General features: G+C 51.1%; 57 protein-coding genes (2 of these 57 cut by a window edge). 29 read left to right on the top strand and 28 right to left on the bottom strand.

Going from position 1 to position 55,902, the window contains the following annotated elements; all coding sequences use genetic code 11:
- Positions 1 to 637: the 5' portion of a hypothetical protein gene (locus tag ABDW72_RS09400; protein WP_347158289.1), read on the bottom strand. The gene continues 38 nt to the left of window position 1, outside the view; only the first 637 of its 675 coding nucleotides appear in the window; it begins with the start codon at positions 635 to 637; its stop codon lies off the left edge, out of view.
- 367 nt (positions 638 to 1,004) lie between these two features.
- Here ABDW72_RS09400 and ABDW72_RS09395 point away from each other — a divergent pair, with 367 nt between their 5' ends.
- Positions 1,005 to 2,135: a trans-sulfuration enzyme family protein gene (locus tag ABDW72_RS09395; RefSeq protein ID WP_347158288.1), complete on the top strand. Its 1,131-nt coding sequence runs from the start codon at positions 1,005 to 1,007 to the stop codon at positions 2,133 to 2,135.
- A gap of 8 nt (positions 2,136 to 2,143) precedes the next feature.
- Here the strand turns inward: ABDW72_RS09395 and ABDW72_RS09390 are convergent, their stop codons facing one another.
- From ABDW72_RS09390 to ABDW72_RS09380, 3 genes are read right to left on the bottom strand one after another with little or no spacing between them, the layout of a single operon-like run.
- Positions 2,144 to 3,277, bottom strand: a complete 1,134-nt coding sequence (locus ABDW72_RS09390) for a DegT/DnrJ/EryC1/StrS family aminotransferase (protein WP_347158287.1) — start codon at positions 3,275 to 3,277, stop codon at positions 2,144 to 2,146.
- Positions 3,267 to 3,920, bottom strand: a complete 654-nt coding sequence (locus ABDW72_RS09385; RefSeq protein WP_347158286.1) for an acetyltransferase — start codon at positions 3,918 to 3,920, stop codon at positions 3,267 to 3,269. The genes ABDW72_RS09390 and ABDW72_RS09385 overlap by 11 nt, the downstream gene beginning before the upstream one ends.
- Positions 3,917 to 4,531 (bottom strand): sugar transferase, encoded by a 615-nt coding sequence (locus ABDW72_RS09380; protein WP_347158285.1) that lies wholly within the window; start codon positions 4,529 to 4,531, stop codon positions 3,917 to 3,919. Before ABDW72_RS09380 ends, ABDW72_RS09385 begins: the two co-directional genes overlap by 4 nt.
- Positions 4,532 to 4,758: 227 nt before the next feature.
- Between ABDW72_RS09380 and ispE the strand changes: the two genes are divergently transcribed.
- Positions 4,759 to 5,568, top strand: a complete 810-nt coding sequence (gene ispE / locus ABDW72_RS09375) for a 4-(cytidine 5'-diphospho)-2-C-methyl-D-erythritol kinase (protein WP_347158284.1) — start codon at positions 4,759 to 4,761, stop codon at positions 5,566 to 5,568.
- Here the strand turns inward: ispE and ABDW72_RS09370 are convergent.
- From ABDW72_RS09370 to tgt, 3 genes are all read right to left on the bottom strand, one after another.
- A complete protein-coding gene (locus ABDW72_RS09370; RefSeq protein WP_347158283.1) occupies positions 5,524 to 6,465 on the bottom strand; it encodes a DMT family transporter in 942 nt (313 codons plus the stop codon). The two genes, ispE and ABDW72_RS09370, sit on opposite strands and share 45 nt — an antisense overlap.
- Before the next feature lie 3 nt (positions 6,466 to 6,468).
- Positions 6,469 to 7,542 (bottom strand): LptF/LptG family permease, encoded by a 1,074-nt coding sequence (locus ABDW72_RS09365; RefSeq protein ID WP_347158282.1) that lies wholly within the window; start codon positions 7,540 to 7,542, stop codon positions 6,469 to 6,471.
- A 107-nt stretch (positions 7,543 to 7,649) separates the two neighbouring features.
- On the bottom strand, positions 7,650 to 8,780 hold the full coding sequence (gene tgt / locus ABDW72_RS09360; RefSeq protein WP_347158281.1) for a tRNA guanosine(34) transglycosylase Tgt: 1,131 nt from the start codon (positions 8,778 to 8,780) through the stop codon (positions 7,650 to 7,652).
- A 410-nt stretch (positions 8,781 to 9,190) separates the two neighbouring features.
- Between tgt and ABDW72_RS09355 the strand changes: the two genes are divergently transcribed.
- The 3 genes from ABDW72_RS09355 (at position 9,191) to rsmG (ending at position 11,759) form a co-directional block, all read left to right on the top strand.
- Positions 9,191 to 10,294: a glycosyltransferase gene (locus ABDW72_RS09355; protein WP_347158280.1), complete on the top strand. Its 1,104-nt coding sequence runs from the start codon at positions 9,191 to 9,193 to the stop codon at positions 10,292 to 10,294.
- Positions 10,285 to 10,893, top strand: a complete 609-nt coding sequence (locus ABDW72_RS09350; protein ID WP_112303596.1) for an RNA polymerase sigma factor — start codon at positions 10,285 to 10,287, stop codon at positions 10,891 to 10,893. Before ABDW72_RS09355 ends, ABDW72_RS09350 begins: the two co-directional genes overlap by 10 nt.
- 227 nt (positions 10,894 to 11,120) lie before the next feature.
- Positions 11,121 to 11,759 (top strand): 16S rRNA (guanine(527)-N(7))-methyltransferase RsmG, encoded by a 639-nt coding sequence (gene rsmG, locus ABDW72_RS09345; RefSeq protein ID WP_347158279.1) that lies wholly within the window; start codon positions 11,121 to 11,123, stop codon positions 11,757 to 11,759.
- Between the two features lie 174 nt (positions 11,760 to 11,933).
- On the opposite strand, the gene ABDW72_RS09340 is transcribed toward rsmG, so the two are convergent.
- Positions 11,934 to 12,887, bottom strand: coding sequence for a YheT family hydrolase (locus tag ABDW72_RS09340; RefSeq protein WP_347158278.1), 954 nt, complete (start codon positions 12,885 to 12,887; stop codon positions 11,934 to 11,936).
- Positions 12,888 to 13,020: 133 nt separating this feature from the next.
- Here ABDW72_RS09340 and ABDW72_RS09335 point away from each other — a divergent pair, with 133 nt between their 5' ends.
- Positions 13,021 to 13,428 carry a hypothetical protein gene (locus ABDW72_RS09335; RefSeq protein ID WP_347158277.1) on the top strand — a complete coding sequence of 136 codons (408 nt, stop codon included), beginning with the start codon at positions 13,021 to 13,023 and terminating at the stop codon, positions 13,426 to 13,428.
- A 106-nt stretch (positions 13,429 to 13,534) separates the two neighbouring features.
- Here ABDW72_RS09335 and ABDW72_RS09330 read toward each other — a convergent pair whose 3' ends face one another.
- The 3 genes from ABDW72_RS09330 to ABDW72_RS09320 form a co-directional block, all read right to left on the bottom strand.
- Positions 13,535 to 14,821: an exo-alpha-sialidase gene (locus ABDW72_RS09330; protein ID WP_347158276.1), complete on the bottom strand. Its 1,287-nt coding sequence runs from the start codon at positions 14,819 to 14,821 to the stop codon at positions 13,535 to 13,537.
- A 43-nt stretch (positions 14,822 to 14,864) separates the two neighbouring features.
- Positions 14,865 to 17,156 carry a TonB-dependent receptor domain-containing protein gene (locus tag ABDW72_RS09325; protein WP_347158275.1) on the bottom strand — a complete coding sequence of 764 codons (2,292 nt, stop codon included), beginning with the start codon at positions 17,154 to 17,156 and terminating at the stop codon, positions 14,865 to 14,867.
- A 306-nt stretch (positions 17,157 to 17,462) separates the two neighbouring features.
- Positions 17,463 to 17,840: a hypothetical protein gene (locus tag ABDW72_RS09320; protein WP_347158274.1), complete on the bottom strand. Its 378-nt coding sequence runs from the start codon at positions 17,838 to 17,840 to the stop codon at positions 17,463 to 17,465.
- Positions 17,841 to 18,144: 304 nt separating this feature from the next.
- On the opposite strand from ABDW72_RS09320, the gene rpsT reads away from it, so the two are divergent.
- Positions 18,145 to 18,408 carry a 30S ribosomal protein S20 gene (gene rpsT, locus ABDW72_RS09315; RefSeq protein WP_347158273.1) on the top strand — a complete coding sequence of 88 codons (264 nt, stop codon included), beginning with the start codon at positions 18,145 to 18,147 and terminating at the stop codon, positions 18,406 to 18,408.
- Between the two features lie 218 nt (positions 18,409 to 18,626).
- Here the strand turns inward: rpsT and pyk are convergent, their stop codons facing one another.
- Both pyk and ABDW72_RS09305 read right to left on the bottom strand, forming a co-directional pair.
- On the bottom strand, positions 18,627 to 20,054 hold the full coding sequence (gene pyk / locus ABDW72_RS09310) for a pyruvate kinase (RefSeq protein WP_347158272.1): 1,428 nt from the start codon (positions 20,052 to 20,054) through the stop codon (positions 18,627 to 18,629).
- Positions 20,055 to 20,056: 2 nt separating this feature from the next.
- On the bottom strand, positions 20,057 to 20,485 hold the full coding sequence (locus ABDW72_RS09305) for an IPExxxVDY family protein (protein ID WP_347158271.1): 429 nt from the start codon (positions 20,483 to 20,485) through the stop codon (positions 20,057 to 20,059).
- 156 nt (positions 20,486 to 20,641) lie between these two features.
- On the opposite strand from ABDW72_RS09305, the gene ABDW72_RS09300 reads away from it, so the two are divergent.
- The 5 genes from ABDW72_RS09300 (at position 20,642) to lgt (ending at position 25,989) form a co-directional block, all read left to right on the top strand.
- Positions 20,642 to 20,878, top strand: coding sequence for an acyl carrier protein (locus tag ABDW72_RS09300; RefSeq protein WP_025609494.1), 237 nt, complete (start codon positions 20,642 to 20,644; stop codon positions 20,876 to 20,878).
- A gap of 64 nt (positions 20,879 to 20,942) precedes the next feature.
- The gene (gene fabF, locus ABDW72_RS09295) at positions 20,943 to 22,193 is read left to right on the top strand and encodes a beta-ketoacyl-ACP synthase II (protein WP_347158270.1); all 1,251 of its coding nucleotides are present in this window, start codon (positions 20,943 to 20,945) and stop codon (positions 22,191 to 22,193) included.
- The gene (rnc, locus tag ABDW72_RS09290; protein ID WP_347158269.1) at positions 22,193 to 22,933 is read left to right on the top strand and encodes a ribonuclease III; all 741 of its coding nucleotides are present in this window, start codon (positions 22,193 to 22,195) and stop codon (positions 22,931 to 22,933) included. Before fabF ends, rnc begins: the two co-directional genes overlap by 1 nt.
- A gap of 120 nt (positions 22,934 to 23,053) precedes the next feature.
- On the top strand, positions 23,054 to 24,940 hold the full coding sequence (nadE, locus tag ABDW72_RS09285; protein ID WP_347158268.1) for an NAD(+) synthase: 1,887 nt from the start codon (positions 23,054 to 23,056) through the stop codon (positions 24,938 to 24,940).
- Positions 24,941 to 25,125: 185 nt separating this feature from the next.
- Positions 25,126 to 25,989, top strand: coding sequence for a prolipoprotein diacylglyceryl transferase (gene lgt / locus ABDW72_RS09280; RefSeq protein WP_347158267.1), 864 nt, complete (start codon positions 25,126 to 25,128; stop codon positions 25,987 to 25,989).
- A 51-nt stretch (positions 25,990 to 26,040) separates the two neighbouring features.
- On the opposite strand, the gene ABDW72_RS09275 is transcribed toward lgt, so the two are convergent.
- Positions 26,041 to 26,907, bottom strand: coding sequence for a hypothetical protein (locus tag ABDW72_RS09275; RefSeq protein WP_347158266.1), 867 nt, complete (start codon positions 26,905 to 26,907; stop codon positions 26,041 to 26,043).
- A gap of 112 nt (positions 26,908 to 27,019) precedes the next feature.
- On the opposite strand from ABDW72_RS09275, the gene ABDW72_RS09270 reads away from it, so the two are divergent.
- The gene (locus ABDW72_RS09270; RefSeq protein ID WP_347158265.1) at positions 27,020 to 27,415 is read left to right on the top strand and encodes a VOC family protein; all 396 of its coding nucleotides are present in this window, start codon (positions 27,020 to 27,022) and stop codon (positions 27,413 to 27,415) included.
- A gap of 66 nt (positions 27,416 to 27,481) precedes the next feature.
- Here ABDW72_RS09270 and ABDW72_RS09265 read toward each other — a convergent pair whose 3' ends face one another.
- Together ABDW72_RS09265 and cdd are read right to left on the bottom strand one after the other, a co-directional pair.
- Entirely contained in the window at positions 27,482 to 28,138 is a 657-nt protein-coding gene (locus ABDW72_RS09265) for an alpha/beta hydrolase (protein ID WP_347158264.1), read from the bottom strand.
- A gap of 99 nt (positions 28,139 to 28,237) precedes the next feature.
- Complete coding sequence (gene cdd / locus ABDW72_RS09260; protein ID WP_347158263.1) at positions 28,238 to 28,720, bottom strand: cytidine deaminase; 483 nt, start codon at positions 28,718 to 28,720, stop codon at positions 28,238 to 28,240.
- A gap of 126 nt (positions 28,721 to 28,846) precedes the next feature.
- Here cdd and ABDW72_RS09255 point away from each other — a divergent pair, with 126 nt between their 5' ends.
- Together ABDW72_RS09255 and ABDW72_RS09250 are read left to right on the top strand one after the other, a co-directional pair.
- A complete protein-coding gene (locus ABDW72_RS09255; protein WP_347158262.1) occupies positions 28,847 to 30,199 on the top strand; it encodes a saccharopine dehydrogenase family protein in 1,353 nt (450 codons plus the stop codon).
- 87 nt (positions 30,200 to 30,286) lie between these two features.
- Positions 30,287 to 30,673, top strand: coding sequence for a nuclear transport factor 2 family protein (locus ABDW72_RS09250; RefSeq protein WP_347158261.1), 387 nt, complete (start codon positions 30,287 to 30,289; stop codon positions 30,671 to 30,673).
- Positions 30,674 to 30,721: 48 nt separating this feature from the next.
- Here ABDW72_RS09250 and ABDW72_RS09245 read toward each other — a convergent pair whose 3' ends face one another.
- The 5 genes from ABDW72_RS09245 to aroQ all read right to left on the bottom strand — a co-directional run bounded on the left by ABDW72_RS09245 (position 30,722) and on the right by aroQ (position 34,393).
- Positions 30,722 to 31,438, bottom strand: a complete 717-nt coding sequence (locus ABDW72_RS09245) for a tRNA1(Val) (adenine(37)-N6)-methyltransferase (RefSeq protein ID WP_347158260.1) — start codon at positions 31,436 to 31,438, stop codon at positions 30,722 to 30,724.
- Positions 31,439 to 31,560: 122 nt separating this feature from the next.
- Positions 31,561 to 32,025, bottom strand: coding sequence for a ribonuclease HI (gene rnhA, locus ABDW72_RS09240; RefSeq protein ID WP_347158259.1), 465 nt, complete (start codon positions 32,023 to 32,025; stop codon positions 31,561 to 31,563).
- A gap of 75 nt (positions 32,026 to 32,100) precedes the next feature.
- Positions 32,101 to 32,661 (bottom strand): MarC family protein, encoded by a 561-nt coding sequence (locus ABDW72_RS09235; RefSeq protein ID WP_347158258.1) that lies wholly within the window; start codon positions 32,659 to 32,661, stop codon positions 32,101 to 32,103.
- 136 nt (positions 32,662 to 32,797) lie between these two features.
- Positions 32,798 to 33,859: an aminotransferase class V-fold PLP-dependent enzyme gene (locus ABDW72_RS09230; protein ID WP_347158257.1), complete on the bottom strand. Its 1,062-nt coding sequence runs from the start codon at positions 33,857 to 33,859 to the stop codon at positions 32,798 to 32,800.
- Positions 33,860 to 33,937: 78 nt separating this feature from the next.
- Positions 33,938 to 34,393 (bottom strand): type II 3-dehydroquinate dehydratase, encoded by a 456-nt coding sequence (gene aroQ / locus ABDW72_RS09225; RefSeq protein ID WP_347158256.1) that lies wholly within the window; start codon positions 34,391 to 34,393, stop codon positions 33,938 to 33,940.
- 274 nt (positions 34,394 to 34,667) lie between these two features.
- On the opposite strand from aroQ, the gene xerD reads away from it, so the two are divergent.
- The gene (xerD, locus tag ABDW72_RS09220; protein WP_347158255.1) at positions 34,668 to 35,567 is read left to right on the top strand and encodes a site-specific tyrosine recombinase XerD; all 900 of its coding nucleotides are present in this window, start codon (positions 34,668 to 34,670) and stop codon (positions 35,565 to 35,567) included.
- A 53-nt stretch (positions 35,568 to 35,620) separates the two neighbouring features.
- Positions 35,621 to 36,604, top strand: coding sequence for an ABC transporter ATP-binding protein (locus ABDW72_RS09215; protein ID WP_347158254.1), 984 nt, complete (start codon positions 35,621 to 35,623; stop codon positions 36,602 to 36,604).
- 2 nt (positions 36,605 to 36,606) lie between these two features.
- Here the strand turns inward: ABDW72_RS09215 and ABDW72_RS09210 are convergent, their stop codons facing one another.
- Positions 36,607 to 37,059 (bottom strand): DUF1569 domain-containing protein, encoded by a 453-nt coding sequence (locus ABDW72_RS09210; RefSeq protein WP_347158253.1) that lies wholly within the window; start codon positions 37,057 to 37,059, stop codon positions 36,607 to 36,609.
- Positions 37,060 to 37,154: 95 nt separating this feature from the next.
- Complete coding sequence (locus tag ABDW72_RS09205) at positions 37,155 to 37,739, bottom strand: Crp/Fnr family transcriptional regulator (RefSeq protein WP_347158252.1); 585 nt, start codon at positions 37,737 to 37,739, stop codon at positions 37,155 to 37,157.
- 149 nt (positions 37,740 to 37,888) lie between these two features.
- Here ABDW72_RS09205 and ABDW72_RS09200 point away from each other — a divergent pair, with 149 nt between their 5' ends.
- The 3 genes from ABDW72_RS09200 to lolA1 all read left to right on the top strand — a co-directional run bounded on the left by ABDW72_RS09200 (position 37,889) and on the right by lolA1 (position 43,018).
- Positions 37,889 to 38,920: a quinone-dependent dihydroorotate dehydrogenase gene (locus ABDW72_RS09200; protein WP_347158251.1), complete on the top strand. Its 1,032-nt coding sequence runs from the start codon at positions 37,889 to 37,891 to the stop codon at positions 38,918 to 38,920.
- Between the two features lie 825 nt (positions 38,921 to 39,745).
- Positions 39,746 to 42,349 carry an FtsK/SpoIIIE family DNA translocase gene (locus ABDW72_RS09195; protein WP_347158250.1) on the top strand — a complete coding sequence of 868 codons (2,604 nt, stop codon included), beginning with the start codon at positions 39,746 to 39,748 and terminating at the stop codon, positions 42,347 to 42,349.
- A gap of 24 nt (positions 42,350 to 42,373) precedes the next feature.
- Entirely contained in the window at positions 42,374 to 43,018 is a 645-nt protein-coding gene (gene lolA1, locus ABDW72_RS09190; protein ID WP_347158249.1) for an outer membrane lipoprotein periplasmic chaperone LolA1, read from the top strand.
- Positions 43,019 to 43,083: 65 nt separating this feature from the next.
- Here lolA1 and ABDW72_RS09185 read toward each other — a convergent pair whose 3' ends face one another.
- Both ABDW72_RS09185 and ABDW72_RS09180 read right to left on the bottom strand, forming a co-directional pair.
- Positions 43,084 to 43,482 carry a hypothetical protein gene (locus ABDW72_RS09185; RefSeq protein ID WP_347158248.1) on the bottom strand — a complete coding sequence of 133 codons (399 nt, stop codon included), beginning with the start codon at positions 43,480 to 43,482 and terminating at the stop codon, positions 43,084 to 43,086.
- Positions 43,483 to 43,571: 89 nt separating this feature from the next.
- Complete coding sequence (locus tag ABDW72_RS09180; protein WP_347158247.1) at positions 43,572 to 43,955, bottom strand: hypothetical protein; 384 nt, start codon at positions 43,953 to 43,955, stop codon at positions 43,572 to 43,574.
- Positions 43,956 to 44,309: 354 nt separating this feature from the next.
- Here ABDW72_RS09180 and pyrF point away from each other — a divergent pair, with 354 nt between their 5' ends.
- From pyrF to ABDW72_RS09150, 6 genes are all read left to right on the top strand, one after another.
- Positions 44,310 to 45,137, top strand: coding sequence for an orotidine-5'-phosphate decarboxylase (gene pyrF / locus ABDW72_RS09175; RefSeq protein ID WP_347158371.1), 828 nt, complete (start codon positions 44,310 to 44,312; stop codon positions 45,135 to 45,137).
- A 126-nt stretch (positions 45,138 to 45,263) separates the two neighbouring features.
- On the top strand, positions 45,264 to 46,553 hold the full coding sequence (locus tag ABDW72_RS09170) for a DUF2851 family protein (protein WP_347158246.1): 1,290 nt from the start codon (positions 45,264 to 45,266) through the stop codon (positions 46,551 to 46,553).
- Complete coding sequence (locus ABDW72_RS09165; RefSeq protein WP_347158245.1) at positions 46,550 to 47,821, top strand: hypothetical protein; 1,272 nt, start codon at positions 46,550 to 46,552, stop codon at positions 47,819 to 47,821. Before ABDW72_RS09170 ends, ABDW72_RS09165 begins: the two co-directional genes overlap by 4 nt.
- A 70-nt stretch (positions 47,822 to 47,891) precedes the next feature.
- A complete protein-coding gene (locus tag ABDW72_RS09160; RefSeq protein WP_347158244.1) occupies positions 47,892 to 48,527 on the top strand; it encodes an acetyltransferase in 636 nt (211 codons plus the stop codon).
- A gap of 201 nt (positions 48,528 to 48,728) precedes the next feature.
- A complete protein-coding gene (trhO, locus tag ABDW72_RS09155) occupies positions 48,729 to 49,697 on the top strand; it encodes an oxygen-dependent tRNA uridine(34) hydroxylase TrhO (RefSeq protein ID WP_347158243.1) in 969 nt (322 codons plus the stop codon).
- Positions 49,698 to 49,787: 90 nt separating this feature from the next.
- Positions 49,788 to 50,645 carry a nucleoside phosphorylase gene (locus ABDW72_RS09150; protein WP_347158242.1) on the top strand — a complete coding sequence of 286 codons (858 nt, stop codon included), beginning with the start codon at positions 49,788 to 49,790 and terminating at the stop codon, positions 50,643 to 50,645.
- Between the two features lie 298 nt (positions 50,646 to 50,943).
- Here ABDW72_RS09150 and ABDW72_RS09145 read toward each other — a convergent pair whose 3' ends face one another.
- Both ABDW72_RS09145 and ABDW72_RS09140 read right to left on the bottom strand, forming a co-directional pair.
- On the bottom strand, positions 50,944 to 51,243 hold the full coding sequence (locus ABDW72_RS09145; RefSeq protein WP_347158241.1) for a hypothetical protein: 300 nt from the start codon (positions 51,241 to 51,243) through the stop codon (positions 50,944 to 50,946).
- A 78-nt stretch (positions 51,244 to 51,321) separates the two neighbouring features.
- Positions 51,322 to 52,341, bottom strand: a complete 1,020-nt coding sequence (locus ABDW72_RS09140) for an aldehyde dehydrogenase family protein (protein ID WP_347158240.1) — start codon at positions 52,339 to 52,341, stop codon at positions 51,322 to 51,324.
- A 113-nt stretch (positions 52,342 to 52,454) separates the two neighbouring features.
- Between ABDW72_RS09140 and ABDW72_RS09135 the strand changes: the two genes are divergently transcribed.
- Together ABDW72_RS09135 and ABDW72_RS09130 are read left to right on the top strand one after the other, a co-directional pair.
- Entirely contained in the window at positions 52,455 to 52,805 is a 351-nt protein-coding gene (locus tag ABDW72_RS09135; RefSeq protein ID WP_347158239.1) for a 4Fe-4S dicluster domain-containing protein, read from the top strand.
- 79 nt (positions 52,806 to 52,884) lie between these two features.
- Positions 52,885 to 53,457, top strand: a complete 573-nt coding sequence (locus ABDW72_RS09130) for a pentapeptide repeat-containing protein (protein ID WP_347158238.1) — start codon at positions 52,885 to 52,887, stop codon at positions 53,455 to 53,457.
- 120 nt (positions 53,458 to 53,577) lie between these two features.
- Here the strand turns inward: ABDW72_RS09130 and ABDW72_RS09125 are convergent, their stop codons facing one another.
- Complete coding sequence (locus tag ABDW72_RS09125; RefSeq protein ID WP_347158237.1) at positions 53,578 to 54,189, bottom strand: hypothetical protein; 612 nt, start codon at positions 54,187 to 54,189, stop codon at positions 53,578 to 53,580.
- Positions 54,190 to 54,395: 206 nt separating this feature from the next.
- Here ABDW72_RS09125 and ABDW72_RS09120 point away from each other — a divergent pair, with 206 nt between their 5' ends.
- On the top strand, positions 54,396 to 55,902 hold the 5' portion of the coding sequence (locus tag ABDW72_RS09120) for a valine--tRNA ligase (RefSeq protein WP_347158236.1). It continues 1,130 nt past the right edge of the window; only the first 1,507 of its 2,637 coding nucleotides appear in the window; its start codon is at positions 54,396 to 54,398; its stop codon lies off the right edge, out of view.

Genomic DNA, 55,902 nt, shown 5'->3' with positions numbered 1-55,902 from the left:
CCACACCTAGAGCAACATATGAAGTTATATTATGAGCTTTATCAGCTAACGATTCAGGGCGACTACTGTATACTCTTCTATTTGCGGTTAACATAGCATATTCATTCATCCAGTTCTTTAGGAAGACAGGTAGCATTTTTCTTTCTTCTTCTGCTTCAACCTCTTCAAACATTACTTTAACCACCTGTTTATACGCACTGTCGTTCATTGTCGCACGTGCTGCAATAAGTTCTGAAGGATTCGGTAGAAATGGTATATTGTTGGACAACGGGTGCGAAAGGCTTCTGGAAAGACTGCTCATGTCCAGCAGCCGTAAGCCTTTTTCTGTTTTTTCGAATTTAGAATAAACAACCCATATACCTTCTGTCGGAGGTAAATAGCACTTATGCTTGTAAGAACCATACACAGTGTCTGAAAGGATTTCTCCTTTGAAGACGTCAATCACCCTCATGCTGTAGTTAAAGCCATCTGAAGTAAGAACCTCACCTAAGAAAATTAATTCATTCTTTCTAATTTCTTCCTGAACTATAGCAATGCTCCAAGTTGCCCATTTCTGACCAGGGCAACTGTTGGCGTGTGATGATAGGCTTATAAGTATACCGCCAACTGCTAATAAAAATATCTTTCTATAGTTCATAATTGGTGCCAACTAGAGTATAACAGGAGTTATTCCTGCTAACAGCTAATTGTAGCCAATAACCGGAACAGCTATTCTGGTTATCTGCATTATAGGTGGAGTTGCTTTGCCTTTGAGATAACCCGTGTACCTGCTGAGTACTAATACATAGCTGGTAGTAAATATAAGATAAATAACGGAATACCTTATCTTTAGGATATGAGGAGATCGATGCTGTTCTTGGAGCAGCTTACTAAAAGGTCTTGTGCCATTCAATTACAACTTTCCGGGTGCAAACATTCAGACTAGCCCTGCAGATTAAACGGCTGCACCATTTTACATCCCGCAAATACTCCTTAACTTCAGAACGAATTTATACTTGCTGACTATGCCGCACATTCATCCGAAGACCACACCTATTTACCAAACCTCCGTTTTTGCCTTTGAAGACCTGAACGAGCTGGAGTTATACTTTGCGCAACCCGGCCAGAGCTATATGTACACCCGCTACGGCAATCCCAATACCGATGAGCTGGCACAGGAGGTGAACAAACTGGAAGAAGGTGCAGGAGCGGTGGTAACTTCGTCAGGTATGTCGGCAATACTGGCAGCGATACTGGCGCTATGCAAAGCCGGAGACCATGTGCTGTATGCCGAAGAGATCTATGGCGGTTCCTCTTCGCTGCTGGTGAAGGAGCTTTCGCGGATGGGGCTGGAGGTAACGTCCGTGCCGTCTGCCGCTACGTATGCGCTGCAGCCTTATGTGCAATCCAATACTAAACTGTTTCTCGCCGAAACGATGAGCAACCCGCTGCTGCAGGTGTTGGATGTGCAGCATCTGGCACAGGAAACAAAGCAGCAAGGTATAAAGTTGGTCATTGATAATACGTTCGCTACGCCCATACTTACTAAACCCCTCCAATTGGGCGCTGATGTGGTAATCCATAGTGTAACCAAATACCTCTCCGGCCACAGCGATGTAACGGCCGGAGTCGTCGTGTGCCGGGAGCAGGAGGACCTGCAGCGGGTGCGGCAGGTGATGATGACTTATGGCCTGAACCTGAGTCCGTTTGAAGGATGGTTGGCAGCACGTGGGCTGAAAACGTTGCGCCTGCGCATGCGGCAGCACTGCAGCAATGCCCAGCACTTGGCCCTTTACCTGCAGCAACACCCGAAAGTAGAGGAGGTATGGTACCCCGGCTTAGCGTGCCATCCACAGCACGAACTGGCGAAAGCGCAGGGGCAGGGGAAGTTTGGCGGGATGCTGAGCTTTAGAATCAAAGATGATACGGCTACTGTCAATGCTTTTATGCAGGCGTTAAAGCAGATTCCGTTTGCGCCGTCGCTGGCAGGTGTCAGCACTTCTATTTCGTATCCGTTGGGTACCTCGCACCGTTCGCTGGCGCCGGAGCAGCAGCAGAAACTAGGTATAACAGCAGGCGTCATTCGCCTGTCGGTGGGTATAGAGGAACCCGAAGAGCTGATTGCTGATCTGGAGCAGGCGCTGGCGCATATTTAAGGTAGTGCCTAGCCCTGCGGGAGTTGCCGCAGGAGCGCTTTGATTACTTTGTCTAGTTCTTCTTCGGTGAGGCTGCTGCTGCTGGGCAGGCAAAGGCCGCGTGAAAACAGCCATTCGCTGAATCCATCGCCATAGTAAGGCGCCTCCTCGAAAAGTGGCTGCAAGTGGAGCGGCTTCCAGAGCGGCCGTACCTCTATGTTCTCTTCTTCCAAGGCCAGGCGTATACTTTCGGGGCTATACCCTTCGGGCAGCAGCACTGTGGTGAGCCAGCGATTGGAGAAGCAACCCTTCGGCTCCGGCAGAAAGACCAGCCCTTCTACTTGTTGGAGGCGTTCTTTGTAGTAAGTAAATACTTCGCGCCGCTGCTTTACGCGCTTTTCGAGCACCTCCAGCTGGCCGCGGCCAATGCCGGCACTCACGTTGCTGAGGCGGTAATTGTAACCTTGCTGTGAGTGCTGGTAAAATGGAGCCGGATCTTTGGCTTGCGTCGCCAGGAAATGTACCTGCGCAGCCAATGGCTCGCTTGCCGTTACCAGCGCACCGCCGCCCGAAGTCGTAATGATCTTGTTGCCGTTGAAAGAAAAAATACCTGCTGCGCCTAGCGTACCTACCTGGTGGCCACCATAGCGGGAGCCCAGTGCCTCCGCGGCATCTTCCACCACCGGAATACCAAACAAGGCTGCTACCTCCATAATCTCTTTCAGCTTGGCAGGCATGCCATATAAGTGCACCACCAGAATGCAACCAGGCTTATTGCCTGCTTTTATGCGGGCGGTAATTGCCTGTCGCAGCGCATCGGGGCACATGTTCCAGGTGTCGGGTTCACTATCTATAAACACCGGGGTGGCCCCCACATAGCGAATCGGGTTGGCAGTAGCTACAAAGGTAAAAGAGGAGCAAAATACATCGGTGCCAGGGCCGATACCCAACACACGCAATGCCAGGTGGATAGCGGCCGTACCGGCGTTCAGGGCAACGGCATGGCGGGCATTGGTATGCTGGCAGATGTCATGCTCAAAACCGGCTAGGTTTGGACCAGCCGTGCTCACCCAATTATCCTCCAGCGCTTTCAGTACATAATTTTTCTCATGGCCACCCATATGTGGCACCGACAAGAAAATACGTCCGGGTCTATAATTCATGTTGTTTGATGATTTTTGCTGGCACGCCTACGGCAGTGCTCCCAGCAGGTATGGCTGTAATAACTACGGCGCCCGCTCCTATAAAGCTGCCTGCACCTATGTGCAGGTTCTGGAGGACTGTAGCATTTGTTCCCATGTAAGTTCCTGCTCCAATCCGTGTACCTCCGGAAATATTGACACCTGGCATCAAGGCAACGTAATCCTCCAATATAGCATCATGCCCAATCGTACAGCTTAGGTTTACAAAAACATGGTGGCCCAATCGGATCGAAGTTGTCAAAATGGTACCCCGGCTGAGGATCACTCCTTCCCCAAGTTCTATTCGCTGGTAAGGTTTAAGCTGTACAGCGGGATGGATTAAAGTAGGAAAGCAAAGGTGCTGATTGCGTTGCAGCTTTTTTACGATGGTTGTTTTTATAACAGGACTTCCGATGCCAACTGCAATGGAAAGCGGATAATCTAGCTCAGCCAAATCAGCTACAGTCCCCAAACAAGTATAGTCATCAATCGGGTAGCCGGCCGGCAAGTTATCGTCATAGAAGCCGGTTACATTCCACTGCGGCATCACATCATTTATCTGATGGAGCAGCACCAGCACTTCGCGTCCTAATCCTCCGGCTCCCACAATGGCAATGTCTGTCATGCGGGTACGTTTGAGCCTGTAAACCGTGGCGCAGTGGCATGGCCGGCCATTTGGATGTCTTGGCGAAGCACCACGCGTTTAATGGTTTTAAGCAGTATAAAAGCATCCGTGCTGAACGAGATATGATCAACATACCACAGGTCGAGTCGGAACTTCTGCTCCCAACTGATGTTGTTGCGCCCGTGCACCTGCGCCCAGCCGGTAATGCCCGGCTTTAGAGAGTGACGCCGCGCCTGCTCAGGAGAATACAACGGCAGGTACTCCATCAGCAGCGGCCGCGGCCCCACCAGGCTCAGATCACCCCGAAGTACATTGTAGAATTGCGGGAGCTCATCAAGGGATAACTGTCGCAGCCACTTGCCAAATTCGGTCAGGCGCTGGTCATCGGGCAGGAGTTTCCCGGCGGGCGTACGGGTCTGCGCCATTGTTTGCAGCTTGTACAGGTAAAACGGCCGCCCATGCAGGCCCGGGCGCTGCTGCCGGAAAAGTATAGTACCTCCGTTGGATACATACACCCAGGGGCAGAGGCACAGCAGCAACGGCGCGCATACCAGCAGGGCTACGCCAGCCACTACCACATCCAACACCCGCTTGCCATACTGCTGATACATGTTATAATTTTTTATACTTGATTCCTGATCGGCTTAAACACCACAGTTTACGGATTTGTTCGCTTCTATGCAAATCTGCGTTTATACTTCAAAATGCGCACTTTTCGTAGCGGCAGCGTTGATTACCTATTTTGCCATTGCAAATCCGCCGAAGTATAGCATGCCGCTGAACAGACTTTTCCGTTCCTTTTTATAGCTTGCAGCACCAAAACGTATATTGCTTGCTTATGCTTGATTTTCCTAACGCCAAGCTGAACCTCGGCCTGTATGTAACAGCTAAACGCGCTGATGGCTTTCATGAACTACTGTCCTGCTTTTACCCGGTCATGTGGACGGACGCGTTGGAGATTCTGCCTGCCCATCAGCAACAATTCCATACAACAGGCTTGCCGGTGCCCGGTAACTGGCAGGAGAATTTATGTGTAAAAGCATACGAACTGCTCCGCCAGGATTTCAACTTGCCCCCGGTACAGATGCACCTGCACAAGGTGCTGCCAATGGGCGCCGGTCTGGGCGGTGGCTCGGCTGATGCGGCTTTTACCCTACGTAGTTTAAACAAGCTGTTTGACCTGCAACTGCCCGTAGAAGCGCTGGAGGAGTATGCCCGGCAGCTAGGCAGCGACTGCGCTTTTTTTATACAGAACAGACCGGTACTGGCCACCGCACGCGGCGATGTGTTTACGCCTGTTGCCCTGGACCTGAGTGGCTATACGTGCCTCATCGTTTACCCCGGCGTTCACATTACTACGGCAGAGGCGTATGGCAGCATCACGCCTAAAGCGCCCGCCTGCAACCTTAAAGCCCTTTTGAAAGAAGAAGTGGAAGTATGGCGGAACACACTGGAGAACGACTTTGAGAAAGCGCTGTTTCCCAAATACCCGGAGCTGCCCCGGATAAAGGAGCAGCTGTATAATTCCGGCGCCTCCTATGCCGCCATGACGGGCTCCGGCTCTGCCATTTACGGGTTGTTTAAAGGCGAAGTGCCGGCAGAACTAGTTTTCCCCGATCACTACCTTATCTGGAAAGGCCTGCTTTAGCTTTTTACGGCGTTCTGCATATGCGTCGAGTACCGGATAGATGAACACGCTCAGCAGGATGATCGCTGCCCCGATATAAAAATCATGCGACACCTGCTTGTTCTCTTTAAAGATCAGGAAGGCTAGGAGGATGCCGTAAACCGGCTCCAGGTTCACCGTCAGGTTTATCGTATAGGCCGAAATGCGCTGCATCAGCCGCACCGAAGCTGTATAGGCATACACCGTACAAGCCAGCGAAAGCACCAGCACCCATACCCAATCCAGGGCTGTGAGGCTGAAGTTCAGCTGCCCGCCTGCGGCAAACCACTCGCTGTAAAATGGGAAGAACAGCAGCGTAGCGAGGCAGGCACCGCCCATTTCGTAGCAGGTAATGGTGGTAGGCGGTATCTTTTTTGCCAGCCGAGAGTTGATGATCGTAAATACAGAAGCAAGTATGGCCGAGCCGACTGCCATGGCAATGCCCTGGATGTGCTGCAGGTTTGTTTCGTTTTTAAAGATGATGTACAGGCCCAGAATAATGAGCAGGGCCAGCAGAATCTCATGCGGCTTTACTTTCGTCTTGCTTACCAGCGGCTCCAGCAGGGAGGTCCAGAGGCTGCAGGTGGCCATACCTACCAAACAGATAGATACAGACGCAATGCGCGCAGAGGCAAAGAACAGAATCCAATGCGCCGCAATCAGAAAGCCGACGCCCGTGATCCGAAGAGCTGTTTTGCGCCCCATCCAGAATGGAGTACCGCGTTTGTAAATGATGAGCCCGAGTGCCGCCGCCGCAATAAAGGTGCGGATGGCAACCAGTTCCACTGCCGGAATACTGATGAGCTTGCCCAGAATGGCGGTGAAGCCCCACAGGAAAATAATGAAGTGCAGCTCCAGAAAATCTTTGAGACGAGGCATAGCTTAGCGCGGAACGTACCGGTATAACAAAAGGCCGATTCCGGTGAAGATGGTAGAGGGAATCCAGGCGGCATACTTGGGGTCTATGTCGCCTACCTGCGCCAGGCTTCGGCTGGTGATAACAAAAATAATAAAGATGAAGGCTAGGAAAAAGCCCAGCGCGATCTGAAAACCAACGCCGCCACGGGCCTTGCGCGCGCTCAGGATCACGCCGATAATGGTGAGAATAATGATGGCAAAAGGATAGCTGTAGCGCTCATACTTCTCGATCAGGTAGGTTTCCGTGTCCTCGGCGCCACGGTCTATCTTTTCCTTGATGTAGCGGTTCAGTTCAGGTAAGGTCATAGTTTGCTCCAGCCGGTAAGTGCTCTCAAAGTCTTTGGGCAGCAGGTTGAGCGTGGTATCTAAGGCAGCACCCTTGTACAGCGTTTCTTTTTCGCCGTTGAATGTACGCAGGGTATAACTGTCTACGTGCCACTTCTTTTTCTCGGCATCCCAGGTAATGTTGTTAGAGGTGAGTTTGCGCTCCAGCTTAGTGCCTTCAATCTTCTCCAGGGCAAAATTATAGCCCACATTCGCCGTATTGTTATAGCTCTCCATGTACACGTATGTTTCCGGCGCCACCTTTATGTGGATGTTGCGGCTGTCATACGTAAAAGGGTTCTTGACATACTTGATCTGGAAGTCTACTGTTTTTTTGTTGGAGTTCGGGATCACCCAACCAATCAACCCAAAAATTACCACAGCTATGATGCTGGAGCCCATCAGGTAGGGCACCAGAAAGCGCCGGAAACTCACGCCACTGCTTAGTATTGCTACAATTTCGGTGTGCGAGGCGAGGTTGGCCGTAACAAAAACGGTAGCAATGAACACTGTGATCGGGCTAAGCATATTAGCCCAGTAGGGGAACAGGTTTAGGTAATACACCAATATCTCCGACACCGCTACATGGTGCTCAATAAAGTCGTCGTTCTTCTCCGTAAAGTCGATCACGCAGATAATGGCAACCAGTATCAGCACCACAAACACGTACGTGGAGAGGAACTTCTTGAGGATATACTTATCGAGCAGCTTCAACTTGAGTTTGGAAGTTAAAAGGTTAGAGAGTTAAAGAGTTAGAAAGTTAAAAGTTAAAGATTAGAAAGTTTAACTCTCAAACTCTTTAACTCCACAACGCTCTAACTCTACAAACGCGTCATCAATTTCTGTACCATCACATCTTTCCAGGTGCGGAAAGTTCCGTTTAGGATTTGCTGGCGCGCCTGCTTCACCAGCCACAGGTAAAAGGTAAGGTTGTGCACGCTCGCAATTTGCCCGGCCAGGTACTCGCCGCTGTGGATGAGGTGGCGCAGGTACGCTTTGCTGTAAAACGTGCTCGCGTAGCCGCCCAGTTCCGCATCGATCGGGCTGAAATCATCGGCCCATTTTTTATTTTTGATATTGATGATGCCTTGCGTAGTAAACAACATACCGTTCCGGGCATTACGCGTCGGCAGCACACAGTCAAACATATCCACGCCCAAGGCAATGTTTTCCAAGATGTTGGCTGGCGTGCCCACACCCATCAGGTAACGCGGCTTGTCGGCAGGTAGTATGCCACACACCAGGTCCGTCATTTCATACATCATCTCAGCCGGTTCACCTACCGACAAACCGCCAATGGCATTGCCCTCGCGACCAAAGCTGGCAATTGTTTCTGCCGATTGCACCCGCAGGTCTTTGTAGGTGCTACCCTGCACGATCGGGAAGAGCGTTTGCGAATAGCCATACCTGGGTTCTGTGCTGTCGAAACGATCAACGCAGCGCTGCAGCCAACGGTGGGTGCGCTCCATTGAGTTTTTAGCGTAAGTATAATCGCAAGGGTAGGGGGTACACTCATCAAAAGCCATCACAATGTCGGCCCCAATGATGCGCTGTGTGTCCATCACGTTCTCCGGCGTGAAATCCAGTGCCGAGCCGTCGATGTGCGAGCGGAATTTTACGCCTTCTTCTTTGATCTTTCGGGTGCCCGCCAGCGAGAAAACCTGGTAGCCGCCGCTGTCGGTGAGGATGGGCCGGTCCCAGCCGTTAAACTTGTGCAAGCCGCCTGCCTGCTCCAGCACCTGCAGGCCCGGGCGCAAGTATAAATGGTAGGTGTTGCCCAGGATAATCTCGGCTTTCACATCCTCTTTCAACTCGCGCTGGTGCACTGCTTTTACAGTGCCGGCGGTGCCCACCGGCATAAAGATCGGCGTTTCGATGGCGCCGTGGTCGGTTTGCACCACGCCGGCGCGTGCTTTGGATTGCGTATCTGTGGCTACTAAGGAAAACTGCATGGTAGTATAATGGCCGGCAAGCGTGCAAAACTAATTTCGCGGCAGCCAGCGGGCCTAAAGCGGCTTGTGCTCTTTTGTACTGGTTTTAGATAACCAGCAAAGATACAAACTAGCAGGGCACAAAACCCAATCTATTATTAATTCGGCCGGGCTTTCGGAAATGCCTGCAGAATGCCTAATTTTGTTGATGAATGGTTTAACTGTTGAATGGTTAAATTGTTAGGTGCTCGGGCAAAGCCGATTAACGTGTAAACGCAAGTATGAGGCAAAGTATAAGAATTGCAGCTTTATACCTTTGCCTGTCCGCACATTCTTGTGCTTGATGCACACAGCTCCAAATGCCGGCTTTAGCCTGATCCGGCGAGCAACAAGTAACCACTCAACAACTTAACAGTCTAACAAACAACAATTTGATTTCACTTATACTTCTAGGGCTGCTGGGGCTGTGTGTGCTGGTGCAGCTATACTTTGTATTGATTTATTTTCTGCCGCTTACAAAGTATAAAGACCCCGATGCGGGCGTACAGCACCCAGTGTCCATCATTGTGGCGGCAAACGACGAGTTGGAGAACCTGGTTGAACTGCTGCCCCTGCTGCTCGACCAGCTGTATCCTGAATTTGAGGTGGTGCTGGTGAACGACCGCTCTGAAGATGATACCGAATTTTATACCTATGAACTGGAAAAGCAATTTCCAAACTTCCGCGTCGTTACCATCAAGAAAACACCAGATTACCTGAATGCCAAGAAATATGCATTAGCCCTGGGCATACGCGCTGCCAAGTATGAGCACTTGCTCTTTACAGATGCCGATTGCCGCCCCTGCAGCAAAAATTGGATTGCAAAAATGCAGCAGGGCTATACTAACGGCGCAGAGGTTGTATTAGGCTACTCTCCGTATGTACAAATCAAAGGATTTTTAAATGAACTGATCCGATATGAAACCTTGCTGACCGGAATTCAGTATCTGTCTCATGCAAACAGAGGGCGCGCGTACATGGGGGTAGGGCGAAACTTATCCTACACCAAAGCGTGTTTCTTTAAAAATAAGGGGTTTGCCTCGCATATCAGAACGACCGGCGGCGATGATGATCTTTTTGTCCGGGATGCTGCCAACAATAGTAAAGTTAGTATTGTTATCGATAAAGAGGCGCAGACTGCCAGCATTCCTAAAAAGACGTTTCGGGAATGGCTAACACAGAAAAGAAGGCATTTGTCTGTCGGTAGCAAGTACAAACCAGCCGACAAACGAAGTATAGGAGCCTTTATGGGTTCTAATATCCTTTTTTACTTACTTTCGGGTGTCCTTCTTGTTATACATAGCCATTTAGCTATATTTGGGATGCTTGTTGGCATCCGGTACCTGGCCGTGCTGCCGGTGTATGTGCTGGCCGCAAGAAGGCTCGGGGAAGACGTGTCGGCACCTAAGTTGCCATTGTTGGATGCAGCTTATTTCTTTAATTACCTGTTTCTGGGGGGCTCTATACTACTGTATAAAAAAATCAGATGGAAGTAAACAAACAATTCTCAGCGAAAGCAAAGCACGACTTTAAACTCATTCAGGCCGCCGTGGAGGACAATGACGAAAAAGCGTATGCTGAGCTGATGAGTATCTATAAAAAGCCAGTATACCACGTTGTTTTAAAAATGGTGCGTAATGCTGACGATGCCGAGGACCTGACGATAGAGGCATTTGCCAAAGCGTTCCGCAACCTGCATAAGTTTAACCCCGAATATGCCTTCAGTACCTGGCTGTTCCGCATCGCTACCAACAACTGCATCGACTTTATTCGTAAGAACCGCATCAAAACCATGTCCATTGATTCGGCCATCAAAATTGATAACGGCGATGAGATCACAATCGATTTTAAGGACAAGAACCTGAATCCACAGGAGGAGGCGATTAAGAACCAGAAGATCGAGATCATGCAGTACGTAGTGGCCAAGTTGCCGGACAAATACCAGCGCCTGGTAACGCTTCGCTACTTTAATGAGCTGAGCTACGAAGAAATTGCCACAGAACTGAACGCGCCGCTTGGCACGGTAAAAGCCCAGCTGCACCGCGCCCGCGAGTTGCTCTATGACATGGTAAAAAACAAGAAGCACCTCATTTAGAGAGAAACTGCTGCCCGCCTGCGGAAGCAGCAGTTTCAAGAAAGACAAAAAGCTTTTGAATTAAGGTTAATAGATTGATTACGTTTAAAACCCCTGTTGCCCCGTGTAGCAGGGGTTTTTATATGGGCGCCATGTAAGCTTAATTTCATACTTTTGCAGCCTTGAGTTTGAGTTTATACTTGTCCTTACCTGAGCGCGTACTTGTTTATACTTGTTAATTAGAAAAAATGCCGCATTCTACCGCCATTCGTATGTTACTTTCCGGCTACTTTCCGGAGCTGTCTGAAGATCAATTACAGAAGTTTGAACAGATGGCCGTGTTGTACCAGGAGTGGAACCAGAAGATCAATGTGATCTCGCGGAAGGACATGGAGCAGATTGGTGTGCATCATATACTGCACTCGTTGGGTATTGCCAAAGTTGTAACGTTTCCGGCGCACACATCGGTGCTGGATGTGGGTACTGGTGGCGGCTTGCCCGGCCTGCCACTGGCGGTGCTGTTCCCGGAGGTAAAGTTTCACCTGGTGGACTCGATTGGCAAGAAGATTCATGTGGTAGAGGAAATAGCCCGTGCCCTACACCTGCACAATGTAACAGCCAGCCATGTGCGGGCCGAACAGGTGCGCGAAAAGTATGATTTTGTGGTGAGCCGCGCCGTTACCCGCCTCGCTAACTTCTGGCCCTGGGTAATGAACAGCTTCAAGAAAAGCGGTTTGCCTGCCGAAGGCCTCTACTACCTGAAAGGCGGCGACCTGCAGGACGAAATTGCCGAATCCGGCCTGATTACGCAGGTATATGACCTGGGCGATTACTTTAACGAAGAGTTTTTTGAGACGAAAAAAGTGGTGTATGTGCCGCTGAAGTAGCAGAGCCGTTGTTTTAGCTGGCCGGCAGTCCTGTAGGACCAACTCCAACTACCTGTTGCCTTTAAAACGGTGCCGAAATTACTGCGGTACAGGCCTGCTTTATACTAGGCAGCGCCTTTCCGAATCAAAATAGAAAAGCTGCTAAAGCACTAGCATGAGCCGCAACCGGGCAGCTTATACTTCCTCCAGCAAAAATTCTAACGCCCGGGTTTCGGAGTAGTAGCGGTCGTTTCGCAGGCCTGCGGCAAAACCGACATGGCCACCAGCAGCGGGCATTTCCAAATAAAGGCATGGGTTCTGTTCCGCTTCCTGAATGGGATAACACTGCTCCGACAGAAAGGGATCGTTCAGGGCGTTTACCAGCAGCGTAGGCACCTGTATGCTTTTCAGGAACTGGCGGGAGCTGACACGGGCATAGTAATCTTCGGCATCTTTAAAGCCATGAAGCGGGGCCGTATACTTGTCGTCGAACTCCGGAAACGACCAGAGCACGCTGTAATCCGTTAGGTCCAAGTCATCGGGATACATCTGCCGCTTTTGCTCTAATTTCTCCCCTAAAGTTCTCAAAAACCGTTGTGTATAAATCCGGGAGATCTTCTGGGCCGAGGACTTCAGATCAACAGGTACCGAAAAGACAGCCGCGCGCTTTACCTGAGGCGGCACCAGTGCGGGCGATTCGCCCAGGTACTTAAGCGTGATGTTACCGCCGGCGCTAAACCCCGTCAGGTATACTGTTTTATAGCCGCCCACTTGCAGCGCATGCCGCAGTACAAAGTCCAGGTCGTCGGAGGCGCCGAGGTGGTAGGAGCGGAGCAGTTTGTTGGGCTCGCCGCTGCAGCTGCGGTAGTTCCAGGCTAGAGCATCGATGCCCTGATCGTTGAAAGCCTTTACCATGCCGGTAATATAAGGCCGCCCGGTATCGCCCTCCAATCCATGCGAAAGGATGATCAGCGCTTCAGAGCCAACTCTGGACCAATCGATGTCTAAGAAGTCCTGGTCGGGCGTCACCAAGCGCTCCCGCTCATAATGTACGCCCTCTACCTGCCGGAACAGGGCAGGAATGATCGTTTGCAGATGGCCGTTAAACAGATAAAACGGGGCTCTATAAGGAGATGGTACAACAGGCATTGTAGTAATACGGGTATAAGCTATCTGTGCCTTTTTACGAATAAATTGCAAAATTAATCTATTCTGAAGGACTTATATATCATTGTCGCGCTTTATGCGTAAAGTAAAGGATTACCAATAAAAAAATACAACTATGAAAACTGTAACAAGATTCAAAACTATAGGAATAGCATTGACTTTAGGCCTGTTTACTGTAGCCTGTAACCAGGAAGCGCGGCAGGATACGAACGAAGCAATTGACGACGCGCAAGTGGAGACGACTGATGCTGTGGCAGATGCCGATGCGAACACCAATTTAGAGGACTTCTCGAATTGGGTACACACCAACACCGAAAAAGCGGAAACTGCTACGGCCGATGAATGGCGGGACATAGATGCCGAGTACAACCGCCGGGAAGCTGAACTGGATGTGAACAGCGATACCTGGGATGAAAAGACCAAACAGGAGTGGCAGGAGCTGAAAGATGACTGGAAAGAAACAAAAGCCAAAGCCGACAAGCGCCTGGATGTAGATGTGGACGTAGATACCAACAACCAATAGATATCTAAATTTATATATAAAAGGGCCGCTGCAAATTTTGCAGCGGCCCTTTTATGTTTGCAGGAAAGTGTAGTGAGGTATCAGGCACGAGTCCTCTGCAACCTTACTACTGCTGCGGCACCTGTTGGTACCATACTTCACTCTGGCCGTTCTGGCGTTTGGTATAGGCTACCAGCAGCACTTTGCCAGCCGTTGCTATAACCGGGAAGGAGGCATTGGACGTATCGGGTGTGAGGTAGTCTCTGCCTGTAAAGTTGCCGCTGGCATCCAGCCACTGTAGCCCCACGCGGTTGCCCTGCTGCGTGCCTTCATCCCATACCAGTGCCAGGTTACCGTTCTCTAAATTCATGAGCTGCGGGTGTTTGGCGGAGGGCACACTGCTCACCGACTGACGGGCCGTAAACGATTTGCCTTCCGGCTGCGTGCAGTAGTATACGCCGCTTCCGCCGCCCATAGTAAACCAGGCATAGTGCATTCCGTTCTGGTTGGCTGCCATCGCCGGGCCGGTGTGCGGGCAGCCGTCAATTACCCAATTGTCAGGGCTGATGCGCTCGGGTGCGGAAAAGGTGCTGCCGTTATCGTCCGATACCTGGTGCATCATATCGCGGATGCTGTCCTGAAGGATACCGCGGTACGCAACGTGCAATCTGCGTTGGCCATCTACATACAAGGCGGTGCGGCAGCACTGGCAAGTATGGCGGGCAATTACTTTTTCCCTGGCGAAGCCGTTACGACCATTCGTACTGGCATAGTAGAGCGAGGAGCCTTCGCTGTCCATCTGCATACCCTTCATACTTGTACCCTCATTCATTTGCATATGCTTCTGTGCTTTATCGGCATTCTCTTTGCGGGAGTCAAGCCAGACTGCGGCTACTTCGCCGTTAGGCAGCAGCGTCACATCAAAGTAGCGTTCATCGATGCTGCGAATAGTGTTCTCGGAGAGCTGTTTCGGTGCTGTCCAGCTGTCGCCGCCATCAAACGACTGCGTGTAATATACCAGCCCGGCATAGCTGTTCTCATCGCTTGGGTTGCTCACGGCAAACAGCGCCAACATATCACCATTCGGTTTATAGATGATCTTCGACAGGTTCTCATCGTGCGGGTAAACGCCTTTGGAGGTCGGAATAGCTTTGGGTGCTTCAAACGTGCTGCCACCGTTGTGCGAGGTGGCAAAGTAGAGCAGGTGGTGTCCGGTAGTATCGGTAGCCTGCACCCAGCAGAGCACCGGGTTACCTGTCGCGTCTTTGGTCAGGTAAGGGCAGGAGCTTTTCATGCCGGCCGCCGAGAGCCTTACCGCCGCAGGAGCCTGCTGTGCTTTCGTCTTTGCCTTGGGCTGACAGCCTGTGACAACAAGTATAAAGCTGCAAAAAAGTATGGAAAATGATCTGGTCATATAGAAATAATTAATAAAGAAGCTCTGGTGAGATATGTTGCTGCTATCGCTGCCGCCCGGCAAAGTTATAGCCGATGCCTGCGGTGGCGGTGCGGGGATTCCCCTGCCGGTAGCTTTTGCCGTAGCTGTACTTATCTACCGTGGTGGCATAGAGTTGATTTGTCAGGTTGGTGGTGTTAAGCCATACTTCAACGCCCCGCCAGCTATACCCTGCACGGGCATTCAGCAGGTCGTAACCGCCATATTTCTCCGTATTGGCGGCATCCATGTAGTATGCGCCCAGGTGCTGCCACTCCAGGCTCAGGCGCATGCCTTTCGCAAAAGCCGGCTTAAAGGTTACCTCCGCGTTGCTGATAAAACGGGGAGCGGTCGCCATCTGGTTGTGCGCATAATCGGTGCCTTGCTCCACATAATTGGTAAACCAGTGGCGGGCATTGGTGCCGCTGAAGCGAAGGGCTATACTTTCGGAGGGAGCATACTTCAAAGTATATTCTATGCCCCGGTGCCGTGTGCTGCCAGCATTCTGTTCCTGGTATGTCCCGTCGTCCTGCCGCACCGAAATGATCTCGTCTGTGCCGTTCAGTTGATACACGCTCACATCCACATAGCCCCGGCTCTGGTCGAAAGAGACCCAGCCGCCCGCCTCATAGTTGGTATAGTGCGATGGCTGTAAAGTAGGCACCTTTACCCCACGATACAATTCGGAGATCTGCGGTGGCGCAAACCCTACACTATAATTAACATAAGTGCCCGTATTCCGGCCAAAGTCATAGGTCAGCCCCAGCTTGGGCGAGATGCTTTTGAAACCATTCTGCTCATCGGGCGCACCGGTAAAGGCACTTGGAGCCAGCTTATTATCGAAAGTATAATCCAGGCGGTCGTAGCGGAATGCAGCCACAGCTTTCAGGTTGGGCAAAGGGGTAAGCTCCGCTTGCGCATAGGCGGCAGTGTTTAGCAACTGCACGGTATAAGCCGTCAGCAACGAATCGGAGCGGGTATAGCTGGTGTACACGCCGGCGTCGTTCCGGTTAATAGCAATGAAGTTCGCCTGGTACGTTGCCGGGCTGTAATCCATACTTATACCACCTATCAGCTGCGCGTTCAGAAAAGGAAAAGTTTTCCGGTGCTGCGCGATCAAACCATAACTATGAAACCCGTCAGCATTTATTTCGCCTTTGGCAGCGAGCGGGTTTGTTTTGCTGTTGGCAATGGCATAAAACGGGTTCTGGCTGATGGTGTTAGCCCGGAAAAAGAGTGTAGCCTGCGTGCTGTTGGCGTTGTTCCAGGTGTGCACGAGCGTACTCCGCAGGCGCAGCGCCTGTACTTTGCGGTACGTAAACGTCTGCAGGCTGCCGTATGCTTTGCGATAAAAATGCGTGCTGTCGAGGCCGCCGGTCTGGTCGGTGTTGTAATCTATGAGGGTGGCAGAGGTAACCAGCTTGCTTTGGGGACTGAACACATAATCTGCCCGTAATGTCAGGGCCAGCTTGTCAAAATCGCTGTGGGCGATCAGGCCGTTCCGTTGTGCGGCGTAGTAGCCTCCTGCATAGATGCCCAGCTTGCCATAGGTATTGGAGGCGCTGAAATCGGTACGACGGTAGCCACCGCTGCCTGCTTCGGCCGCCAGGTGAGCCGTAAATACTTGCGCAGGTGCCTGCGTGATAAAGTTGATCGCGCCGCCAATCGCCTCACTGCCGTAAAGCGAAGAGGCGGGGCCACGAACCACTTCAATCGTTTTCAGGGCTGCCATATTGATTTCGATCAGCGCGTTGTGGTTAAAGTCGCCGGTGGTTCGGATCGGGATGCCATCTTCCAGGTATAAAAAAAGGCTGCTGTAGCCGATGGGCAGCCGGATGGCCATGGTATGCTGCTCGTTGCCCAGGTCCACCATGTACACGCCGCTCACCTTGTTCAGCAGCTGGTCCAGCGTCACGGCTTTAGTATCAAGTATCGTCTGTTTGGAGATGACGCTGATGGCGACCGGCGCCTCGGCACGCGCCTGCTGCTCCCGGTTGGCCGACACAATCACTTGGTTGAGCTGGCTGGGAGCGGGCTGCAGCTGGATGAGCGTAGGCGCCTCCGATACTAGCAACCGGCGCGAAGTATAGCCGATGTAGGACACCAGCAGCGTGTCGGCAGCGGCGGCGGAAGGAAGTATAAAGCTGCCGCCGGGACCGGTAATGGTGCCGGTTTTAGTATGCAGCAGCCGCAGCGTCACGCCCTGCAACGCCTCTTTGGTGGTGGCGTCCAGCACTTTGCCCGTCAGGGTTTTTTGCGCGTGCGCCAGTTGGCTGATGCCCGTCACGAGCAGCAGCAAAAGTATAAATCGTTTCATGAACGTTCTTTTTGAAAATCTTTACCTTTCCTGAAAAGGATTCGATAAAGCTTTGTTCTGCACAAAACCTTCGTCAGTTAATGTATGGAGAAACAGGAGGATGTCGCAGTTTACGCCGAGGCAAAGTGCGTCGCCTCAGGGGCAGCCGCATCAGGCGTAGACCTTTCTCAACCTGTCCACCGCAGGCGTGGCATTCCTACCGGTGATGGGCACATTTAAAAAGCGCTACGGCAGGCACAGGCGCAAAGGCACAGTTGTCCCAAACAGAAAAACTTAAGCCATTAGCAATAGCAGCCTCACAAAGATTTATACCTGCGGCGGGTGCAGGATCTGGGAAGTATAGGCATTGTAAGCGCCGGCAGTGTAGGTGCCGTAACCGGCCGCAGTAGTCTGCGGGTACACAGTGGCCACAAAAGCAAGCGCGGCACCCAGGTACTCAAACGAAATGGATTTGACTTTGAAGCCGGTTTGACCTTTGGACTCCGGGTTGGCCTTTTTTAGATTTTCCTGCAGGAAGCACTGGCCGTTGCAGAGCATTACTGGCTTATCGCGGTTTATACAGAGTTTTTCGGCGATGTAGCTTTTGTTGAGCTCGTAGCCAAGCCGCACCAAGGGCATAGCTAGCACGTTCGCCAGCACAAGGGCGGTGAGCAGCAGGGACCATATAGTGTGGCGCAGTGGCATTGGGGCAAAGGTAAGGCGCGTGCAGTAACAAAGCTATGATGTTCGTCACTGTTTTGGCGCTGCCCAGCAGAAGCGGCGCTGTTTGCAACCGGAAGCGAAAGTTTGTACCTTTAGCCTGTATACTTGGACCAGGTGGCTGCGGCTGAAACGAAAGCTGAATCGCCTGAAGCTGTTTGTTTTAGCTTTGCAAGATGCAGCTGCTTATTTTATCCGAAACATACTTTGGAAATTAAATGTAAAGCCTATATCTTTGCAAACTCATTCAGAAACAGAATCAAAAGATTTATAATTATTATAGAATAACATGGCTAACCATAAGTCGGCATTAAAGAGAATCAGAGCGAATAACGCTAAACGTCTTCGTAACAAGTATCAGGCGAAAACGACTCGTACGTTTATCAAAAAGTTGAAGAACACTACTGACCAGGCCGAGGCGCAAGAACTTTACAAGACGGTTTCTTCTATGCTTGACCGTCTGGCTAAGAAAAACATCATCCACAAAAACAAAGCAGCTCACAACAAGTCTAAGCTTGCTAAATTTGTGAACGGCCTGGCCGTAGCCGCTTAATTTTTGCTGGAATAGCCTTAAAAAGCCTTGTACATGCCGTACAAGGCTTTTTGTATTTGTAATACGTCAGCCTTTATACTTGCCCAAGTATAAAGGCTGACGTATTTTATACTTGCAGGGCAAAGCTGCCGAGGAGTAACTGCTAAGTGCCGCGGCAGCAAAACAAAAAGCCTGAGGCGGAACACCTCAGGCTTTCAAGTAAAGTATAACGACTCTGATTAAGCGATGCTCAGCTTGATCATGTTGGTACGCTTTTGCTCGTTCATAGGCATGCTGGCCGTGTTGATGAACACATCGCCTGTGCTGATGTGGCCGGCCTGCAGCAATGTTTCTTTGATGTCGGTGATAGTCGCATCCGTCGACTCAAACTTATCATAGTAAAACCCGCGGGTGCCCCACACCAGGTTCAGCGTGGTTAAAAGCCGCTCATTTTCAGTAAAGATAAAGATGTCGGACTTGGGGCGATGCTTGGCCAGTTGGAAGGCAGTATAACCAGACTTGGTCATACCGATCACCGCGCGCGCATTGGTGTCGCGGGCCAGGTAGCAGGCATTGGCTACCAGGCTGTCGTTGATGAAGGTTTTGGAATGCGGGTTCAGCACAAACGACTTGTTGAAGATATCGGCATTGGCCTCCACATTTTTGATGGTAAGGTTCATGCTGCGGATCGTCTCGATCGGGTAAGCTCCTACTGCAGTTTCGGCGCTCAGCATTAGCGTGTCGGCTCCGTCAATTACGGCGTTGGCAATGTCGTTGGTCTCGGCGCGGGTTGGGCGCGGGTTCACGATCATGCTCTCCATCATCTGGGTAGCGATAATGACCGGCTTGGCAGCCTTGTTGCTTTTCTCTACCAGCATCTTCTGCATCATGGGCACCAGTTCCATGCCTACTTCCACACCCAGGTCGCCGCGGGCTACCATGATGGCATCTGTCGCCTGAATGATCTCGTCGATATTGGTGATCGCTTCGGGCTTTTCGATTTTGGCGATCACGCGCGTATCCTTGCCACGCGCTTTAATGATGTTCTTGATCTCGTTGATATCTTCTACGCGGCGTACAAAAGATAGTGCCACCCACTCCACATCATTGTCAAGGCCAAAGTGCAGGTCCTCGATATCTTTCTCCGTCATTGAAGGGGCTGATACGCTGGAGTCGGGCAGGTTGATGCCTTTGCGGGGCTTCACAATGCCACCGTAAACCACCTCCGCTTCCACGGTCATATCCTTGTCAGTAGAAAGTACTTTCAACTCCAGTTTACCATCGTCGAGCAAAATCATATCACCGGGGTTCACGTCCCTGGCCAGGCCCTCATAGATGGTAGACAGCCTGTCTTTGGTGCTTACAGATCCGTCGCAGACCAGCTGAATGTGCTGACCAGCCTTGATCTCGACTCCGCCGCCCTCTACATCACCCAACCTAATCTTGGGCCCTTGCAGGTCCTGTACCAGGCAGATGCTGGTGCCATGCTGGCGGTTGATCTCGCGCACATACTCGATTACCTGCAGGTGCTCGGAGTGTGCCCCATGCGAAAAATTCAGGCGGAAGGCATCAACACCTTCTTTAACAAGGGCCAGAAGGCGCTCGTACGAATTACTGGCAGGCCCAACAGTGGCCAAAACTTTTGTTTTGTTGAAAGGTATTTCCATCTTTAAAATAGCAGGTTCTCCTTAAACTTTAATGTATGCGGATCAAATTGTTTTACGTATTGCACCAGCGGCGAGCGGAGCAATTTGCTGCCTAACTCCTGCGGGTGTAAGTGCTGCAGGAGTCCTTTTATCTGCAGCACATAATCATACTCCTTCATATCGGGGAGCAGAAAAGGCTTTATTAATGTATGCGTTGCGCGCGCTTTATTCTGAAACAGCCGCGCCATGCCATGCTCGGTGATGTACTCAAAGTTAGAAATAATTAAGCGACCTTTCCCTATCAGGTCATGACACAAGTCCTGTTTTTTTACCAAGTGCAGGCGAAATAGGTTATTCAGCATCCAGGCAAGCTTGTATTCCTTTTCATGCGAAACCAACCCATACACCTCAAAGTCGTAATTGTACTCTATATCCAGTTGCAGTGTTTTCATAGGGTATTTTTCAAAACCCTAAAAGTAACAAGGTCTGGGTGCAAAACAGCAGACAAGGTATAAAACTTTTGCAAATAGACGAATAGAGTAATTTTTTTTGACATTGTCTGCTGAAATATATTTCTTTGCACAGTGTTTTAATAAACTATAAGAAAAATGTCAGAAATCGCAGAAAAAGTAAAAGCTATCATCATCGATAAGCTGGGTGTTGAAGAGTCAGAGGTTACTCCGGAGGCGAGTTTCACCAATGACCTCGGCGCTGATTCACTGGATACCGTTGAGCTTATCATGGAATTCGAAAAAGAATTCAACGTTTCTATTCCGGATGATCAAGCTGAAAACATCTCTACAGTAGGTCAGGCCGTGAGCTACCTGGAAGAGCACGCGAAGTAATATCCCCCTTTATTACAATTACTAAGGATCACATTTCTACTATCTATCCCTCTACTAACAGCTTATGGAGCTTAAGAGAGTCGTAGTTACTGGGCTCGGCGCACTCACGCCAATTGGAAAAAACGTTTCGGAATACTGGAACGGATTAGTCAATGGCGTGAGTGGGGCCGCACCTATAACACGCTTTGATGCGAGTAAATTTAAAACCCAGTTTGCCTGCGAAGTAAAAGGATACGACCCTGAAACTTACTTTGACCGCAAGGAGGCTCGTAAAATGGACCTTTTTACGCAGTTTGCGCTGGTGGCCAGCAACGAAGCCATTGCGGACTCCGGACTGTTGGAAAACGTGAACAAAGACCGCGTTGGAGTTATTTGGGGCTCCGGCATTGGCGGCCTGAAAACGTTTCAGGAAGAATGTATTCAGTATGGCACGGGCGATGGCACCCCCCGCTTTAACCCGTTCTTTATTCCTAAAATGATTGCCGATTCGGCCTCCGGAAATATTTCGATCAGAAATGGCTTCCGCGGACCGAACTTCGTGACCACCTCAGCCTGTGCTTCCTCTTCGGATGCGATTGTGGCTGCCTACAACTATATCCGCCTGGGTATGGCAGAGGTGATTGTTACCGGCGGTTCTGAAGCAGCGATCACAGAAGCTGGTATCGGTGGTTTTAATGCGCTTAAAGCCATGAGCGAGCGCAACGATGATCCACTGACTGCCTCACGCCCCTATGACAAAGACCGCAATGGTTTTGTGCTGGGTGAAGGTGCCGGCGCGCTGGTGCTGGAAGAGTATGAGCATGCCAAAGCCCGCGGTGCCAAAATGTACGCGGAAGTTATTGGCGGCGGCTTATCATCTGACGCTTATCACATTACGGCCCCCGACCCTACGGGCGAAGGCGTGGTGATTGTGATGCAAAATGCGTTGCGCGATGCAGGTATCAAGCCGGAGGAAGTAGATTACATTAATACGCATGGCACCAGCACCCCGCTTGGAGACGGCGCTGAGGTAACTGCTATCCAGAAAGTATTTGGCGAACATGCGTACGACCTCAACATCAGCTCAACCAAAAGTATGACCGGGCACCTGCTCGGCGGCGCAGGCGGTATAGAAGCTGTGGCCGCTATTCTGGCGATCCAGAACAACATGGTGCCACCAACCATCAACCACTTCACCGACGACGAAAACATCGACAACCGCCTGAACTTTACCTTCAACAAGGCCCAGCAGCGCGATGTGAAAGTTGCTTTGAGTAACACCTTCGGATTTGGAGGCCACAACACCTCCGTAGTATTCCGTCAACTGAACGACTAGTGTTTGGGCCTCTTAAACCGGTTCGCCGCTTTTACCACAAAGTATTCAGGAAAGATAAAGAATTAGTGCGCGCCATTACCGGCATGATCGGTAGCACGCCTGATAACATCCGCCTGTATAAACTGGCCCTGACGCATACTTCTTTTGTGCGGCAGACCGATGCCGGAAAGCACGAAACCAACGAGCGGCTGGAGTTTCTGGGAGACGCCATTCTGGGCGCTGTGGTGGCAGAATACCTCTTCAACAAGTTTCCCTACGAAGATGAAGGCTTCCTGACAGAGATACGCTCCCGAATCGTTAACCGCGAGTCGCTGAACCACATTGCCCTGAAAATAGGGCTTAACCTGCTGGTTCGCGTAGACGCGACCAACCACAACATGCGCCACAAATCGGTGAATGGCAATGCGCTGGAAGCATTGGTTGGAGCCGTATACTTAGACAAGGGCTACAACATTACCCGCCGCTTTATACTTGCCAAGCTCGTGAAGCCGCACGTAGACATGCATCAGCTGGTCAACACCACCTCAAACTTTAAGAGTAAACTAATTGAGTGGGCCCAGAGCCAAAACCTGGATATACGCTTTGAAATTGTGAAGCGGAAGCAGCAGGGCAACACCACTGAGTTCACATCCGAAGTATACATCGACGATAAACCTGTTGCCACAGGCACAGGCCTCTCCAAAAAGAAAGCAGACCAGGCTGCCGCCGAGAAAAGCCTGACCTCGCTCAAGATTAGTTAATTGTTTTCATTGCTAAGTGGTGAATTGTTGATCTGTGTTTTCTCAAACGAACCATTTAACCATTCAACAATCCGCCGTTAACTATCAACTTGCCTGTGCCTCCATGCGTTAAATAGCTACATGAAAGAGACCAGACTCATCTTAGCGGGCGCTGCCCTGAACCAGACACCAATTGACTGGGATGGAAACCTGCTCAATATAAAAGATGCCATCACCGAGGCGATCACTAACAATGTTGATATCCTGCTGTTGCCCGAACTCTGCATTACAGGGTATGGCTGCGAAGACCTGTACCTGAGCTCCTGGCTGTCGGAGGAGGCTTTTCAGCAGTTACTGAAAATAAAGGAATGGTGCGACAATATTACGGTAGCAGTAGGCTTACCCGTTATTGTAGATGGCTTTGTTTACAACACGGCCTGTATTATCCGCAACAAGGAGATTCAGGGGTTTACAGCCAAACAGTTTCTGGCAAACGACGGGGTGCACTATGAAACCCGTTGGTTTAAGCCCTGGCCTGCCAACGAAATAGTGGAATTTGAGATGCTGGGCCAGACCTATCGCATCGGCGACATTATTTATGAAGAGCAGGGCATAAAGTATGCTTTTGAGATTTGCGAGGATGCCTGGCGCCCCAACCGACCGGCCGAACGGCACATGCCCAAAGGCGTGCAACTCATCCTGAACCCAAGTGCCAGCCACTTTGCCCTGAGTAAAACAGACGTCCGCTACCGCCTGGTGGTGGATGCCTCTAAAAAGTACCAGTGCGCATACCTGTACGCTAACCTGCTCGGCAACGAGGCCGGCCGAATGATCTACGACGGCGAGGTGCTGATCGCGCAAAATGGCAAGCTGATTCGGCGCAACGACTTGCTTTGTTTTAAAAACGTGGACATGGAGGTAGCGGAAGTATGCTTCTCAGATAATCCTGAGCTTACAGAGGTGATTGAGTACCTGCCACCGATAGACGAAAACAAAGAGCTGATTGCTGCCCTGAGCCTGGGCCTGTTCGACTACATGCGCAAGAGTCGCAGCCGTGGGTTTGTACTGTCGCTGAGTGGTGGCGCAGATTCTTCGCTTTGCGCCGTGGCGGTGGCTGAGATGGTGCGCCGCGGGGTGGAAAGCCTGGGCGTACTGGGCTTTGTGGCTAAAACACAGCTTTTCGGCCTGAAAGATGCCGCCTACTTTGATTCGCTGCACCCGGAGCAGGCGGGGAAAGCGCTGGTGAAGCGGTTGCTTACCTGCGCCTACCAAGGTACGATCAACTCCTCCGACGATACTTATACTTCTGCCAAAGAACTGGCTGATTCCATCGGTGCCGTGTTCTATAACTGGACCATTGATAAAGAGGTAACTGACTATGTGGCCACGATTGAGGATGTGCTGGAGCGGCCGCTGACCTGGGAGGAGGATGACATTACTTTGCAGAACATACAGGCCCGCGTACGCGCCCCCGGCATCTGGATGCTGGCCAACATCAACAATGCGCTGCTGCTGGCTACCTCCAACCGGAGCGAATCTGCTGTGGGCTATGCTACTATGGATGGCGACACCGCCGGCAGTATCTCACCCATCGCGGGCATTGATAAAGCCTTTATCCGGCAGTTCCTGATTTGGGCACAGCTGCAACTAGGCTACGAGGGCCTGCAGTACGTGAATAACCTGCAACCAAGTGCCGAGCTGCGCCCTGCGGAAAAGGCACAGACCGACGAGAAAGACCTAATGCCGTACGACGTGCTGAACCAGATCGAACGGATGGCTTTTTATGACCGGTTGTCTCCCCAGCAGGTATACCAGCACTTGCTGGAGCAGCAGGTAGCAGCGCCAGAGGTATTGCAGGCATGGGTAAGCAAGTTTTATACTTTATGGGCCCGCAACCAATGGAAACGGGACCGGTATGCACCTTCTTTTCACCTTGACGACTATAACCTGGATCCGCGCAGCTGGTTGCGCTTTCCCATCCTGAGTGGCGGCTTCAGAAACGAGCTTGCGGCGCTAGGTAAAAAATAGCTGAACAAAAACTAAAGCTAATGGGCATAGCTGTACTTTTAGCTGTGCCCACTGCTTTTTACCAGTTGCTCCGCATACCATAGCTAGCAGTTTATACTTTATTGTTCTCCGATACCAGAACGATACTAGGCGACGTTTTGTCGGTAGTCTATTTATCGTAACTTTGGGCTGTTAGTATCCCACCTATGAATAGTATTCTGAACTACATTACCTGGAACGTCGATCCTGAGATTTTCCATTTAGGCCCGCTGAGCGTACGCTGGTATGGGCTGTTGTTTGCGCTCGGCTTTGTAATTGGGCAACGCATCCTGACGAAAATCTACGTAGCCGAAGGGCGGACGGAAGGGGATGTAGATGTGATTACTTTATACATGATCATTGGTACGGTGGTGGGTGCCCGCCTCGGCCATACGATGTTCTACGCGCCGGACTATTATCTGAGCCATCCGCTTGAGATCCTGCAGATATGGAAAGGCGGCCTTGCCAGCCACGGCGCCACGATCGGCATCCTGTTTTCGCTCTGGTTGTTCAGCCGCAAGTATAAATTCGACTATGTATGGGTGCTGGACCGCATTGTGATTGTGGTGGCCTTGGGCGGCGCACTGATCCGTTTAGGCAACCTGATGAACTCCGAAATCTTCGGCCATCCGACAGACCTGCCGTGGGGCTTTGTATTTGAGCGTAGCCAAGAATTCTCGCATGTGCCGCGTCACCCGACGCAGTTGTACGAGTCGCTTAGCGTTTTCCTGCTGTTCGTACTGCTCTACTGGCTCTGGACCAAGTATAAAAGTGCGTTGCCACGCGGCCTGTTATTTGGCATTTTCGTGACAACGCTGTTTACCTTCCGTTTTCTAGTGGAGTTCCTGAAAGAAAACCAGGAGGCATTTGAGAACCAACTGGCGCTAAACATGGGGCAAATTCTTAGTATCCCGCTGATCCTGATAGGCGTTGCTATCCTGATTAAAGTATGGCTGAAGCCGACGCCCGCTTTACCGGGAGGGCACCTGAAAGATGATACCCCGGCTCCTAAACAGAAACAACGTACTTAAAAATAAAAGCCCAGCTACCGTTACGGTGGCAGGGCTTTTATTTATGTTCTTTTACCGGAGGCTGTATTGGTATAGGTTGCCTCCTTCGCTGGTAATTACCAGCGTATGCTCATCTTTAAACGTAACGCCTTCTGTCTGCCCGCCGCCATCCAAGTCAATCTCCTGCGGTTCACTTTTGTAGAACGAAGCCGCATCATCCAGGTCACGGAACAAGTATAGCATGCCATCACCCAGCAAGGCCACTTTATCTCCTTCTGGGCTCACCGCAGCACCCGTAATCTTATCTTTTAAGTCGACTGCGCCTATCTTTTTGGCCTCGTAAGTGCCTGCCTGGTCGGGCAACTGGTATACCTGTGCCACGCGCTTTTTGTCTCTGTCTTTAGTGGTGAGGTATAGGTGGCCCTTGTACCAGAAGAGTGCTTCAGCGTCTATTTTGTGTTCCTTTTCAGAGGCAGCACCATAGCTAAAGCGTATCTCCTGCACCTGATTTGGGGCGGCAGGGTTTACTTTGTAGATCACCAACTGATCGCGGTCGTAGTCGTTGTTGCCTGTATCAGAGATGTATGCATTACCCTGCTTATCCATCGTCAGGTCTTCCCAGTCGTGGTTAGATACAGGCAGTTCGATTGTTTTCTCGATCTCTCCTTTTTCATTTATCTGGAAAAGGTACGGCTTGCCACCCGAGTCGTTATGTGTCAGGTAGTGGCCGTGCTGTTGGGGCAGGGCAGCTATGCCAGAGCTTTCCTGTACCTGCCGGGGCAGGGCGGCCAGCTTCACAAAGCGCTCTGCCATAGGAGTGCTGGCGGGAGCTGCTGCCGTTATGTTTTTGCTGTTCCAGGCGGACTTATTGCGTGTAAAGTAAAATAGGAGCGCGACGAGGGGCAGAAAAACAAGTAAGACCTTTAGCACAAGCTTCATAGTATAGGGAATGTAGGGGCGTAAAAGCGGCCTATTGTTTAACGTGAACTCCGGAACAGACGTTCATACTTTATACAACAAAGTAAAAGCCGAAAGTTTTAAATCAGCTAAGATGAAGGTCAACAAGATAAAGGAAACCTGCCTGTATGTGCAGGACCTGGAGAAGACGAAAGCGTTTTACCAGGGCAAACTGGGGCTGGAAGTGATCGGCGAGGTAGCAGGCAGGCATGTGTTTTTCAGGGCAGGGGAATCGGTGCTGCTCTGCTTTATTGCCGCTGCCGCAGCTGCCGGAGGCACACTGCCGCCCCATTATGGCAGCGGTCAGTTGCACTTGGCCTTTGAGGTGGAGCAGGCCGACTACGAAAAGCACAAAGCACAGGTGCAGCACCAGCACATCGCCATAGAGCAGGAGTATGACTGGGGCAGTGGTTTCCTGTCGTTCTACTTCCGCGACCCGGACCAGCACCTGCTGGAAGTGGTAATGGCGGGCATGTGGGAGCGCAAATAACTACGCGTAGGTGGCACAAACAGAGCCGTACACCAGACAATATGAGCTGATCCGGTTTCGCCTAGGTTAGAACCTGCCCAGTTGCCTGTTTATTCGTTGCAGCACATCCGTATCTAGGGTGTGGCCGCCATCAAAAGTATACACCTGCGGCCTGATGCCTAACGCATCGACCAGCTGCCGCTGCCGCTCCAGAATTTCTGGGGTAATAAACTCATCCTGTGTGCCATAAACAGCTGCTACAGCTACTGTTTCAAAGGTGTTCATCCCAAAGCTCAGGTCCAGATCATCCGGGAAAAAGGCAGCCCACAGGATGAGCCTATGTACCGGCAGTTGCGCCGATGCGAGCCAGCGGCAGGCCATTGTACCGCCTTGCGAGAAGCCGAATACCGTAACCCGCACATCGGGTGGCAGCTGCTCGAGTTGCTCCTGTAAAAGCAGGTTGAGGTAAGCAGATTGGTCCTTGATTTCAGAAAGGCGGTCTTCCTTTGTCATCCAGGAGGTGCCCACTCTTCCGGAGAAGCCGTTCAGGTAGAATTTGGAAGGTGCTTCCGGTGCCACGACCAGGGTGCGGCCGTCGTTGAGGGTATTAAACGTGCGCAGAAAAAAGCGGGCGAGCTGGCCATACCCATGGCAGACAATCCACAGATCCTGAATGTTGCTGGAAGGGGTACCAAGGGTATAGTATCGGGCAGTTCGGGGAATTACTAGTTTGTTTTCTCTCATGGATGGTTGCTTTTTAGCACTTATACTTCCATAAAAGAAAGTATAAGTAAAAGCAGCGAACAATGTTGCAACTTTATTTTTTACTAACTAAAATATGGACTAAAGGTTTTCTTTTGTGAACTGGAAAGGAAGCAGGTCAGCAACAGACTTAAAGCGGTAGTATTGGCCATCTGGCGCCTGCAGCAGCACCATTACCGGTGTCTGTTGTTTTTGCTCATATTCGGCCATTACCTGGCGGCAGGCACCACAAGGCATTGCTGGTAGGTAATCGGCATCGTAGCGGCGGCGGGCTGTTACAGCCAGCATCTTAATGGTTTGATTAGGCTTATTAGCGCTTAGGCCAAATAGTGCTGTGCGTTCAGCACATAAGCCGGAAGGATAAGCCGCATTCTCCTGGTTGCTGCCTTTGTACAGGCTGCCGTCTTCCAGCAGCAGGGCCGCACCCACCAGAAAATTAGAGTAAGGTGCGTAGGCATCATTGGCCGCTTGCCGGGCAAGCTCCATTACCTGTTTCTCCTGTGCATTCAGTTCTTCATCAGCCAACACTTCTACCCGGATATTTAATATCAATTCGCTTGCCATTCTTGGTCACGTAAATGAGAAATTTAGAAAAGGGCTTTAAATTTAAGCTTATCTTCTGATAAAACATAGGCAAGATTTGTCTTGGCCCCGTTAATGCTTAAATTAAGGCAAACCTATACTTGAACTATGAAACACATCCTTCTGTTGGGCGCCGGGCGCTCCGCTTCTTCCCTGATCCGGTACCTGTTTGACCATGCTGCAGCCGAAGACTGGCAAATTACCATCGGCGATATTACAGTTGATCATTTGCAGGCAACTGTGGCAGCGCTACCGTTTGCTAAAGCCATCTTCTTTGATGTACACAATGCCGCGCAACGCGCCGCTGAAGTGCAGCAGGCAGACCTCGTGATCTCGCTGTTGCCGGCTGCCTTTCATATAGAAGTAGCCCGCGAGTGCCTGCAGCAGGGCAAGGACCTGATCACAGCTAGCTATGTGACCCCAGCCTTTAGAGAACTGCACCAGGAGGCACAGCGGAAAGGATTAACCATCCTGATGGAGTGCGGCCTTGACCCTGGCATTGACCACATGTCGGCTATGCGGGTGATACAACACATACAGGAAACAGGGGGCAGGCTTACTTCCTTCCGGTCGTATACTGGCGGGCTTGTAGCTCCGGAGTCGGATAACAACCCTTGGCATTATAAGTTTACCTGGAATCCGCGCAATGTGGTGCTGGCCGGGCAGGGCACGGCACAGTATATCAAGAAAGGCGAGTACAAGTATATTCCGTACCACCGGTTGTTCCGCCGCACCGATCACCTCTATGTAGATGGCTACGGCGATTTTGAAGGGTATGCCAACCGTGACTCTCTGAGCTACCGTGAACCTTACGGCCTGCTGGATATCCCGACCATGTTGCGCGGCACGCTGCGCAGGCAAGGCTATTGCGAGGCCTGGGATGTGTTCGTGCAGCTCGGCCTGACAGATGACAGCTATATGTTGAGCGGCTCCGATACCATGACCTACCGCAGCTTTGTTGAAGCTTTTCTGCCACCGCCTACCAGCAAAGAACAGCACCCTGCCGAACGGCTTAGTTTATACCTGGGCATACCACAAGATGGGGAAGTAATGCGGAAACTGGAATGGCTGGAGCTGTTTTCAGTCAAGTCTGTCGGGTTGGCAGGAGCTACACCGGCGCAGGTGCTGGAGAAGATCCTGAAAGAAAAATGGACGCTGGCACCTGGCGACAAAGACATGATCGTGATGCAGCATTTGTTTGAATATGAGCGGGAGGGAAAGCAGTATGGGGTAACTTCTACGCTGGTGGCAACAGGGGAGGATGAGGTGCATACGGCGATGGCTAAAACAGTGGGTCTTCCGGTAGCTATACTTGCCAAGCTGCTGCTACAGGGCAAGATAACGCGGCGCGGTGTGCTGATCCCGATCTACCCGGAACTCTACGGGCCGGTGCTGGACGAGCTCAAAACGTACGGAATCGACTTTGTTGAGAAGGAGCAAATAATACGGGAAACGACCTAGGGAGCAACGTCTATCTTAAATAAAAACTTCTTTTTGCCTTTTCTAGTTGGGACAAGAGAGGAGTGTTATCGTCTGGAACTTATACATATGCAGCACGACACGCAAAAGCAGCAGCTAATAGAGCACTACATCAACGCGTATAATCGCTTTGATGTGGCTGGTATGGTCAAAGATCTCCATCCGGACATTGCTTTTGAGAATATCTCAAACGGCACCACAAATCTGAGGCTACCGGGCATTTCCGCTTTTAAGAAGCAGGCAGAGCAGGCCGCCCGGTACTTTCGGGAAAGAGAGCAGCGGGTAAAAAGCATCTACTTTTCGCATGATGTGGCAGCGCTTGAAATTGATTATACCGGTATAGTGGCCGTTGATATGCCGAACGGAATGAAAGCTGGTGCTACGATTTCACTGCAAGGCAGGTCCATGTTCTACTTTAAGGATGAAAAGATCATCAAAATACAGGATATCAGTTGAGGCCTGAAAGCCTTTTGGTGTGTATTGCTCCCCTGCGCACGTCAGGGGTTAGAATGCCAGATAGTAATCCCGCAGCAAAGCCCCGAACTCCGGCGTATAAGTTACCGCGTCTGCTTCCCGGATATAAAATTGCTTCAGTGCAGGAGCGACAGAAGGCGTGCAGGTATAGGTCTGGATATGCCGGATACATTTGCCCCCATGGCGAGTGTATACTTCCAGCGTCCCGGCTAAGTATAGGCTTCTGTTTGTAGCCAGGGTGGCAAAATGAGCCGCTTCTGCCGGCGGCAACAGCACGTATAGCTTTCCCTGTTGCGCCAGATGCTGTTGTGCGAAAGCGAGGATGTCATCAAAGAGCAGTTCGCCGGTATGTTTGGCCGTATTCTTGGCAGCATCCGCTGATCGGAGTGAATCCTGGAAAAAAGGCGGGTTGCAAAGAATCACTTCATACGGCTGCCCGGCTTTTGCTGCAAATGCCTGCAACGACATGGCGTGCAGGTGCAGGCGTGCCGCCCAGGGGCTGGCGGCAAAATTTTCGCAAGCCTGTTGCTGCGCCGCCGGGTTTATCTCAACGGCCTCTACATTTGCCCTGCTTCGCTGCGCCGCCATCAGGGCAAGCAAGCCGGTTCCGGTGCCAATATCCAGTATGTGCGCTGCTTGCGCCACCTCCACATACGCGCCGAACACACAGGAATCGGTACATACTTTCATGGCGCATAGTTCCTGCTCAACCCGGAACTGCTTGAACTGAAAATAGGTATTAGGCATGCCTTAATTTTGAATAACTGACTTCTGAATAACCGATTTGTTAGAAAAGTTGGCGCGCTGAGAATAAAATGGTATGGAAGAACTTGCTTCCATACCATCATTCAATATTCAGTTATTTAAAATTACTTACTATTAAAGGCACCGGACTCAAACCCTTCATCGATGAGGAGCTTGGGTGAGAGGGCGCTAGCTACAGCCAGTTCGTCGCAGCGTTCGTTTTCGGGGTGGCCGGCATGGCCCTTAATCCATACAAATTTTACCTTGTGCTTGGGGTATATCCGCAGGAAGCGCTGCCACAGATCGGCATTGGCCTTGCCGGTAAAGCCCTTCTTTTGCCAACCGAATACCCAGCCTTTTTCCACTGCATCCACTACATACTTCGAGTCGGAGTAGATGGTAACCGGCATACCGGGCTTGGTAATGGCCTCCAGCCCCACGATGACGGCCAGCAGTTCCATCCGGTTGTTGGTGGTTTTGCGGAAGCCTTCGCTGATCTCTTTCACATGCTGCTTCCAGCGCAGGATCGTACCATAGCCTCCCGGCCCGGGGTTTCCACGTGAAGATCCATCCGTAAATAGCTCTATCATGTTAAATTGTTTGATTGCTGCATAGTTAAATTGTTGTTCAGGTATAATGATGACAACCGTTTAACCATTTATCTCTTACAGGTTTGTTTTAAAAAGTTTGATGGCGATGGCAAGCAGAATGATGCCAAAAACTTTCCGAAGTACGTTGGCGCCGTCTTTGCCCAGTATACGCTCTATCCGGTTAGAGGCTTTCAGCACGAGGTACACAAACACCAGGTTCAGCACAATGCCAATCAGCACATTCGGCAGCGAATAAGCCGCGCGCAACGACAGCAGGGTTGTCATGGTGCCGGCGCCCACGATCAGTGGAAAAGCGAGCGGTACAATGGAGCCGCTTTTTGATTCCGGGTCTGAGTGGAAAAAGTCTTTGCCCAGGATCATCTCCAGCCCGATCAGGAAAATGATAATAGAGCCGGCCAGGGCAAATGACTGAAAATCAATGCCGAAAAGCTTTAGGATAGACTGGCCCAGAAACAGGAAAGCGATCATCAGAACGCCTGAAACGATGGTTGCCTTCTCCGATTCTATTTTGCCTTCGCGTTTCCGCAGGCCAATAATAATGGGAATGGAGCCAATAATATCAATAACAGCAAAAAGGGTAAGGGTAACAGAGGCGATCTCTTTCAGACTAAACATGGATGCGTTAAAGGTTGATGGGTGTGAGAGTTAGAAAGCTTGAGAGTTTTAAAGTTTAGTATGAGAGTTCCGCATGCTTCGCACCTGAAACTTTCATACTTGTTAACCTTCTAAATTCTGAACTTTAACCGCTTGATCAGGCGTAATAATGCAGGAAGAACCGCTTGAGTTCTTCGTACTCTTCATCCTCGATGGCCGGGAAGTTGGCAATGCGGAAGGTAGTGCGCGCCCATTGGCCGTAGCCGTTCCCGAGGCGCATGTTGTGGTGTAAAGCTCTTTTTTTAATGTCGTCTACCAGGCGTTCGCTGGCCTGCAGGGCCAACACTGTTTTAGAACGTACTTCGTCATTCTCCACCAGCAACTTTATATCGGTAAACTGCTCGAAGAAAGTATACAGCTCCTGCGCCCGATCGGTAAGCTTCTCCTCAATGGTTTTGATAAAAGGCCTGTCCTCCAGCACCCGCTTGAGCAAGTAAATGCTGAGCTCATTGGGCGTATGGGTAGTCTGATAATTCAGCATCTTTTCATACATAGGCACCAAGCTGTTATAGTGCCCCCGCTCTGCCAGTTGCTTGGCCCTGAAAATTGCGCGCGGCGAGCACACCATAATGCCTAAGCCGGGCGGCAGGCCGAAGCACTTCTGCACAGACGCAAACCAGATATCGGCTTTGATCATCTTGAGGTTAAGCCCGGCCATAGACGAGGTGGCATCTACAGCGACCAGCGTGTTGCGGAAGCGGTTGAACAGGTTCAGGATACAGGTAGGAGATACCTGTGTACCGTTCGACGTTTCATTTTGTGTGAAGCAGATGAGCTCCGTATCAGCGCTTACCTGCAGCTGCTCCACCGGCATCGGCTCGTTCAAGTCAAAAGCAATACCCTCGGCTTCGGGGCGCAGCTTGCGGGCATACTCATACCACTTTTCGCCAAAAGCGCCATTATAAATGTGGGTGCTCTTCCGCTTTGTCAGGCTCTGGATGATGATTTCCCAGCACTCGGTAGCGGAGGAAGTGAAAAAGATATAGTAATCCTGCGGAATGTTAAGCCGGCGTTTAATAGAGCCTACCACATCGCGCGACAGCTGCACGAACTGCTCTCCCCGGTGCGGCGTGCTCAAAATACCCTCATCAAACGCATCTGTCAGATAGTTGCGCACTTCGGGATATACCTTGGACGGACCGGGATAAAAGTTGAGCATAAGGGAATTTAACTTAATATAGTTAATAAACTATATGATGCTGATAATTAAAGATTGACGTAGTATAAACGGCCGGAGTTATACATTTTTTATACCGAAGCCGATTTGTTTTGGCTTCAGGCGCAGAAAGTACTGCAGGGCAAGGCGATAGCTCTCCAGCCCAAACCCGGCGATGCTGCCGGTACAGTAAGCGGCGAACATGCTTTTGTGCCGGAATGCTTCACGGGCATATATGTTGGAGATATGCACTTCAATCACAGGCGTATCGATCGCCTTGATCGCATCTGAAATGGCAACGGACGTATGGGTATAGGCGCCGCCGTTAAACACGATGCCTTTGTAACTGAAGCCCACCTCATGCAGCTTATCGATCAAAGCACCTTCGGCGTTGGACTGAAAGTATGACAACTCCAGATCGGGGAAGTCCTTTTCCAGTTCTGCATAATAATCTTCGAAAGAGCGGCTGCCATACACCGATTTTTCGCGGGTGCCAAGCAGGTTCAGGTTCGGGCCATTCAGAATGAGTATTTTCATAGGGAAGGGTATGATGCCGGTTGCAAATTTCCAAGCTAACAAAGGTAAGGATTAACTACCTTTGTGCCAGCATAATTCTTGCGGATTGTTTGTTGCCGGACAAAGGACTGAATTGCTGAACGGCTAAACTGTGTAGGCAATGTATGAACAGACCCTACACAAAATATAAAGCTGAAGACGCCATTACCTTACATCCGTTAAGAAGTAAAGTATAACCCTGATCTTTTTAACTCTTTAACTCTTTAACTTCCAAACGCTCTAACTCCTCAACTCTGTGAACTGGCCTATCTGCACCAAGCAATTCGAACAATACCTGCGGCTCGAGAAGTCGCTGTCCGGCCACTCGGTGGAGGCATACCTGCGCGATGTGCGTAAGCTGGTAGATTTCCTGGATATGAAGCACCTGCAGGTGGCACCGGAGCGCATCACGCCGGCCATACTTCGGGAGTTTCTGCAGTGGGTGAACAAACTGGGCATGACGCCGCACTCGCAGGCGCGCACCCTCTCCGGCATCCGCGCTTTTTATAAATTCCTGATCATGGAAGACATGATGCAGACCGACCCGACCGACACAATAGAAGCGCCGAAGCTGAGCCGTAAGCTGCCCGACACGCTCAACTTTCATGAGATTGAGCAACTGCTGGCCGCCATCGACCTCTCTACGCCGGAGGGCACGCGCAACCGCGCCATGCTGGAAACGCTCTATAGCTCCGGCCTGCGCGTATCAGAGTTGCTGGACCTGCGCCTGAGCAACCTCTATGCCGATGCGGGTTTTTTGAAAGTAGCCGGTAAAGGCGATAAAGAGAGGCTGGTGCCCATTGGCCGCGATGCACTCAAGCATATTACCCTATACAGAGAGAGCGTGCGCTGCCATCTCACCATCAAAAAAGGCAACGAAGATATCCTTTTCCTTAACCGGCGGGGCGCTAAAATGTCGCGGGTAATGGTGTTTACCATCATCAAGGACCTGGCAGCCAAAGCGGGCATACAGAAAACGGTGAGCCCCCATACGTTCCGCCACTCGTTTGCCACACACCTGATTGAGGGAGGCGCCGACCTACGTGCGGTGCAGGAAATGCTGGGCCACGAGTCCATCACCACCACCGAAATCTATACTCACCTCGACCGTGATTACTTAAAACAGGTCATTAAAGATTTTCACCCAAGGAGCTAAGCTGATGCCTGATGGTAGGATAAGCTATACTTTTGTAAGACATTTCTGAGCATATGAGTTTATTGACGGTAGCAGGTATAAGTATGATCGAAGAGGGGAGCGCGGTGTTGAAAGACATTAGCTTTACCCTGCAGGAGCTTCAGAAAATAGCCATAGCAGGCGAAACTGGCTCCGGCAAAAGTACCCTGCTGCAGGTTATAGCCGGGCTGGTGCAGCCCAGTGCAGGCCAGGTGCTCTTTGACGGCGAACGCGTGAAAGGCCCGACTGAAAAGCTGGTGCCCGGCCATCCGGGAATTGCTTATTTGTCGCAGCAGTTTGAGCTGCAGAAGTTTTTGCGGGTAGAGCAGGTACTAGCTTACGCCAATACCCTAACAGACGAGGAGGCAGCCAATATCTATGAGATATGCCGCATCAGCCATTTGCTTAAACGGCGCACAAATCAGCTGTCAGGAGGGGAACGGCAGCGGATAGCGTTGGCTAAACTGCTGGTCTCCTCGCCCAGGCTGCTGCTGCTTGATGAGCCTTTCTCGAACCTCGATACAGCTCACAAAGATACTTTAAAAGCTGTTATCCAGGCCATTGGCGACCAACTGGAGATCACCTGCATCCTTATCTCACATGACCCGCACGACACGCTGCCCTGGGCCGACGAAATCCTGGTGATGCGGGGCGGCCAGATATTGCAGAAAGGAACACCTGCGCAGCTTTACCGGCAGCCCGTTAACGAGTATGTGGCTGCGCTTTTCGGTAGCTACAACCTCATCGCTCCCGCACAGGCAAAAGCTTTTGCTGCGTTACCAAGCATGCAGGTAAACGGTAAAAGTATACTAATAAGGCCCGAAAGCTTTAGACTAGTTGCAGTAGGAAGTCAGGCGCTTGCGGGTACCGTTACCAAAGTAGCTTTCTTTGGCAGCTATTGCCAGTTAGAAGTGCAGCTTCCGGGCATAATGATTACGATGAAAACGGGAGATAACCACGTGAAGGCCGGGGACGAGGTATATGTTTCCTTCTCTCCGGATGCTGTATCCTACGTTTAGAACTACACGCCAAACTGCCGCAGGTGATGGTCCAGGTGCATCCAGGCAGCCAGGCCCCATTGCCGCGTGTTCAGGTTGCCAAAAGCCGGATGTGTTAAAGCAATAGGCGCTTTGTGGTTGCCGAATCTGTCCAGCAACTGCAGAAACCTTTGCTTTTCCACCGCAAACTGCCCGCTGTCAATTTTACCTTTCGTATCGTTGCGGGCAGCTCCCGGCAGGTTCTTCGGAAACTGCGGCACCACATACAGCGACAGGATGCGTAGGAGCCTTTGCTTTAAGGTCGACGGTTTACATTCCATGTCTCCATCCAGTACCTGGGCGGTGGTGAGATTGCAGTGGTGCAGCATTTCCGTTACGTTCATCTCTCCCCATTTTCCTTTACTATCTGCCTGCAGCGCATTGGCACGTGCCATCAGTTCTGCCGCGGTGGTCTTGTCTAATAGATTCTTTTTCATAGGATTATCTGTTGTGGCATTGCCTGTTTGATGGCGCAAAGGTAGTATAGCAGGTGCCTGAGCGCCGTTAACAATTGTAAAGAAAACAGGCAAGGCTACTGCATCAGGCGCCGTCTGATGCGGCTCAGCGAAACAGGCGTAATGCCCAGCAGGGAGGCAATCATGTGGTGGGGCACCCGCAGGAGCAGGTCGCCCTGTTGCGCTTCAAACTTACGGTACCGTTCTTCCGGGCTGTCCAGCACAAACGACGACAGCATCTGCTGCGCATTAATAAACCGCTGCTCGGCCACCTTTCGGGCTACGATGTGCATTTTTGGCAGGTCCTGATACAGCTGCTCCAGGCTGCTATGGTTGATTACCAGCAACGCACAATCCTCCAGCGTTTCTAAGGTCTGCAGGCTTGGCACCTGCCGCAAAAAGCTGTCGTAACTGCTGGCAAACAGATGCTCTTTAAAAATGTAGCCCGTCAGTTCTTCGCCATCTTTGGTATAGTATAGCCGCACTAGCCCTTTGTTTATAAAATATAGCTCCTGCGCCACCTTGCCCTCCGCTGCCAGCACAAACTTCTTCGGAACCTGCCGGAACGTGAAGGCGCGCTCCAGCACTTGCTTCTCCTGCGCAGTAAAAGAAATAAACGGGCTCATGTACTGGTACAAGGCATCGAACATAACAGACGGCATAGGCGTGGGAAGGAGGAAGGTACACTTTTTTGATGAAAAAGAGGCGTTGCATGTTAGCGATGATGCCAGGCTAAGATAATCTCCCTTTCCTAAGTACTTTCTACTTTCCTTTTTATCTTTGCCAGCAACATAAACTTAATTCTGCAGCCGTGTATAAAAGCCTTCTCCGCCCGCTGCTCTTTCAGCTCGACCCTGAAAAAGTACACTACCTCACCACCGATGCTGTTAGAGCTGCCTACAAGCTGCCTTTTGCTGCCAGCCTGAGCCAGCGCCTATTTCAGGTACAGAACCCGCGGCTGGAGCGGGAATTGTTTGGGCTAAAGTTTCCGAACCCGGTCGGGCTGGCCGCAGGCTTTGATAAGGATGCCAAACTGGTGGATGAGCTGGCCGCTTTTGGATTCGGCTTTATTGAGATTGGCACTCTCACGCCCAAACCGCAGCACGGCAACGAGAAGCCCCGCCTGTTTCGCCTGCCGCAGGATCAGGCAATTATCAACCGCATGGGCTTTAACAACGAGGGTGTGGATGCGGCAGTAAGAAGGCTGGAGAAGCGAAAGAGCAGCGTGATCGTGGGCGGCAACATCGGCAAAAACAAGGTAACGCCCAATGAAGAGGCCCTCAATGATTACCTTTACTGCTTTAAAGCCTTGTTTGACGTGGTGGATTACTTTGTGGTAAACGTCAGCTCACCCAATACCCCCGACCTGCGGGCGCTGCAGGACAAGGAGCCGCTGCAAAGGCTGTTGCTGTCGCTGCAGGAGGAAAACCAGAAGCACCGCCAGCCCAAGCCCCTGCTGCTCAAAATAGCCCCGGATCTGAACCTCAACCAGCTCAACGACATCATCGAGATTGCCATAGAAGCCCGGCTCAATGGCCTGATTGCCACAAATACGACTATTGGCAGGCAGGGCCTGTATACGCCGGCGCAGCGGATCAGCGAGATTGGGATGGGAGGCCTGAGCGGCAAACCCTTAACACAGCATGCCACGCAGGTAATCCGCCACCTGCGCACTTTTCTGCCCGAGGAGATCCTGCTTATTGGCGTCGGGGGCATCATGACCCCGGAAGATGCCGTGGAGAAGCTACAGGTAGGCGCTGACCTGGTGCAACTGTATACCGGTTTCATCTACGAAGGCCCCGGTCTTGTGAGTCGCATCAACAAAAAGCTGCTGGAGCAGTAGGCAGGCTTTATCCAACCACCCCTGCCCCTCAGAGCTACGCTCGCAAGCTTCGAACTCACGTTCTCGCTTGTCTAAGGAGGGGAGTTCTGTCGCTGCTTTGGAGAAGTATAAGTTTTGTAGTTACGGCTGTTGAAGAAGTATAGTATAGGCTTTGCTCGTAGTGCTGATTTGTCCCTTCGGCCAGAGAAATCAGAAACTTCACCTTCACCTCAAGTCACGACTCTGGAGATTCGCGCCAGTACACTAGTAATTTATACTTCAGCTAAAGTAAAAACAGCAGCTATTGGAGAGATTCCAGTCCTTTGGTTGAGCGCCTTGGCGGGTTGCGGTGCCCGTAAGGGGGCAGCCCGCAGCGAAGCGAGGAGCAGCTTCACGCCACCGCGCGATGCCCTTGTCGGGGGCCCCTGCACCCCCAGAACGTGGCCTCCCGGCCATGAGGGTACCAAAGCGAAAGATAAAACAAGGCAAGTATAAAACTGAGGAAGAACGAGAGCAAGTAAGGATAGCTAGTTAGATAAAGTATAAAGCAGCAGCTACCAAGTATAGCCTGAAAGTATAACTGAGAACCAGCAGCTGATAAGTATAGCCTGAGAATAAAAGCAGGCAGCAAGTACAGCCGCCACAGCTGCAACTAACTCCCATCAAAAGCTACAATTAGAAGAAAGATCACCTGAAGATGACAGAACTAAACCAGCAGCTATACATACTTCAGTATTGAATTTATCCTATACTTATTCCCTCACTAAATTTAAAAACGAAACAGCTTTCCTGAACGCATTCTTCCAAAAAAATGTAAATTTGGAATCTTAACTTTAGTCAAGGGGTATGGCCAAGAACACTTACAGAAACGATACGCTGCAAGCAGGGCGGAAGAACGAGGTGCGGGGTAAGAACGAGCCGCGCGGAGCAAATGTACCGGTAGGGGAGAAGCCGAAAAAAGCGAAAAAGAAGATGTCTTTGAAGCTGCCGACGCTGCCCCGTATCCGCATTGGCTTCCTGAAAGACAAGCGCTTTAAGCTGTTTATCGGCTTTACGTTGCTGCTGCTTTCCTTCTTTTTAACCATCGCCTTTGTGTCGTACCTGTTCACCGGGCCTGCCGATCAGAGCGTGGTGGAATCGGTGAACGGCACCGGTCTGAAAGAATCGGGACAGGAGGCGGAGAACTGGTTAGGTTTGTTCGGGGCCTGGGTGTCGCACCTGTTCATTTACGACTGGCTGGGCATCGGTGCCTTTTTTGTGATTCCGGTGCTATTCTTTGCTGGGCTGCGCATTGTGTTTAAGCGCGTCACGGTATCTATGACCTATATCCTGGGCCTGTGTAGTTTCAGTGCACTGTGGCTGAGCCTGACGCTGGGCTATACCGTGTTTTCGCTTCATGCCGTGGATAACCTTGGCTTTATGGGCGGCGGCATCGGCATTGAAACAGCCATCTGGCTCAACAGCCTGATTGGCTGGGGCTCCTGGCTGCTGCTGGGTTTCCTGCTGCTGGTGTTCCTGGTTGGCTTTTTTAACATCACAAGTATAAACTGGGCTCCGAAAGCAGCGGCAGTGCCAGCGGAAGATGCGGCACCTGAGAAAAACTATGCTTCGTCTTTGGGCGATGTGTTGAGCTACAAGTCGCGGGGCGTTAACCATAATGCCGACCCGACTGCCTCGCTGGAAGTTGAGGAAGACGAAGAAGAGGTGCCGTTTGAGGTAGAAGAGGACGAGGAGATAAACCGGGCGTTGGAAATGGAACTGAGTGCGCTGGAGAAAAAGCCGGAAGCACCTGCCAAACCGGCTGCTCCTGCCCTGGAGCTGGACATTGACCTGCCCGAAGATGCAGAACTGGAGGAAGTGTTTGAGTACTCCGAGGAGCCTGAGATGGCGTTGCAGATAGAAGAAACGCCGGAAGAGGAGGAGTCGGAACATATCGCCGGCGAGAATTACGACCCGACATTAGACCTAGCCCGCTACCAGTACCCGCACATCGACCTGCTGACCGACTACGGCAGCAGCAAGATCCAGGTGACGAAGGAGGAATTGGAGGCGAATAAGGACAAGATTGTGGACACGCTGGGTCACTACAACATCAGCATCGCCAGTATCAAAGCCACCATTGGGCCGACAGTAACACTGTATGAGATTGTGCCGGACGCGGGCGTGCGTATTTCCAAGATCAAGAACCTGGAGGATGACATCGCCCTGAGCCTGGCCGCACTTGGTATTCGTATCATTGCCCCGATTCCGGGCAAGGGTACAATTGGTATTGAGGTGCCGAACACCAAAAAAGAGATGGTGTCTATCAAATCCATTCTCGCCACAGAGAAGTTCATGAAGAGCGACATGGACCTACCGATTGCTTTTGGCAAGACCATTACCAACGAAGTATTTATTACAGATTTAGCCAAGATGCCGCACCTGCTGATGGCCGGTGCCACAGGCCAGGGTAAATCTGTTGGCCTTAACGCTATACTTACTTCGCTGCTCTACAAGCGCCATCCGTCGCAACTTAAATTTGTTCTGGTCGATCCGAAGAAGGTGGAATTGTCGCTGTTCAACAAGATCGAGCGCCACTTCCTGGCCAAGCTGCCCGACACGGATGAAGCGATCATCACCGATACCAAAAAGGTGGTGAACACGCTCAACTCGTTGTGTATGGAAATGGATATGCGCTACGACCTGCTGAAAGACGCCGGCTGCCGTAACCTGAAAGAGTATAACCGCAAGTTTGTGGAGCGCCGGCTTAACCCCAAAAAGGGCCACCGCTTTATGCCCTACATTGTGCTGGTAATAGACGAGTTAGCCGACTTGATGATGACAGCCGGCAAAGAGGTGGAAACGCCGATTGCCCGACTCGCGCAGCTGGCCCGTGCCATTGGTATACACCTGGTGGTAGCCACGCAGCGGCCGTCCGTAAATGTGATCACGGGTATCATCAAAGCCAACTTCCCGGCACGTATCTCCTTTAAAGTAACTTCGAAGATCGATTCCCGCACTATTCTGGATGCCGGCGGTGCCGACCAGCTGATCGGTCAGGGCGATATGCTTTTTTCCATCGGCTCGGATATGGTGCGCATTCAGTGTGCGTTTGTAGACACGCCGGAAGTAGACCGCATCTGCGACTTTATCGGGAACCAGCAGGGCTACAGCGATGCCTACCTGCTGCCAGAGTTTGTGGGCGATGAAAGTGGTAACGATAAAGCCGATTTCGACCCGAGCAACCGCGACCCGTTGTTTGAGGATGCCGCCCGTGTAATTGTACAGCACCAGCAGGGCAGTACCTCGCTGCTGCAGCGCCGCCTGAAGTTGGGCTACAACCGTGCCGGCCGCCTGATCGACCAATTGGAGTCGGCTGGCATTGTAGGACCGTTTGAAGGAAGCAAGGCGCGCGAAGTTTTAATTACCGACGAGTATAGTTTGGAACAGTTATTGAATACCCTGGGATAAGGAATCAATAACACGAAACTTAACATGAAAAGATTAACCTCTCTATTGCTGGCAGTGCTGCTGTTTGTGAACCTGGCCCATGCACAGCAAGACCCGAAAGCCAGCAAGATACTCAATGCGATGAGCCAGAAGTATAGCGCTATGAAGGCTTTCAAAGCTGATTTTGTGCAGGCGCTGGAAAATCCGTCAGCGAAGGTAAAAGAAACCATGCAGGGCAACATCCTGGTGAGCGGCGATAAGTATAGACTGAGCGTGAACGGGCAGGAGGTGATCAACGACGGCAAACTGATGTGGACCTATCTGAAAGATGCCAACGAAGTAACCATCACCGAGAATGATGCCGAAGCCGAGAGTATGTCGCCGAGCAAAATTTTCAACATGTATAAAAAAGGCTATAAGTATGCTTACGCCGGCACCGAGACAATGGATGGCGCCAAGTATGACGTGGTAGAGCTGTCGCCGGACGACCGTAGCAACCCCATTTTTAAGGTGCGCCTGTACATCAACCAGAAAGACAACACGCTGAAGAGCTGGCAAATGTTCCGCAACAACGGCAACCGTTATACTTATACCATCAAGAATTTCCAGGCCAATCCTACGTTGGCTTCCGATGCCTTTGCCTTTAATAAAACCAAGTATAAAGGCGTGAACGTGGTTGATCTGCGATAAGCATTTTACTTTGATATAGCGGAAAGGCTGCTCCAAACGGGGCAGCCTTTTTTGTTTTAGCGTGCTTACTGCACTTCGATCTGTTTCACAATATAATCGTTTATGCCGCGCCAGAACTTAAGGGTGTGGGTGCCTTTGGAAACAGGAGTATACGTATAAATGGCTTTGCGGGTAGGCAGGTTAAGCGTGCAGGCCTGGCCAGCATACACCGGGTAGACCGCAATCGTAACGACGCTGTCGAGCGTGGTGGTGCCAAAAGAACCAAGTTGACCACAGCCATTGGCTACTACAAAGTATACTTCCAGGGCAACAGATTCACCTACCACAGCGGTAGCAGGGCCTTCCACTTTGATAACAGAAGTAGGCTTAGCAAGTGGCACCACCTCTTCTTCGTCTCCGTGGCAACCAACAAAGAGCAGGGGAAATAGTAACAGCAAAGGCAGCATCCAGCGGTGTGTTTTCATAGCATTATGTAAGGGTTCGCTACTACGACCCTCGTTTTAGGGCAACAGTTGCATGTGCCTGTTACCCGATGCTATACCAGCCTGCCGGTTTACTCTACTTCCAGCGTTTGCGTGAGATAGGTGTTGTTGTCCTGCCAGAACCGGAGCGTATAAGTGCCTTTCTGCGGTGGCGTAAAAGTATAGTTAGCTGACCGTTGGGTGAGGGATGATCCGCAGTTCTTGCCTGCATATGCCGGGTAAGTTGTGATAGTATATTGATTCCCGTCTGTTTCCGTAGCAAACCTACCCAGTTTACCGCAGGCGTTCTGTACCATAAATGTTACTGTAACAGGTACTTCCTGTCCCGGAGTGGCTTTAGCCGGAACAGATGCCGTCAAGACAGGCACCGGCTGCGCTTCCGGCGTGACGGGTTCTTGCTGGCAGCTAGTGGCGTACCACAGCAGCACGAAGGATAAGATGTATAGCTTTTTCATAGTTCTGATAGTTAGGTTAATATGGTGGCGTTATAGTATAAAAACTACATTATCGGCACTAGGGTTGTGCCTGTTGAATGAAGTATGGTGTTTTCTGCAGAAGGTAAGATGCTGTTAAGATGATAAAACACAAGCATTTGGGACCTTGAGTGCACATCAGGCAAGATGAAGTGGCCGGAATGGCTGTAATGTTGTGCCAGCTTGACGATAGCAGAATAGTATAAAACCGGAGAAACGGATGCGGAGCCAGCCCTAGTATAAAGGTAGGTTAACCTGCCAACAGCTTGCGCGAGATAGCATTTGGCCTCACCACATAAAAGCCTACTTTTGTATAAACTAACCTCCGCCACCGCTATGACCAAAGAGCAGCTATTTGAACAGATCCTGCTGAAGAAATCCTACCTGTGCATTGGCCTCGACACCGATCCGCAGAAAATACCGCAGCACCTGCTGGACACCGAAGACCCGGTATTCGAATTCAACCGCCAGATCATCGAGGCCACGGCCGATCTGTGCGTCGCCTACAAACCCAACATCGCTTTTTATGAGGCGCAGGGGCCACGGGGTTGGGTGAGCCTGCAGCGCACACTGGAGATTATTCCGCCTGATATATTCACCATCGCCGATGCTAAACGCGGCGATATCGGCAACACCTCAGCGCTGTATGCCCGCGCTTTTTTCGAGCAGCTGGATTTCGATTCGATTACGGTGGCGCCCTATATGGGAGCCGACTCGGTGAAACCGTTTCTGAAACAGCCGGGCAAGTGGGTAATTCTGCTGGCGCTTACTTCTAACCCTGGCAGCCAGGATTTCCAGATGCTGCAGCTAGCGGATGGCAACGAGGAATACCTGTTTGAGCAGGTGCTGCGCACCAGTTCTACGTGGGCCACCCCGGGACAACTGATGTATGTGGTGGGCGCCACGCGGGCAGACTATGTGCAGCGCGTGCGGGTACTGGTGCCGGATCATTTTCTGCTGGTGCCGGGCGTGGGCGCGCAGGGCGGCAGCCTGGAGGAGATATCACGGTTAGGGATGAACCAGCAATGCGGTCTGCTGGTGAACTCCGCCCGCGCCATTATCTACGCCTCCTCCGGTACTGACTTTGCTGAAAAGGCCCGTGAAGCAGCTCTGGCTGTGCAGCTGGAGATGGAGGGATATTTGGAAGAGTATCTGATGAAGTAAGTATAAGCAGCTCAAAAAGAGTAGGCTGGCTTTTTTAATCAGCAGACCTTCTTCACATTCTATTTTGATATTGTGACGCCATTTACTCATCTTCACCTAGCAAAAACCAGCACCTGACGCTCTGCAATGAAAGAAGATTTCCTGCACTACATCTGGCAACACCAGTACTTTGATAAAACCGCGCTGGCAACGGCAGGTGGCGAGGCGGTGCAGGTTATCCGGACGGGCTTTTATAACACCGAAGCCGGGCCTGATTTCCAGGAAGCCATCCTTCGGATTGGAGCGGTGGAGTGGTCGGGGAGCGTAGAACTGCACCTGAAAGCATCGGACTGGTACCGCCACCAGCACCAGCAGGACCCCAAGTATGACCAGGTGGTGCTGCATGTGGTTTGGGAGGCAGATAAACCGGTGCTGCGGATAAATGGTACCCTTATCCCGGTGCTGGAGCTAAAAGGGCGCATTGCGCTGGGGCTGCTGCATACGTACGCGCAATTGCAGCAGTCGCGGGAGGCAATTCCTTGTGCTGCTTTCTGGCCAAGTATAAATGATATCACCAAGCGGATGATGCTGGAGCGGGCGCTGGTGGAGCGTCTCGAATCTAGAGGCGAAGAGGTGCTGCAACGCTATAAGGAAAGTGGCAATGATTGGGAGCAAACGGCCTATGGCTTACTGCTCCGAGGCTTCGGCTTTAAAACCAATCAACTTGCCTTTGAGCAACTGCATAAGGCGCTGCCGCTGGCCGTAGTGCGGCGCCACCAGCACAACCTGCTGCAACTGGAGGCGCTCCTACTCGGCCAGGCCGGTTTTCTGGACGAGGCAGAGGACAGTTACACTTTGGCACTTCGGAAAGAGTATACTTTCCTGAGCCACAAGTATAGCCTGCAGGAAAAAGCCATGCAGCGGCATCAGTGGAAGTTCCTGCGGATGCGTCCGGCCAATTTCCCGACAGTGCGCCTGGCCCAGTTGGCGGCCATGCTGCACCGGCACACAGCACTTTTTGCCTGTATGCTGGAGGCGCAATCAATCAAACAATATGAAGCGTTGTTCCGGCTGCCGGTTTCGGCTTATTGGCAGGAGCATTACATGCCGGGGCGTGCTGCCAAGTCGCCGCAACCTGCTATGGGGCGGAGCAGCGCACAGAACCTGGTGATCAATGTAGTTGTGCCTCTGCTGGCAGCCTATGCCAGTTACAGCAATGATAAATCATACTTAGACAAAGCCATCAGCCTGCTGGAGCAGTTGAAGGAAGGGAGCAACCGGATTACCCGCCAATATGAGGCGCTGGGCTGGCAGGCAAGCTCTGCCGCCGACAACCAGGCAGCCCTCAGCCTGCACAAACGGTACTGCGAGCCCATCAACTGTATGCGCTGTGCCATAGGCAACAAGATCATGAAACAAAACAGCACCGCCACGTGAGTATACCGGTTTATGTGCTGAATTTAAGTATACTGCTGGCTTTGGTGTGGCTGTTACAACGCCAGCACTGGGCGGTGGCATTGAAGCCCTACTTTTACCCGGCCTTGCTGCTCAAGCTGCTTTGCGGTGTGTTGCTGGGCCTGTTATACTTCGAGTACTATGGCCTTGGCGATACCATTGCGTATTACAAGGGCTCTCTTATACTCACGGAGCTTGCCCACAAAGATGCAGCTGCCTATAGCCGGCTGGTGTTTTTCAATGAGTTCAGCAGCGAGGCTTTCCGGGCTTCGATTCCGTACTCCCGTTTTCCGGGGTTTACCAATTCCTTTTTCTTTCTGAAGCTGCTGAGTCTGCTGAACCTGCTAACCGGTAGCTCCTACTACCTGGATGGGCTATACTTCTCACTTTTCAGTTTCTGGGGGGCAGGAAAGCTGACTGCTACTTTAAACCAGGCATTCCCCAGGTATAAACCAGCGGCTGTTATTGCCTTTTTATTTTTCCCGTCGGTTGTTTTCTGGAGCTCCGGCGTATTGAAAGACTCCCTGTTATTTGGCAGTATGTGTTGGCTCATTGCACTGGTGCTGCAACTTGGCCAGCGGCAACGTCCGTCTGTAGCAGCACGTTGGCTGGCCCCGTTGATGCTCCTGCTTTTTTACAGCATTAAGTTTTTTCTGGCTTATCTGCTGCTTCCCTTGTTGTTGCTATACCTGCTGTTCAAATATAACCCGCTACAGCTAAAGCCGGCGCAGCAGGTGCTGCTAATGGCTGCTGCAGTTGGGGTGTTGGCAATGGCCGGCCTGCTGTTCTTTAAAGTATATGCGCAAGGCTTCTTTTACCGGAATGTAGTAGAAGGGTATGCGTTTATGCTGGCCCATTCGCTGGATAAACCCCACATCGAATTCCACGATTTAGCCCCTGGTATAAAGAGCTTCGTGCTTCATGCCCCGGAAGCTGCGCTGAGTAGCATCTACAGGCCGTTTGTGTGGGAGAATAGTAATATGCTCTACCTGGCGCTGGCGCTGGAGAACCTGGTTCTATTGCTGCTTACGGTGCTGGCGCTGCTCTCTGCTGTGCGAAAAAGGAAAGTCCGTATCACCCTGGAGCAGGTGCTTTTTGGAGCCATAGTATTGTTCCTGGCGGTGCTTTTCGGCCTGAGTACGCCTAACTTTGGCACGCTGAGCCGCTATCGTATCGCCTTCCTGCCTTTTCTGGTCTACCTGTTGCTCCAAAGCCATTATACCCAGGCACTCCTACGAAAGCTCAGGTAGAAGCCCCGAGACGGACGCTTTCTAACTCCCTCTCTTTTTCGTACCTTTGCGCTTTATTTAAAAGGAAGCTATGCAAAATCCTGTGATAATTATTGGAGCCCAAAAGTTGGGAACAGCCGTGCTGGATATTTTTAACAGCAACAACGTGATCGTGTACTGCTTTCTGGACGACAGCCAGAAGCTGCAGCAGCAGGAGGTAAACAACGTGGCTGTCATGAGCAGCACCGAAGACGGGGAGTTTCTGAAGATGATCGGCAAGAAATGCGATGTATTTGTAGCCATGGAAGATTCCGCGGCACGGAAAGGCATGATCAAGTTGCTGAAAGAAGAGTACGAGGCGGTGCCGGTCAATGCCATTCACCGGTTTAGTGCTGTGTCGGAAAACGCGTGGCTGGGCCACGGCAATATGGTGGCAGCAGGTGCCATCATAAACAACAACGCGAAAATTGGCAACAATTGCCTCATTCATTCCCGCGCGCTGGTAGACAGTAACACCGAACTCGGCAACTTCGTGGAAGTTGGCCCGGGCGCCATCATCAACTCTGAAGTAGTGATAGAAGAAGGTGCTTTTATCGGAACGGGCGCTGTAGTTGTAGCCGGCGTGAAGATCGGAAAGAATGCCCGCGTGGGTGCCGGCTCAGTGGTAGTGGCCAATGTGCCCGCCAAAGCGACGGTGTTTGGAAACCCGGCAGCCCCTGTAAAGTAAACTTTTATACTTGCTGCCGCTGTTACAGAACTGATAATAATCATTTTGCAGCTGGCTGGTAAGCAGTAGCTTTGCAAGCTGATTTCAAAGACGTGGAATAACCTGGAAAGTAAATCCTGTGCATCCACTACTCCTGATTCAGACAAAAATAAAAAAATAGTTAAAACTCAACCTCAAACACTTAGTTGAAGCTAAGCAGTTATGAACCAACCCTATAGCATTTTACTGTACTACTGCTACACTCCGATAGCAGATCCGGAGGCGTTTCGCGAAGAACACCACCTCCTGTGCCTGGACCTGAATATCCTGGGCCGTATCATCGTGTCTAAAGAAGGCCTGAACGGCACTGTTTCCGGCTTGCGGGAGGATTGTGAGAAGTACATAGCATTTATGAAAGCCGATCCGCGCTTTTCCAAGACTGATTTCAAAGTTGATTACGCTGACAAGCACGCGTTTGCTAAGTTGCATGTGCGTACCAAAGCCGAGATCGTGCATTCCGGCCTGCTGCACATCGACCCGAACCAGCGCACCGGTAAGCACCTGTCACCCCAAGAGTTTAAGGAGATGAAGGACCGCGACGATGTGGTGGTACTGGATGTGCGTTCGGATTATGAACACAGTGTCGGGCATTTCAGGAACGCCATCACGTTGCCGATTGAAAACTTCCGGGAGTTTCCGGAGAAAATAGACGAGCTGAAGGCAAAGTATAAAGACAAGAAAATCCTGACCTACTGCACCGGCGGCATTAAGTGCGAGAAAGCCAGCGCCTTCTTGCTGGAGCAGGGCTTCGAGAACGTGTACCAGCTACATGGCGGCATCATCAAGTATGGCATGGAAGCAGGCGGCGAGGATTTTGAAGGCAAGTGCTACGTGTTCGATAACCGTGTGGCTGTGGAGGTGAACAAGGTGAACCCCACTGTTGTATCTGAATGTCATGTTTGCGGCACTAAGAGCGACCGCATGGTAAACTGTGCCAACCCGGTGTGCAACCTGCATGTGCCCATCTGCGAAAATTGCGGCTGGGAGTTAGACGGCGCCTGCTCTCCGGCCTGTAAAGAGCACCCTGAAAAGCGTCCGTACGACGGCACTGGTTACTATCAGAAAGAGATGAACGGCTATAATCCGCTGAAAGGCTTTAACCGCAGGCAGAAAAAAGACGTATCCATATAAGTATTCTCAAAAGCTACAGAAAAGCGCGTGCCCGAAAGCCGCGCTTTTCTTTTTTTTATACCTTGTCCTCTTAAACGCTACAGAACTGCTATGGCTGCCATTCCCGCATCAGAACTCATTATTAATCCTGACGGAAGCATTTACCACCTCAATCTACTGCCGGAGCATATCTCCGACACTATCATAACAGTGGGCGATCCGGACAGGGTAGCCAAAGTGAGCCGCTATTTCGATGAAATAGAAGTAAAGGTGGCCAAGCGCGAGTTTGTGACGCACACCGGCTATTACAAAGGCAAGCGCCTGACCGTGATCTCGACAGGTATGGGCACCGATAACATTGACATCCTGATGAATGAACTGGATGCGCTGGTAAACATCGATTTTGTGTCGCGCGAGCCTAACGAGGAGAGCATCACGCTGAAGATCGTACGGATAGGCACCTCTGGCTCTTTGCAGCAAACTGTGCCGCTGGGCAGCCACCTGGCTTCGCACACCGCCGTAGGCCTGGATTCGCTGATGGCTTTTTACCCCCTGGAGCAGACAGCACAGGAGCAACAGATTACCAAAGCGCTGCAGCAGGAACTGGGCCTCGGCTTTCAGCCATACTTTGTTACCGGCTCACAAAGCCTGATCCGGCAAATAGCCTTCGACATGCTCCCCGGCAATACACTGACCTGTCCTGGCTTTTACGCGCCGCAGGGCCGGGTGCTGCGTGCCGGCCTGCGCAACGACGCCCTGCTGCAAACCTACCACAACTTCCGGCAGGATGATTTTAAGTTTACCAATTTCGAGATGGAAACAGCCGGCTACTATAGTATGGGCCGCCTGCTGGGCCACGAGGTCCTGTCGCTTAATGCTATTGTAGCCGATCGGGTGGCGCATACCTTTGCCGCCAACGCCGACGAGGTAATCGACGACCTTATCGTGAAGGTGCTGGATCGGATCTAAAATATTTGTGTTAACTCATCATTGGCATTCCTGACAAGTATGGAGCGAAATGCTCTGGCGCCTTATACTTGAAAGTATGTCGGGCTTTAAGTTTTTCCGGCTTTCTGCTCTTTCGGACATCCATGTCAGAAAGCTCTCTGTCAGGGATTTCCTAATCCCTCTATTCTGGCTAGCCAACAAGATGACAAAGAAGTATGGAACAGCAGAGGGCTCCTAAAGCCAGGCCGGCAATAAAAAAGCAAGCCATATCGGCTTGCTTTTGGTTTTTACAGCTGTTAACAGTAGGAAAGAGCTTCTTTTAGAAGAATTCAATGCCCATAATGGCGATAATCGGAATCGCACAGGCTGCTTTCAGCATGATGAACTTCTCATCCAGCGCCCAGATCGTGGTGTCTACCCGCTTCGGCGCACCATCTGCTGTTTGAAAAGTGATCTCCACTTTGCCGTGATAGGCGTTGCCCAGGGAGGCGGCGCGGTTCAGGTCCCACAGGCGTTTCTTACGGGCTTCCGCGTCGGTCAGTACGTCCTCATGCGGAAAGTGAAATGCCGGTATAGCTTCTTTCTCCACCAGCGGTATAGCGTTCAAAAGTGATTCCATGTGTTGTTTAAGGTTATAGATACTACCTACACTAAGATAAACTAATGTATAGAGGATAGCTAATATTGTGCCGTAATTTTATAGCTGCTGTAAAAAAGCCAACGTGTCAATGCCATCGGCATAATCCCACACCATAGGGCGCGGTGTCTGGCCGAACGGAATGCTGCCTTCCAGCCAGCCATGTGCCGATACGATGCATTGTACCTGGTCTTTGACAGCAGCCAGTTTCTGGCGCAGGTCTGCCAGCGAAGTGAACGTATCATAAAATAGCACCGAGATAGGAGAGATCATTGCCTCGCTCTGCTGCACCAGCATAAACCCATTGTCGAAGTGGGGTACGCGGTTTACCAGCAGCAGCGATTTGTTATAGTCGTAGTTGTTCTGGTATCGGTGCTGGTCCAGCAGGCTGATGTATGGGGCATTGGCTTCAAAGAGTTTATCGAACGTGTATCCCTCCGGCACCAGCACTTTAGATACGCTGCGGGAGCCCAGACCATAATAGCGGAAAATATCCTCACCCAGGGCCCGCAGATCGTCGGCCTCTTCGTGGCCTGTCAGCACGCCTATACTTGTCCGTTGCTTGCGGATGATGTGCGGGCGATTGGCAAAGTAGTGCTCAAAGTAGCGCACAGAGCTGTCAGAACCAATCGTTAGGGTGGCGATCATGGCATCAGCATCCTTCAACAGGTCCGCAAACTCAAAGCGGTTGGCAAAAGCGGGCTCAATGGCAATCAGCATGTTGGCCAAGCGCCGCATCAGGACCTCATCGTCATTATTTAGCTTGGCCAGCAGGTAATGGCCGCTGATCAGCACCGCCATAAAATCATGAAAGCCCACCAGCGGCATGTTGCCGGCCAGTACCACCCCAACTTTTTTAGGTGTAACCTGTTTGAGGTGATAGGGGTAAAGCCACTCACGGAGGTACTGTTCCTCCAACAGCAGAATAATGCCGTCAATGGCACTGGAGACATTGGCTTCGTCAAACCAGGGATTACGCGATTGTGCGAGACGTGCCCAGTCCTTTCTTTCTTCTGAGGTCAGGCGCTGGAGTTGTTTCCCGAGTTCTACGAAAGCTTCAATTCTGTTCTCTAGTATCATGGCGGATTTGGTGGCTATGTAAAAATAATTTGAAACGATACTTATTGTTTCTAATTTTGTTGATTAACAAAAGAAGCTTACAAAAGTATAAAAAATATACAGGAGATACGACTATGGCGATAATGATAACTGACGAGTGCATAAACTGCGGCGCCTGCGAACCGGAATGCCCGAACACTGCCATTTACGAAGGTGGCATGGATTGGACCTGGGGCGGTGGCACGGATTTGAAAGAGGTAGAGATTGACGGCGGCGATATAATTGCCGGCGATGCGCCGCAACCGCCCATTTCAGACGAGTTTTACTACATCGTTTCAGATAAATGTACGGAGTGCATGGGCTTCCACGAAGAGCCGCAGTGTGCTGCTGTTTGCCCTGTGGACTGCTGCGTAGACGACCCAGACTACCGCGAGACAGAGGAAGAACTCTTGGCGAAAAAAGACTGGCTGCACCAGGCCAGCTAAGTATAAGGCTGCAATGGCTTGAAAGCCTGCCGCTCCGGCAGGCTTTTTTATTTATATGCTACAAAGTGCGGATAATACGATGGAAGGAACTGTTTACGAGGGCAAGACCTTCGACAAAATATTGTACCCCGGCAAAGCGATAAAGAACCGCGAGTTTGAGACGTGTACCTTTAAGAACTGCGACTTCTCCAATGCTGATTTTTCGGTGAACCGCTTTACCGACTGCGTCTTTATTGGTTGTAACCTGGCATTGCTGAAGCTAAACCGCAGCACCCTGAGCCATGTGGTATTTAGGGAATGTAAGCTGACGGGGATCAATTTCAGCGAATGCGGCGAAGCTCTTTTCACGGTCCGTTTCGAAAGCTGCTTTCTGGATTACGCTTCTTTTGTGAACAGGAAAATGCCTAAGACACTGTTCAGCAGCACTTCCTTAAAAGGGACGGACTTTACCAATGCGACGCTTACGAGCGCCGTATTCGATAATACGAACCTAGAAGGAGCCGTCTTCAGCGGCACACAACTCAGCAAAGCCAATTTTTTAACAGCTTACAACTATACCATCGATCCGGAGATGAATTACCTGCAGAAAGCCCGGTTCTCGCGGCACGGCATCGCCGGCCTGCTCACCAAGTATAACCTGGAGATAGAATAACCCCGGCCAAGTATAGCCCGAACTTTTATCCTGCCAGGCCAAGTCTGCAAGTATAACTCGCGACGATGGGAGCGTGGTAAACCTTAAATATGCCCTTTAGCTATATTCATACTTCTTTATTTACCAAGTGATTGGGATGGAATCGGCGGTCTCTTGCTTTCCGCTTTCGTAAGTTATGGTTATGCTAAAAATATGTTTGTAGGAACCGGTAGGTTTTTCAACCAGTGCAAAAGTACTCAGCCTGGAGTTCAGAAACTCATTTCCGCTCAGGCTGTTAATAAGCGCGATAACCTGCGTCAGGGGCAGGGCAGGAGCACTCCTGTCGCGGAACGCTACCACCTTTCGATTTAGTGGCTGGCCCGCAGCCACCTCGTTAAAAGGATGATCGCTGGTGATGGTTATATCTTTGATCTTGTCGTTTAGCTGCGTTAGGTGTGGAGAAAAATCACAACTTGTGGCCAGGGCTGTAGGCTGCAAAGAAAACGCGGGACGGTGTACGGCCAGTAAAAAATTAAAGTCCATCAAGATCAATAATGTATCCTCAGCGTAAGTGCTGTTCGGTGCAATAAGGTAATCGTCATGGGGCCCCATGGATGGTCTAATGAAGTTTTCCTGTGCCAGGCCTATATGCTCCAGCTTAAGCAAGTATGGCCCGCTTGGGTTTTCGGGACAGCAGGCGATAGGAATGATGCCCGTCAACACAAGAAGCAGTAGGATAGTTTTCTTAAGCACAATATCGGGAAAGTTTGTTTTTAGATCATATAATCTATAGAAATGTAGGAAAAATAGCGCTATTTATCCTTCCATTTTTTGAATACTTTTCTTCCAAAATCGCTTCTGGTTTGCTCCGTTGTGTTTTTAGGTAATTCATCACACGTAATTGCCGCAGAATCTCTAATTTTGCTTTATCCGAGGCAAACAGGAAAATAACTTATAAGATGTCGATTTCAACAAAATATAACCCCAAAGAGGTAGAAAAGAAGTGGTACGACAGCTGGATGCAGCACGGCTTCTTCCATTCAGAGCCCAATCCTAACAAAGAGCCTTATACGGTTGTCATTCCGCCGCCAAACGTAACGGGGGTGCTGCACATGGGCCACATGCTCAACAACACCATTCAGGACGTGCTGGTGCGCCGGGCGCGGATGCAGGGCAAGGAAGCATGCTGGGTGCCGGGTACCGACCACGCCTCTATTGCCACCGAAGCCAAGGTCGTAGCGATGCTGCAGGAGCGTGGCATCAGCAAAAAAGACCTATCCCGTGAGGAGTTCCTGCAGTATGCCTGGGAGTGGAAAGAGAAGTATGGCGGCATCATTCTGGAGCAGCTCAAAAAGCTCGGCGCCTCCTGCGACTGGGACCGTACCCGTTTCACAATGGAAGACGATATGAGTGCCGCCGTGATCGAGGTATTCGTAGACCTATACCGCAAAGGGCTGATCTACCGCGGTGTGCGCATGGTGAACTGGGACCCGAAAGGGGGCACTGCGCTATCAGACGAAGAGGTGATCCCGAAAGAAACGATGGCCAAAATGTACCACCTGCAATATGAGGTGGTAGGGGATAGCGCAACTAGCGACCAGACCTACATTACGGTTGCTACCTCCCGTCCCGAAACCATAATGGCGGACGTAGCTGTGGCGGTGAATCCGAACGATGCCCGCTATATTCACTTGAAGGGCAAGAAAGTACGTATTCCGCTGCTGGGCCGTGAGATCCCGATCATTCTGGATGAGTATGTAGCCATTGATTTTGGTACGGGTGCGCTAAAAGTAACTCCCGCCCATGACCTGAACGACTATGAACTGGGGCAGAAGCATCAACTGCCAACTATTGATATCCTGAACAACGACGGCACACTTAACGAGCAGGCAGTACTATACGTAGGCCAGGATCGTTTTGCTGCCCGCCGCAATATTGTAAAAGACCTGCAGGATGCCGGCTTGCTGGTAAAGGTAGAAGAGTACCAAAGTGTGCTGCAAACGTCGGAGCGTACGGGAGCCGTAATTGAGCCCCGGCTGTCGATGCAGTGGTTCTGCAAGATGAATGCTATGGCGCAGCCTGCCCTGGATGCCGTGATGAATGATGACATTCGCCTGTATCCGCCCAAGTTTAAGAACATGTACCGCTCCTGGATGGAGAACATCCGCGACTGGTGCATTTCGCGGCAGCTATGGTGGGGGCAGCGCATTCCAGCTTTTTACCTGCCTGATGGCTCTTTTGTAGTGGCTCGCACGGCTGAAGATGCGCTCGCACTGGCGCGTACTGAAAGTGGCAACGAGCAGCTGCAACCCGAAGACCTGCGCCAGGACGAAGATGTGCTGGATACGTGGTTCTCCTCGTGGTTATGGCCTATTTCTGTATTTGATGGCATCAAGGACCCCGACAATAAAGATATTTTATACTACTACCCGACCAACGACCTGGTAACGGCCCCGGAGATCCTGT

The organism is Pontibacter chitinilyticus (genome assembly GCF_039748935.1).
Taxonomy (GTDB): Bacteria; Bacteroidota; Bacteroidia; order Cytophagales; family Hymenobacteraceae; genus Pontibacter; species Pontibacter chitinilyticus.
The sequence above is the reverse complement of the archived record's forward strand: the minus strand, read 5'-3'. Positions and strand labels throughout refer to the sequence as shown.

Bases quoted from the DNA above. Each gene is read 5' to 3' on its own strand.
- ispE (WP_347158284.1), top strand. From the start codon at position 4,759: ATGCTTGATTTTCCTAACGCCAAGCTGAACCTCGGCCTGTATGTAACA.
- ABDW72_RS09300 (WP_025609494.1), top strand. From the start codon at position 20,642: ATGTCAGAAATCGCAGAAAAAGTAAAAGCTATCATCATCGATAAGCTG.
- ABDW72_RS09150 (WP_347158242.1), top strand. From the start codon at position 49,788: ATGGCTGCCATTCCCGCATCAGAACTCATTATTAATCCTGACGGAAGC.
- ABDW72_RS09350 (WP_112303596.1), top strand. From the start codon at position 10,285: ATGGAAGTAAACAAACAATTCTCAGCGAAAGCAAAGCACGACTTTAAA.
- rpsT (WP_347158273.1), top strand. From the start codon at position 18,145: ATGGCTAACCATAAGTCGGCATTAAAGAGAATCAGAGCGAATAACGCT.
- ABDW72_RS09185 (WP_347158248.1), bottom strand. From the start codon at position 43,482: ATGAAAACACACCGCTGGATGCTGCCTTTGCTGTTACTATTTCCCCTG.
- lgt (WP_347158267.1), top strand. From the start codon at position 25,126: ATGAATAGTATTCTGAACTACATTACCTGGAACGTCGATCCTGAGATT.
- ABDW72_RS09135 (WP_347158239.1), top strand. From the start codon at position 52,455: ATGGCGATAATGATAACTGACGAGTGCATAAACTGCGGCGCCTGCGAA.
- nadE (WP_347158268.1), top strand. From the start codon at position 23,054: ATGAAAGAGACCAGACTCATCTTAGCGGGCGCTGCCCTGAACCAGACA.
- ABDW72_RS09160 (WP_347158244.1), top strand. From the start codon at position 47,892: ATGCAAAATCCTGTGATAATTATTGGAGCCCAAAAGTTGGGAACAGCC.
- ABDW72_RS09265 (WP_347158264.1), bottom strand. From the start codon at position 28,138: ATGAGAGAAAACAAACTAGTAATTCCCCGAACTGCCCGATACTATACC.
- ABDW72_RS09170 (WP_347158246.1), top strand. From the start codon at position 45,264: ATGAAAGAAGATTTCCTGCACTACATCTGGCAACACCAGTACTTTGAT.
- ABDW72_RS09325 (WP_347158275.1), bottom strand. From the start codon at position 17,156: ATGAAACGATTTATACTTTTGCTGCTGCTCGTGACGGGCATCAGCCAA.
- pyk (WP_347158272.1), bottom strand. From the start codon at position 20,054: ATGGAAATACCTTTCAACAAAACAAAAGTTTTGGCCACTGTTGGGCCT.
- ABDW72_RS09140 (WP_347158240.1), bottom strand. From the start codon at position 52,341: ATGATACTAGAGAACAGAATTGAAGCTTTCGTAGAACTCGGGAAACAA.
- ABDW72_RS09395 (WP_347158288.1), top strand. From the start codon at position 1,005: ATGCCGCACATTCATCCGAAGACCACACCTATTTACCAAACCTCCGTT.
- ABDW72_RS09255 (WP_347158262.1), top strand. From the start codon at position 28,847: ATGAAACACATCCTTCTGTTGGGCGCCGGGCGCTCCGCTTCTTCCCTG.
- ABDW72_RS09320 (WP_347158274.1), bottom strand. From the start codon at position 17,840: ATGCCACTGCGCCACACTATATGGTCCCTGCTGCTCACCGCCCTTGTG.
- ABDW72_RS09385 (WP_347158286.1), bottom strand. From the start codon at position 3,920: ATGACAGACATTGCCATTGTGGGAGCCGGAGGATTAGGACGCGAAGTG.
- aroQ (WP_347158256.1), bottom strand. From the start codon at position 34,393: ATGAAAATACTCATTCTGAATGGCCCGAACCTGAACCTGCTTGGCACC.
- ABDW72_RS09380 (WP_347158285.1), bottom strand. From the start codon at position 4,531: ATGTATCAGCAGTATGGCAAGCGGGTGTTGGATGTGGTAGTGGCTGGC.
- trhO (WP_347158243.1), top strand. From the start codon at position 48,729: ATGAACCAACCCTATAGCATTTTACTGTACTACTGCTACACTCCGATA.
- cdd (WP_347158263.1), bottom strand. From the start codon at position 28,720: ATGGCAAGCGAATTGATATTAAATATCCGGGTAGAAGTGTTGGCTGAT.
- fabF (WP_347158270.1), top strand. From the start codon at position 20,943: ATGGAGCTTAAGAGAGTCGTAGTTACTGGGCTCGGCGCACTCACGCCA.
- ABDW72_RS09145 (WP_347158241.1), bottom strand. From the start codon at position 51,243: ATGGAATCACTTTTGAACGCTATACCGCTGGTGGAGAAAGAAGCTATA.
- ABDW72_RS09235 (WP_347158258.1), bottom strand. From the start codon at position 32,661: ATGTTTAGTCTGAAAGAGATCGCCTCTGTTACCCTTACCCTTTTTGCT.
- ABDW72_RS09335 (WP_347158277.1), top strand. From the start codon at position 13,021: ATGAAAACTGTAACAAGATTCAAAACTATAGGAATAGCATTGACTTTA.
- ABDW72_RS09275 (WP_347158266.1), bottom strand. From the start codon at position 26,907: ATGAAGCTTGTGCTAAAGGTCTTACTTGTTTTTCTGCCCCTCGTCGCG.
- ABDW72_RS09130 (WP_347158238.1), top strand. From the start codon at position 52,885: ATGGAAGGAACTGTTTACGAGGGCAAGACCTTCGACAAAATATTGTAC.
- ABDW72_RS09390 (WP_347158287.1), bottom strand. From the start codon at position 3,277: ATGAATTATAGACCCGGACGTATTTTCTTGTCGGTGCCACATATGGGT.
- rnhA (WP_347158259.1), bottom strand. From the start codon at position 32,025: ATGATAGAGCTATTTACGGATGGATCTTCACGTGGAAACCCCGGGCCG.
- ABDW72_RS09270 (WP_347158265.1), top strand. From the start codon at position 27,020: ATGAAGGTCAACAAGATAAAGGAAACCTGCCTGTATGTGCAGGACCTG.
- ABDW72_RS09370 (WP_347158283.1), bottom strand. From the start codon at position 6,465: ATGCCTCGTCTCAAAGATTTTCTGGAGCTGCACTTCATTATTTTCCTG.
- ABDW72_RS09230 (WP_347158257.1), bottom strand. From the start codon at position 33,859: ATGCTCAACTTTTATCCCGGTCCGTCCAAGGTATATCCCGAAGTGCGC.
- ABDW72_RS09180 (WP_347158247.1), bottom strand. From the start codon at position 43,955: ATGAAAAAGCTATACATCTTATCCTTCGTGCTGCTGTGGTACGCCACT.
- ABDW72_RS09195 (WP_347158250.1), top strand. From the start codon at position 39,746: ATGGCCAAGAACACTTACAGAAACGATACGCTGCAAGCAGGGCGGAAG.
- ABDW72_RS09340 (WP_347158278.1), bottom strand. From the start codon at position 12,887: ATGCCTGTTGTACCATCTCCTTATAGAGCCCCGTTTTATCTGTTTAAC.
- ABDW72_RS09305 (WP_347158271.1), bottom strand. From the start codon at position 20,485: ATGAAAACACTGCAACTGGATATAGAGTACAATTACGACTTTGAGGTG.
- tgt (WP_347158281.1), bottom strand. From the start codon at position 8,780: ATGCAGTTTTCCTTAGTAGCCACAGATACGCAATCCAAAGCACGCGCC.
- pyrF (WP_347158371.1), top strand. From the start codon at position 44,310: ATGACCAAAGAGCAGCTATTTGAACAGATCCTGCTGAAGAAATCCTAC.
- rsmG (WP_347158279.1), top strand. From the start codon at position 11,121: ATGCCGCATTCTACCGCCATTCGTATGTTACTTTCCGGCTACTTTCCG.
- ABDW72_RS09205 (WP_347158252.1), bottom strand. From the start codon at position 37,739: ATGCCGTCTGTTATGTTCGATGCCTTGTACCAGTACATGAGCCCGTTT.
- ABDW72_RS09210 (WP_347158253.1), bottom strand. From the start codon at position 37,059: ATGAAAAAGAATCTATTAGACAAGACCACCGCGGCAGAACTGATGGCA.
- ABDW72_RS09215 (WP_347158254.1), top strand. From the start codon at position 35,621: ATGAGTTTATTGACGGTAGCAGGTATAAGTATGATCGAAGAGGGGAGC.
- ABDW72_RS09245 (WP_347158260.1), bottom strand. From the start codon at position 31,438: ATGCCTAATACCTATTTTCAGTTCAAGCAGTTCCGGGTTGAGCAGGAA.
- lolA1 (WP_347158249.1), top strand. From the start codon at position 42,374: ATGAAAAGATTAACCTCTCTATTGCTGGCAGTGCTGCTGTTTGTGAAC.
- ABDW72_RS09250 (WP_347158261.1), top strand. From the start codon at position 30,287: ATGCAGCACGACACGCAAAAGCAGCAGCTAATAGAGCACTACATCAAC.
- ABDW72_RS09330 (WP_347158276.1), bottom strand. From the start codon at position 14,821: ATGACCAGATCATTTTCCATACTTTTTTGCAGCTTTATACTTGTTGTC.